53 protein-coding genes, 2 tRNA genes and 1 riboswitch (1 of these 56 cut by a window edge) are annotated in these 57,671 nt (G+C 35.5%); of the genes, 25 read left to right on the plus strand and 30 right to left on the minus strand.

Features of this window, described 5'->3' with window-relative positions; genetic code table 11:
• Positions 1 to 642: 642 nt before the first annotated feature.
• The 4 genes from DBR39_RS01700 to gwsS all read left to right on the plus strand — a co-directional run bounded on the left by DBR39_RS01700 (position 643) and on the right by gwsS (position 4,172).
• On the plus strand, positions 643 to 909 hold the full coding sequence (locus DBR39_RS01700; RefSeq protein ID WP_124530570.1) for a hypothetical protein: 267 nt from the start codon (positions 643 to 645) through the stop codon (positions 907 to 909).
• Positions 910 to 963: 54 nt separating this feature from the next.
• Positions 964 to 2,007 carry a hypothetical protein gene (locus DBR39_RS01705; RefSeq protein ID WP_124530571.1) on the plus strand — a complete coding sequence of 348 codons (1,044 nt, stop codon included), beginning with the start codon at positions 964 to 966 and terminating at the stop codon, positions 2,005 to 2,007.
• On the plus strand, positions 1,991 to 2,917 hold the full coding sequence (locus DBR39_RS01710; RefSeq protein ID WP_124530572.1) for a hypothetical protein: 927 nt from the start codon (positions 1,991 to 1,993) through the stop codon (positions 2,915 to 2,917). The genes DBR39_RS01705 and DBR39_RS01710 overlap by 17 nt, the downstream gene beginning before the upstream one ends.
• A 163-nt stretch (positions 2,918 to 3,080) precedes the next feature.
• Positions 3,081 to 4,172, plus strand: a complete 1,092-nt coding sequence (gwsS, locus tag DBR39_RS01715) for a grasp-with-spasm system SPASM domain peptide maturase (RefSeq protein WP_124530573.1) — start codon at positions 3,081 to 3,083, stop codon at positions 4,170 to 4,172.
• A gap of 122 nt (positions 4,173 to 4,294) precedes the next feature.
• Here the strand turns inward: gwsS and DBR39_RS01720 are convergent, their stop codons facing one another.
• Positions 4,295 to 4,999 (minus strand): LytR/AlgR family response regulator transcription factor, encoded by a 705-nt coding sequence (locus DBR39_RS01720; RefSeq protein ID WP_124530574.1) that lies wholly within the window; start codon positions 4,997 to 4,999, stop codon positions 4,295 to 4,297.
• Positions 5,000 to 5,063: 64 nt separating this feature from the next.
• A complete protein-coding gene (locus DBR39_RS01725) occupies positions 5,064 to 6,137 on the minus strand; it encodes a sensor histidine kinase (RefSeq protein ID WP_124530575.1) in 1,074 nt (357 codons plus the stop codon).
• Between the two features lie 302 nt (positions 6,138 to 6,439).
• On the opposite strand from DBR39_RS01725, the gene DBR39_RS01730 reads away from it, so the two are divergent.
• A complete protein-coding gene (locus DBR39_RS01730) occupies positions 6,440 to 7,528 on the plus strand; it encodes a hypothetical protein (RefSeq protein ID WP_124530576.1) in 1,089 nt (362 codons plus the stop codon).
• A 184-nt stretch (positions 7,529 to 7,712) separates the two neighbouring features.
• On the opposite strand, the gene DBR39_RS01735 is transcribed toward DBR39_RS01730, so the two are convergent.
• Positions 7,713 to 8,279, minus strand: a complete 567-nt coding sequence (locus DBR39_RS01735) for a hypothetical protein (RefSeq protein WP_124530577.1) — start codon at positions 8,277 to 8,279, stop codon at positions 7,713 to 7,715.
• Between the two features lie 248 nt (positions 8,280 to 8,527).
• Positions 8,528 to 8,719: riboswitch (cobalamin riboswitch) on the plus strand.
• Positions 8,720 to 9,164: 445 nt separating this feature from the next.
• On the opposite strand from DBR39_RS01735, the gene prpB reads away from it, so the two are divergent.
• The 14 genes from prpB to DBR39_RS01805 all read left to right on the plus strand — a co-directional run bounded on the left by prpB (position 9,165) and on the right by DBR39_RS01805 (position 24,081).
• Positions 9,165 to 10,073, plus strand: a complete 909-nt coding sequence (prpB, locus tag DBR39_RS01740) for a methylisocitrate lyase (protein WP_124530578.1) — start codon at positions 9,165 to 9,167, stop codon at positions 10,071 to 10,073.
• The gene (gene prpC / locus DBR39_RS01745) at positions 10,060 to 11,214 is read left to right on the plus strand and encodes a 2-methylcitrate synthase (RefSeq protein ID WP_124530579.1); all 1,155 of its coding nucleotides are present in this window, start codon (positions 10,060 to 10,062) and stop codon (positions 11,212 to 11,214) included. The genes prpB and prpC overlap by 14 nt, the downstream gene beginning before the upstream one ends.
• A gap of 36 nt (positions 11,215 to 11,250) precedes the next feature.
• Positions 11,251 to 12,702: a bifunctional 2-methylcitrate dehydratase/aconitate hydratase gene (locus tag DBR39_RS01750; protein ID WP_124530580.1), complete on the plus strand. Its 1,452-nt coding sequence runs from the start codon at positions 11,251 to 11,253 to the stop codon at positions 12,700 to 12,702.
• 64 nt (positions 12,703 to 12,766) lie between these two features.
• Positions 12,767 to 14,263 (plus strand): CoA-acylating methylmalonate-semialdehyde dehydrogenase, encoded by a 1,497-nt coding sequence (locus DBR39_RS01755; RefSeq protein WP_124530581.1) that lies wholly within the window; start codon positions 12,767 to 12,769, stop codon positions 14,261 to 14,263.
• A gap of 6 nt (positions 14,264 to 14,269) precedes the next feature.
• Complete coding sequence (locus tag DBR39_RS01760; RefSeq protein WP_124530582.1) at positions 14,270 to 15,430, plus strand: acyl-CoA dehydrogenase family protein; 1,161 nt, start codon at positions 14,270 to 14,272, stop codon at positions 15,428 to 15,430.
• Positions 15,431 to 15,445: 15 nt separating this feature from the next.
• Complete coding sequence (locus DBR39_RS01765; RefSeq protein WP_124530583.1) at positions 15,446 to 16,555, plus strand: enoyl-CoA hydratase/isomerase family protein; 1,110 nt, start codon at positions 15,446 to 15,448, stop codon at positions 16,553 to 16,555.
• Positions 16,556 to 16,557: 2 nt separating this feature from the next.
• Positions 16,558 to 17,442, plus strand: a complete 885-nt coding sequence (gene mmsB / locus DBR39_RS01770) for a 3-hydroxyisobutyrate dehydrogenase (RefSeq protein ID WP_228447740.1) — start codon at positions 16,558 to 16,560, stop codon at positions 17,440 to 17,442.
• 2 nt (positions 17,443 to 17,444) lie between these two features.
• Positions 17,445 to 18,227, plus strand: coding sequence for an enoyl-CoA hydratase/isomerase family protein (locus DBR39_RS01775; RefSeq protein WP_124530585.1), 783 nt, complete (start codon positions 17,445 to 17,447; stop codon positions 18,225 to 18,227).
• 8 nt (positions 18,228 to 18,235) lie between these two features.
• Positions 18,236 to 18,883 carry an epoxyqueuosine reductase QueH gene (locus DBR39_RS01780; RefSeq protein WP_124530586.1) on the plus strand — a complete coding sequence of 216 codons (648 nt, stop codon included), beginning with the start codon at positions 18,236 to 18,238 and terminating at the stop codon, positions 18,881 to 18,883.
• Entirely contained in the window at positions 18,870 to 19,826 is a 957-nt protein-coding gene (locus DBR39_RS01785; protein ID WP_124530587.1) for a hypothetical protein, read from the plus strand. Before DBR39_RS01780 ends, DBR39_RS01785 begins: the two co-directional genes overlap by 14 nt.
• A 107-nt stretch (positions 19,827 to 19,933) precedes the next feature.
• Complete coding sequence (locus DBR39_RS01790) at positions 19,934 to 20,758, plus strand: 5'-nucleotidase, lipoprotein e(P4) family (protein ID WP_124530588.1); 825 nt, start codon at positions 19,934 to 19,936, stop codon at positions 20,756 to 20,758.
• Positions 20,759 to 21,129: 371 nt separating this feature from the next.
• Complete coding sequence (locus tag DBR39_RS01795; protein ID WP_124530589.1) at positions 21,130 to 22,404, plus strand: erythromycin esterase family protein; 1,275 nt, start codon at positions 21,130 to 21,132, stop codon at positions 22,402 to 22,404.
• Positions 22,404 to 23,306 carry an ABC transporter ATP-binding protein gene (locus tag DBR39_RS01800; RefSeq protein WP_124530590.1) on the plus strand — a complete coding sequence of 301 codons (903 nt, stop codon included), beginning with the start codon at positions 22,404 to 22,406 and terminating at the stop codon, positions 23,304 to 23,306. Before DBR39_RS01795 ends, DBR39_RS01800 begins: the two co-directional genes overlap by 1 nt.
• The gene (locus tag DBR39_RS01805) at positions 23,299 to 24,081 is read left to right on the plus strand and encodes an ABC transporter permease (protein WP_124530591.1); all 783 of its coding nucleotides are present in this window, start codon (positions 23,299 to 23,301) and stop codon (positions 24,079 to 24,081) included. The genes DBR39_RS01800 and DBR39_RS01805 overlap by 8 nt, the downstream gene beginning before the upstream one ends.
• A 99-nt stretch (positions 24,082 to 24,180) precedes the next feature.
• Here the strand turns inward: DBR39_RS01805 and DBR39_RS01810 are convergent, their stop codons facing one another.
• From DBR39_RS01810 to DBR39_RS01860, 11 genes are all read right to left on the minus strand, one after another.
• Positions 24,181 to 24,702: a thermonuclease family protein gene (locus DBR39_RS01810; protein ID WP_124530592.1), complete on the minus strand. Its 522-nt coding sequence runs from the start codon at positions 24,700 to 24,702 to the stop codon at positions 24,181 to 24,183.
• A gap of 159 nt (positions 24,703 to 24,861) precedes the next feature.
• On the minus strand, positions 24,862 to 26,043 hold the full coding sequence (locus tag DBR39_RS01815; RefSeq protein WP_124530593.1) for a toxin-antitoxin system YwqK family antitoxin: 1,182 nt from the start codon (positions 26,041 to 26,043) through the stop codon (positions 24,862 to 24,864).
• A complete protein-coding gene (locus DBR39_RS01820; protein ID WP_124530594.1) occupies positions 25,985 to 27,661 on the minus strand; it encodes an RHS repeat-associated core domain-containing protein in 1,677 nt (558 codons plus the stop codon). Before DBR39_RS01820 ends, DBR39_RS01815 begins: the two co-directional genes overlap by 59 nt.
• A gap of 185 nt (positions 27,662 to 27,846) precedes the next feature.
• Positions 27,847 to 28,527, minus strand: a complete 681-nt coding sequence (locus DBR39_RS01825) for a hypothetical protein (RefSeq protein ID WP_124530595.1) — start codon at positions 28,525 to 28,527, stop codon at positions 27,847 to 27,849.
• Between the two features lie 19 nt (positions 28,528 to 28,546).
• The gene (locus DBR39_RS01830; RefSeq protein WP_124530596.1) at positions 28,547 to 29,452 is read right to left on the minus strand and encodes an RHS repeat-associated core domain-containing protein; all 906 of its coding nucleotides are present in this window, start codon (positions 29,450 to 29,452) and stop codon (positions 28,547 to 28,549) included.
• 186 nt (positions 29,453 to 29,638) lie between these two features.
• On the minus strand, positions 29,639 to 29,962 hold the full coding sequence (locus tag DBR39_RS01835; RefSeq protein ID WP_124530597.1) for a hypothetical protein: 324 nt from the start codon (positions 29,960 to 29,962) through the stop codon (positions 29,639 to 29,641).
• A 195-nt stretch (positions 29,963 to 30,157) separates the two neighbouring features.
• Positions 30,158 to 30,796 carry a hypothetical protein gene (locus DBR39_RS01840; RefSeq protein ID WP_124530598.1) on the minus strand — a complete coding sequence of 213 codons (639 nt, stop codon included), beginning with the start codon at positions 30,794 to 30,796 and terminating at the stop codon, positions 30,158 to 30,160.
• A gap of 48 nt (positions 30,797 to 30,844) precedes the next feature.
• Positions 30,845 to 31,180 carry a hypothetical protein gene (locus DBR39_RS01845; protein WP_124530599.1) on the minus strand — a complete coding sequence of 112 codons (336 nt, stop codon included), beginning with the start codon at positions 31,178 to 31,180 and terminating at the stop codon, positions 30,845 to 30,847.
• 9 nt (positions 31,181 to 31,189) lie between these two features.
• Entirely contained in the window at positions 31,190 to 31,687 is a 498-nt protein-coding gene (locus DBR39_RS01850; RefSeq protein WP_124530600.1) for a hypothetical protein, read from the minus strand.
• Complete coding sequence (locus DBR39_RS01855; protein WP_124530601.1) at positions 31,688 to 32,260, minus strand: hypothetical protein; 573 nt, start codon at positions 32,258 to 32,260, stop codon at positions 31,688 to 31,690.
• An 18-nt stretch (positions 32,261 to 32,278) separates the two neighbouring features.
• Positions 32,279 to 32,578 carry a hypothetical protein gene (locus DBR39_RS01860; protein ID WP_124530602.1) on the minus strand — a complete coding sequence of 100 codons (300 nt, stop codon included), beginning with the start codon at positions 32,576 to 32,578 and terminating at the stop codon, positions 32,279 to 32,281.
• Positions 32,579 to 32,837: 259 nt separating this feature from the next.
• On the opposite strand from DBR39_RS01860, the gene DBR39_RS01865 reads away from it, so the two are divergent.
• The 5 genes from DBR39_RS01865 to DBR39_RS01885 all read left to right on the plus strand — a co-directional run bounded on the left by DBR39_RS01865 (position 32,838) and on the right by DBR39_RS01885 (position 35,764).
• Positions 32,838 to 32,912, plus strand: a tRNA-Pro gene (locus DBR39_RS01865).
• A gap of 32 nt (positions 32,913 to 32,944) precedes the next feature.
• A tRNA-Arg gene (locus DBR39_RS01870) sits at positions 32,945 to 33,018 on the plus strand.
• A 245-nt stretch (positions 33,019 to 33,263) separates the two neighbouring features.
• Positions 33,264 to 33,863: a TetR/AcrR family transcriptional regulator gene (locus tag DBR39_RS01875; protein ID WP_185147113.1), complete on the plus strand. Its 600-nt coding sequence runs from the start codon at positions 33,264 to 33,266 to the stop codon at positions 33,861 to 33,863.
• A 60-nt stretch (positions 33,864 to 33,923) separates the two neighbouring features.
• Complete coding sequence (locus DBR39_RS01880) at positions 33,924 to 35,204, plus strand: MFS transporter (protein ID WP_124530604.1); 1,281 nt, start codon at positions 33,924 to 33,926, stop codon at positions 35,202 to 35,204.
• Positions 35,205 to 35,209: 5 nt separating this feature from the next.
• Complete coding sequence (locus DBR39_RS01885) at positions 35,210 to 35,764, plus strand: cysteine hydrolase family protein (RefSeq protein ID WP_124530605.1); 555 nt, start codon at positions 35,210 to 35,212, stop codon at positions 35,762 to 35,764.
• 378 nt (positions 35,765 to 36,142) lie between these two features.
• Here DBR39_RS01885 and DBR39_RS01890 read toward each other — a convergent pair whose 3' ends face one another.
• The 6 genes from DBR39_RS01890 to DBR39_RS01915 form a co-directional block, all read right to left on the minus strand.
• Positions 36,143 to 36,775: an MgtC/SapB family protein gene (locus DBR39_RS01890; RefSeq protein WP_124530606.1), complete on the minus strand. Its 633-nt coding sequence runs from the start codon at positions 36,773 to 36,775 to the stop codon at positions 36,143 to 36,145.
• Between the two features lie 108 nt (positions 36,776 to 36,883).
• Positions 36,884 to 37,723, minus strand: a complete 840-nt coding sequence (locus DBR39_RS01895; protein ID WP_124530607.1) for an SH3 domain-containing protein — start codon at positions 37,721 to 37,723, stop codon at positions 36,884 to 36,886.
• 24 nt (positions 37,724 to 37,747) lie between these two features.
• On the minus strand, positions 37,748 to 38,575 hold the full coding sequence (prmA, locus tag DBR39_RS01900; protein ID WP_124530608.1) for a 50S ribosomal protein L11 methyltransferase: 828 nt from the start codon (positions 38,573 to 38,575) through the stop codon (positions 37,748 to 37,750).
• Between the two features lie 460 nt (positions 38,576 to 39,035).
• Entirely contained in the window at positions 39,036 to 39,749 is a 714-nt protein-coding gene (locus tag DBR39_RS01905; RefSeq protein ID WP_124530609.1) for a 3-ketoacyl-ACP reductase, read from the minus strand.
• 300 nt (positions 39,750 to 40,049) lie between these two features.
• Entirely contained in the window at positions 40,050 to 40,796 is a 747-nt protein-coding gene (locus DBR39_RS01910) for a glycerophosphodiester phosphodiesterase family protein (RefSeq protein WP_124530610.1), read from the minus strand.
• A gap of 155 nt (positions 40,797 to 40,951) precedes the next feature.
• Positions 40,952 to 44,035 carry a TonB-dependent receptor gene (locus tag DBR39_RS01915; protein WP_124530611.1) on the minus strand — a complete coding sequence of 1,028 codons (3,084 nt, stop codon included), beginning with the start codon at positions 44,033 to 44,035 and terminating at the stop codon, positions 40,952 to 40,954.
• A gap of 324 nt (positions 44,036 to 44,359) precedes the next feature.
• Between DBR39_RS01915 and ligA the strand changes: the two genes are divergently transcribed.
• The gene (gene ligA, locus DBR39_RS01920) at positions 44,360 to 46,366 is read left to right on the plus strand and encodes an NAD-dependent DNA ligase LigA (RefSeq protein ID WP_124530612.1); all 2,007 of its coding nucleotides are present in this window, start codon (positions 44,360 to 44,362) and stop codon (positions 46,364 to 46,366) included.
• Positions 46,367 to 46,438: 72 nt separating this feature from the next.
• On the opposite strand, the gene DBR39_RS01925 is transcribed toward ligA, so the two are convergent.
• From DBR39_RS01925 to DBR39_RS01970, 10 genes are all read right to left on the minus strand, one after another.
• Positions 46,439 to 46,903 carry a hypothetical protein gene (locus tag DBR39_RS01925; protein ID WP_124530613.1) on the minus strand — a complete coding sequence of 155 codons (465 nt, stop codon included), beginning with the start codon at positions 46,901 to 46,903 and terminating at the stop codon, positions 46,439 to 46,441.
• A 78-nt stretch (positions 46,904 to 46,981) separates the two neighbouring features.
• A complete protein-coding gene (locus tag DBR39_RS01930; RefSeq protein WP_124530614.1) occupies positions 46,982 to 48,697 on the minus strand; it encodes an ATP-binding protein in 1,716 nt (571 codons plus the stop codon).
• Between the two features lie 6 nt (positions 48,698 to 48,703).
• On the minus strand, positions 48,704 to 49,813 hold the full coding sequence (locus DBR39_RS01935; RefSeq protein ID WP_124530615.1) for a sensor protein KdpD: 1,110 nt from the start codon (positions 49,811 to 49,813) through the stop codon (positions 48,704 to 48,706).
• A 57-nt stretch (positions 49,814 to 49,870) separates the two neighbouring features.
• A complete protein-coding gene (locus tag DBR39_RS01940) occupies positions 49,871 to 50,956 on the minus strand; it encodes a porin (protein WP_124530616.1) in 1,086 nt (361 codons plus the stop codon).
• A gap of 35 nt (positions 50,957 to 50,991) precedes the next feature.
• Positions 50,992 to 52,362, minus strand: coding sequence for an outer membrane beta-barrel protein (locus tag DBR39_RS01945; RefSeq protein ID WP_124530617.1), 1,371 nt, complete (start codon positions 52,360 to 52,362; stop codon positions 50,992 to 50,994).
• A gap of 208 nt (positions 52,363 to 52,570) precedes the next feature.
• The gene (gene kdpC, locus DBR39_RS01950) at positions 52,571 to 53,128 is read right to left on the minus strand and encodes a potassium-transporting ATPase subunit KdpC (RefSeq protein WP_124530618.1); all 558 of its coding nucleotides are present in this window, start codon (positions 53,126 to 53,128) and stop codon (positions 52,571 to 52,573) included.
• Between the two features lie 10 nt (positions 53,129 to 53,138).
• Positions 53,139 to 55,178, minus strand: a complete 2,040-nt coding sequence (kdpB, locus tag DBR39_RS01955) for a potassium-transporting ATPase subunit KdpB (protein ID WP_124530619.1) — start codon at positions 55,176 to 55,178, stop codon at positions 53,139 to 53,141.
• 175 nt (positions 55,179 to 55,353) lie between these two features.
• A complete protein-coding gene (gene kdpA, locus DBR39_RS01960; RefSeq protein ID WP_124530620.1) occupies positions 55,354 to 57,048 on the minus strand; it encodes a potassium-transporting ATPase subunit KdpA in 1,695 nt (564 codons plus the stop codon).
• Positions 57,049 to 57,054: 6 nt separating this feature from the next.
• Positions 57,055 to 57,132 (minus strand): potassium-transporting ATPase subunit F, encoded by a 78-nt coding sequence (locus DBR39_RS24575; protein ID WP_077415921.1) that lies wholly within the window; start codon positions 57,130 to 57,132, stop codon positions 57,055 to 57,057.
• A gap of 353 nt (positions 57,133 to 57,485) precedes the next feature.
• On the minus strand, positions 57,486 to 57,671 hold the 3' portion of the coding sequence (locus tag DBR39_RS01970; RefSeq protein ID WP_124530621.1) for a sigma-54-dependent transcriptional regulator. The gene runs 1,137 nt beyond the window's last position; 186 of the gene's 1,323 nt are visible here — the last part of the coding sequence; its start codon lies off the right edge, out of view; the stop codon is at positions 57,486 to 57,488.

Raw genomic sequence — 57,671 nt, forward strand, 5'->3', positions numbered from 1 at the left:
CCGCAAAGCTGTAATCTAAAGTTTTTTATTTTTGTATTGAATGATTCTGATGAGGCATTGCGACTGGCTTTTGGATATTCTGATTGTAAATTTTTCTATATCGGGATATTTTGAAAATAGAATTTCTATTCTCTATTTTTGAACCCAACTATTCCAATGAAGTTTTATATTCTGGCCAATACCAAAATTTCCATCATATCATCTTCCTGATAAATTTAATAAACTCTTATTATTTCCTATTTTGAATATTATTATCAATCGTGTATCTTGAAAAACGCACACTACTTTTCTTAGAATATATAAGCCTATCCTGAAATCAGTTCTAAATATTCTGGATTAAATAGTTTTTTTTACATAATATGAATTCCGAAATAAAAAAGATAAATATTTAAAACTTAAATTAAAAAAAAACTAATTAATTGATAAAATATTGATAATATTCATTTTTATATAAAATGTGAGCTTTTATCATCATTTTATATTAATACATTAAATAATTCTAAAAATTATAATTATTAAAAAAATTCAATAAAACTTGTTCTTGTTTTGATAAATACATTTATTTGCTGTAATATTCATTAATAAACAGCTCAATACACAATGAATATCACAAATAACTATTAACATTTTAAAATTTATTTGATGAAAACAAAATCATTAGAAAAATTAGGAAGTTTTCAACTTCAAAATGAGAAATTATCAACAGTTTTAGGAGGACAAGGAGGCCCTGCTTTACCAAGTTTTGCACTTGGAGTTGAACCAACAGTTACGGGGGGTGGAGAAGTTGAACTGCCTTCGGGACCAGGGGGTGCATGCGTGTGTACAGGCTATACAAGTGATTTGGATTTCCATAACGGAGGTATGGGGTATAATGGAACATACCCAATAGATAAATCCTGTAACCCTTAAAAAAGAAAAAGATGAGAAGCGTAATTGCTTCTCATTTTACAATTACAAATATCAATGAAAAATATATTAGTATTTCTGTCTATAATAGTCCACTTAACAATAAGTGCTCAAGATTTTGAGATAAAAAATCAGTATCTTATTAAATATTGTGAGCTAATAAATGAAGCTGAAAATAAAATTATTATTAATGATTTAGTAAGTGCAAATAATCTCTATAAAGAAGCTTTTAAAGAATTCAGGTACCCATATGCTAAAGATTTACAAAATAGTATGAATGTGGCTTTAAGAGTAAAAGACTTTGAAAATGCTTATTATGATTACCACTCATTAAAATGTTTAGGAAAGGAGTTTGATATTAATTTTTTATCTAAAGACTTTAAAAATAACGAAAAATATAAAATAAAATCTTGTGAAAACAAGGTTGATTTGCAATATAAAAAAACCTTAGATTCACTGTATGAGATTGACCAATATTACAGAAAATTGTCAGGAGGAAACTATGAAGCGTATAAAAAAGATCTTACAAAAAGTGATAGTATTACATCCACAAACTTACTTAGATTAATTCAAAAAAAAGGTTTTCCTAATGAGTACAATATTGGACTGGCTTCAGCAGACAATATGTTTTATCAAAAATTTTATTACATTATTTGGCATCAATTAGCTAATAATCACTACAGCAGTCAGAAAGTTAATTTCTCTAAGGAAATATTAAGGGCTTTAAATGAAGGAAAGATAAGACCTGACATTGCAGGGCAATTATTTGATTTAAATAATGGAACAAAGGATTATTCATTTTTTAAAATTTATCAATTTATTGTTAATAATGAGAAAACAGATTGTTGTTATATATCTGAGGCAATCTTACCAGAAAAAAGAGCTGCAGAAGTAAATACTAAAATAAAAGAAATTAATAGAAAAAGAAAATTAATAGGTCTGACATCAACTGAAGAGGAGGCTCGTAAAAATATATTCTTTTTAAGTAATAAAGATTATATTTTTACGAGTATTACTATAGAAGGTTTTCAGTTTAAGAACAATAATGATGCTGAGTTGTTTAAAAAGTACTTAATTAAGCTAAATGATACTACTCATTAGTGTGGATAATGATACTATGACCGATGAAATATGTACGTGGTTGTCTTATCAAAATAAAGAATTTGTTCGTTTAAGTGAGAATCAACATATCAACAAAGTTTTTTTTGATTTTAAAAATAATACTTTCAAAATTTCTATTGGAGCCATTGAGTATAAATTAGAGGACTTCAAATCAGTATTCTATAGAAATGGTGGAATTTACTATAATGCAATAACAGGGGAAATAGATAGTAATTTAGTTGATTTTTATAATTCGGAACTTAAATCTATATCGGAGTTTATCTACTATTATTTCAAGGTAAACGAGGTTCGTGTCTTTGGAAACCTCTTTACTAAAGAAGTTAATAAATTAGAAGTTTTACTTTTAGCAAAATCTTTAGGCTTAAAAATTCCTGATACCTATATTTTATCAGAATTGAATGACTTGGAACAGATTGACATTTCTCAGACCTATATTACAAAAGCAGTCTCTGAAATGAAGCCTATTGTCGTTGAAAATGACTTGTATCTGAATTACACACATGAAATAGATCTAAATAATATTCATGATAAAAAAGAAAGTATTATACCTTCATTAATCCAAAGAAAGATTGATTGTCTTTATGAAATAAGGGCATTCTTTTTTGAAAAGCAGATTTGGGCAATTGCTACATTTGATTTTTCAGGCAATGTTGATATTAGGAACATAAAAGAGAAAGAGAAAAAGTATCTTCCTCTTGTGCTTCCATTAGAGCAGAAAAGGAAAATTTTAAAATTAGCAAAGAAGCTGAACTTAAAGTGTGGGACGGTTGACTTACTAAAGTCTGATAAAGATTACTATTTTTTAGAAGTGAATCCATTAGGGCAGTTTCACCAAGTCAGTTATTACGGAAACTATCAAATAGAAAAACGTATTGCAGATTTATTATGAAAGAAAAAAAGAAACTACACGTAAAAGGAATTGAATATTCTCTACAAGAATGGAAGAGAAGCAACAATGTGTCTCAGGTTAAATATTCCGAAAATAAAGATAAACAAAGTAGAAAAACAAAGATTTTTCGTTCACGAAAACATTATTCCCTTTTGTATTAAACATGTTTTTAAAACTATTTGATTCAGTTAAAATTACTAGAGGTGCTAAAAATTCTATTATTTTAGATGCTAGTACTGGATTTTTACAATTCATTCCGATTGCTTTTTTTGATTTACTATCAAATGAACATCAAAACTATTCTGTATTAAAAAAACAACTAGATAATGAGAGTTTACAAACTTTAGAAGAGTACGTTAATTTCATCCTAGATAATAAATTAGGGGTTATTGTAAGTTCTAAAAAAGAATTATCAACTTTTCAGAATACATCAGAATTTAAAGAAACTCCTTCTCATGTTGACTATTTGATTTTAGATGTCAACAATTCTGGTGCTTTAAATGATGCGCTAGTACAACAGATTTGTGATTTGAAAATTAAATATCTACAAATCAGATTTTCAGAACTGGAATTAAATGATATAATAAAAGTAATTTCTAACTTATATCTGTTTAATAATTCCAGTATTAACGAAGTATCAGCTGTTGTAAATTATGACTTAAAATTGGTCACATTTATCAATGAGAATCACTACAAAATTTCAAATAAATTTCTTCATTTTATATTGCATTCATCGAATGAACAAGATTTTCAAACTTTAGACCACGTCCATATAAATATCATTAAAAATAAAATTAATATCCCTTTAAGTTGTGGATTGATTAACTTAAAAAATATCAATCTTAATCGTAACTTTTATCTTGAAGCAAAACAGCATAATTCCTGTCTTCACAAAAAAATAGCAGTAGATATAGAAGGTAACATTAAAAACTGTCCTTCAATGCCTCAAAATTTCGGAAACATTAGAGATACAACATTAGAGAATGCTTTAAGTCATCCTGAATTTAAGAAATATTGGAACTTAGCTAAAGATAGTATAGAAGTCTGCAAAGATTGTGAATTTCGTTATATCTGTACTGATTGTAGAGCTTACACTGAACAAACTCATACTAATAAGGAAGGATTAGATACTTCTAAACCTTTAAAATGCGGCTACAATCCTTACACTGGTGAATGGGAAGAATGGAGTACAAACCCTCTGAAACAAAAAGCAATTAAGCATTACAAGATGTTGGATTTCATCAAAAAAGTATAGAAAATCTAACTGTCTACCTGTTTTTAACAAATCATTATAAACCAATTGTCAATATGAAATATTATAATTAGTATTTCACAAAATAAAAGCTTTACTTCAAAATCGAAGGATCGGATTATTATTTATTTTGAAATAATTGTTTCCAGATAATTCTGCCAGTTTTCTTTATAGCTCGTTCCAATGGGAATTTCTATAGAGTTTATTTCAATTTCGTTCTTAGTATAAGCAGTCATTTTTTTTGTATGAATAATAAAAGAACGATGAATTCGAATAAATTCAGATTTCAGTAATTTTTCAAAAACCGAAATATTCTGTTTTATATGATGTGATCTTCCACTTTCCAAATGAATAGTGATGTAATCTTTCAGGCTTTCGATATACATAATCTCATCAAAGATAATTTTAATATGCCTATTGCCGCTTGTTACAAAAATATGATTTTCAGATCCGGCATTAACTTCTTTCTTTGGAGCTTGAAACTGTTTAAATTTTTCTATTGAAACAAAAAAACGGTCAAAAGTAATGGGTTTCAAAAGATAATCGATCACATTAAGCTCATACCCTTCAATTGCATATTCTCTGTAAGCTGTTGTAAAAATTACTTTAGGCGGATTTTTTAATTTTTTCAAGAAATCATTTCCTTTCAGCAGAGGCATTTCAATATCTAAAAAGATTAAATCGACAGAATTATGCTCTAAAAAGGAATATGCTTTTAATGCATTTTCAAAAGAATCTATTAACTCAAAATTTTCAAAATTCGACAAATGAGAAGCAATTAATTCTCTTGCCAAAGGTTCGTCGTCAACAATAATACATCTGTGTTTCATTTGAGATAAGTAGTTTGGAATTCTAAAAGCTAATTTAATCGTTTTGAATGGGCTATCGGCAGTCTTATAAAACTTCTTTCCCGTTTTGATTTTTCAGACAAAGTTTAACCGTATAAAACGTCTTCGTTTCTTCAATTTCCAATTGATGTTTTTTTGGATATAATAAATCCAATTGTTTCCGGACGTTTTCTAAGCCAATTTTAGATTTTTCTGAAATTCGGGCACATTCATTTTGAGGTTTTGTGTTCTCAATACTAAAAATAATTTGTCCTTTTTTACTTTCTAGATTCAACCTGATTGTTGCTTTTTCAGTTTCATTAATTACCCCATGCTTAAAAGCATTTTCGATAAAAGTCAGCACAATCAAAGGCGAAATCTTATTACTTTCCTGAATATCTTTCGTAAATAAAATATCCAATCTGTTTTCGTCATAACGTAATTTTTCCAAAGCAATATAATTCTCAATCAGCGTAATTTCTTTCTCAACAGAAACATAATCTTCATTACAGCGATATAAAACAAAGTCCAAAATCTCAGATAATTTAGCAATTACCTCAGGTGCCTTATCATCTTTTTTTAGGGTTAAAGTATATAGATTATTTAAAGTATTGAACAAGAAATGAGGGTTCAGCTGGTTTTTCAGCACCTTTAATTCTATCGACCGTTTTTCTTCTTCCAATTTTAAAAGACGCTGTTGTTTGCGATTAAAACTGATAAATCCTAAAATAATAACGGGATATGTGATAAAAGAAAACTCTCTTACTATCAATTTGCCAGAAGTAAGACGTTCACGAACCGTCATTGTATGCCCAAGCCAATCATCGAAGAAAGTTGGGAATCTGGGTTCTAGATAATAAAATTTTAAAGTCATTAAAAGAGCAAAAACAATATAAAACCAGCCTAAGGCAGAAATTATGAAAAATAAATATTTTTTTTTATTTAATGTTTCCGGAATAATCCAATATATCAAACCGTAAGCAACAGCGGCCTGTGCTAAAATTTTACAGGAATAAATAACAATGAATGCATAAGAATCTTCATTGTCAGATTTATTTGAAAAAAAAAACAGCAAAAATAAAATCCAGTATAAACAATGAAGCGCCGTCCTTTTTAAGTCAATTCTCTTAATAAAATTCATTATATACTTTAATAGACGCAAAGTAACAAAATATAGAAATAACGTCCGTCAATTAATATGAATAGTCTGTTTTAGCCTCTAAAAACTGCATTTCAGCATACGAATTCAATAAAACTTAAAAATAGATTATTTAAATGCTCAAACAGCTTCTTCAGCTGTATTCAAAGAAGGATCATAATGACGTGATTATATTCGCTTAAAATAACAAAATGATCAAACTTATTATTCTACCGGCAGCACTGTTAAGTAATATATTAAAATAAAAACCTTTTTAACGGGAAATGATTAACCAACAAAACGAAATGAAAAAAGTAATTAAAAATGCAATTGGTATTCTGTTTCTAATGACTACCTTAAACCTATTTTCGCAAGAAACCAAACAAGAAATAGTATACAGCAAAGCTTCTAAACTCATAAAGCCAACCTTGTTTGCTGATTTGGGAGAAACCAACCAAACGCCAGACGGAATGGCTTTAGATAAAAAAGGCAATCTATTTTTATCGATCACAAATCCAATTACATTTGATCAACACGGGAGCAAAATTCTAACTTTTGATGAAAATGATAAACCCGTCACTTGGTTTGATCAACTTCCATTGCATCCTACTACTAAAAAAGTACATCCTATGGGAATGGAGTTTGGTCCCGATGGAAATCTATATGTAATGGATAATCAGTTTTTTACAGGAAATGAAAATTTTTCAAGATTGATTCGGATTAATGTAAAAGACGGAAAACCTTTAAATGCTGAAGTTTTGGTTGAGGGATTTAATTTCGGAGAAGCTGTAAGATGGTATAAAAACCGGGTTTATATAACGGATGCATTATTTAAAAACAGAAGAGATAGCGGAATTTACAGCTTTACAATGAAACAATTAAATTCTAAAAATATCACTTTAGATACAGCCAATAAGAAAAATTATATCATTGCAACTTTTACTTTAAAACCAGAAGTTACGAAAAGAACGATAGGAATTGACGGGATTGCTTTTGATAAAAAAGGAAATTTATACGCTGGAAATTTTGGAGATGGTGTTATTAATAAACTAGAATTTGACAAGAGTGGAAAAGTAAAATCAAATACAATAGTTTTCGATTCAGATCAGTTAAAATGCTGTGACGGTTTTTTTTATGACGAAAAAAGAAATTCGATTTTTATCGCCAATTATGAGAACAACAGCGTACATCAGCTTAACTTAGATACCAATACAATTTCACTGATTTGGGAAAATGACAATGCAGACGGTTCCGATGGAAAACTGGATAATCCTTGTGAAACTATTATCTATAAAGGGAAATTATTAGTAGTTAATTATGATACTTTTCAAGGAGAAAAAAACAAAGAAATAGATGCTTTTCATACCATATCAAGCTTTGATCTGAAAAATTGAATTGAAATTAAATAGTAAGAAAAAAAAGCAAGCAATTAAGCAAACTAACGGTATCTCCTTAACCATAAAAGTGTTCAATAATGATCCTGTCATGACCACTTAAAGGCTCACAATCTTTGTGAGTCTTTTTTGTTTTTCATAGACTTCATTAAAATCTTATGCAAGAAAACTATTAATACAAGAATTAATTATCTGTAAAATATTGCTCAAACCATTGATCGAAACTTTCTTTATATTGAGCCTGAGCGTTTTTAATCAGTAAATCAGGTTCTTCGATCTGGCTTAAGCCATAATCTCCTTTCATCCAAGTCAAATATTTGCTTAAATCTTCACTCTCTTCATAATCATCTTCATCTTTATAAAAATAAGCTTCATCAAACTCTACTGAAATCTCAGTATCAAAAGTAAGTAAATGTAAAAGCTGTAAAATATTTTCAGCAACAATATGAACACCACCTTCATCTCCAAAAACAACAACTGGCATTTTATTTAAAGGCCGATCCGTTCCGTTATTCCAGATTGCATAGAATGAACCGGAACCATTTGCCTGAGCAAAAGGCAACATACTATTCAAAAAAATTTCATCATCACTCCAGCTTTTCAATCCGGACTTACTATCGATTAAAACACCAAAATCTTGTGAATAATTTCCAAACGAGGAAATAGTATTCTGGAAATAGATCAGTTTCTCAAGTTCTACAGGAATCTCTCCCAAACCTAAGTTTTTTTTAAATTCTATAATGTCTATCATTAGTTAATTATGTCTAGTTAATAAAATTAGCAAAATGAAAAAAGAATAACAAATTTATTAACTATCTTTAATTTTCCGGTCATCTTTTATATCAATTTAACAATATAATCAATCCATTTATCCCATAAATAAACTCCATAATAACAACGTTTTCAACATATTAAATCAAAACAATTATTGATTACATAAAATATCTTTTTCGTTATTATAAAATACCTATATTTACCACCAAGGAGTTCTTAAAACCTTCTTTATCAACCGAAATTGGTTACACTTAGGTGTGCATTAAAAGGGAATCGTGTGCAAATCACGAACTGTCGCGCAACTGTAAGTAACACATAAAGTTTTTATCAATTGATATCCACTGTATATTTTTTATATGGGAAGGATGATAAAAACCGTTACAAGTCAGGAGACCTGCCTATTTCGCATTGACGATGCTTTCGCGATTTGAAGCTTACAGTCAGGTATGATACGTTATGGATATAGTGTGATAAAACTGTTTTGTCAATCTGTATTACTTTTTGAGATGGATTACGAGTGAGCATTAGGTTGTTCTCATTATTCCATGGCTCAAATTCGTATCCCCCTTTCCGTAATTTTTTTTCTAATAAAGCACCGCGAAGTTTACTGAGAACTTTTTATAAGGTTTAATCAATGTAAAAAGTTATAAGGTGTACCGAAACAATCTTAATTATTCATGCAGTAACAACAGCTCTATTTTACAGACCTGTACGGCAAGAACTTTGCAAAATTCTCAATATCAATGTGATTTTAAGATTACTAAAATCCTTTTCTACCCTTCCTTTTTTACTAATAAGATAAGCATTTACAGCTCTTCTTCTCATTCGCAAACAAATTTCAACTCAACAATAAAATATTATAATGACCAAAAATGAAAATTGGAAATCTCCCGGCATGAAATTCCGGGAGGCAATGGAAAAAGAAAATCCCCTTCAGATTGTTGGAGCCATTAATGCAAACCATGCATTATTGGCACAGCAGGCTGGCTTTAATGCTATTTATCTTTCAGGAGGAGGTGTTGCAGCAGGGTCTTTAGGAATTCCTGATTTAGGTATTACCACTCTGGATGATGTGCTCATAGATGTTCAGCGTATTACCAATATTTGTGATTTGCCACTTATGGTAGACATCGATACAGGTTTTGGGCCTTCCGCATTTAATGTCGCCAGAACTATTAAATCATTGATCAAAGCCGGAGCAGCAGCGGTACACATCGAAGATCAGGTGGGGGCAAAACGTTGTGGACATAGGCCAGGAAAAGAAATCGTAAGCAAAGAAGAAATGGTAGACCGTCTTAAGGCTGCTGCAGATGCCCGTACCGATGAAAGCTTTGTTATCGGCGCAAGAACAGATGCTTTTGCCAATGAAGGACTGGAAAAAACTTTAGAAAGAGCAATAGCCTATAAGGAAGCTGGTGCAGATTTCATTTTTGCTGAAGCAGTACCCGATTTAAGTTTTTATCAAAAATTTGTTGATGCTACCGGAATTCCTGTGCTTGCGAATATCACGGAATTTGGGATGATTAAAATGTACACGGTAGAAGAGCTAAAAAACGCAGGTGTTGGGCTCATCCTCTACCCTCTTTCTGCCTTCCGGGCTGCTAATAAAGCGGCACAAAATGTATACAATCATATTCGCAAAGACGGAACACAGGCCAACGTACTGGATACTATGCAAACAAGAGAAGAACTCTATCACAGTATCGGCTACCACGATTATGAACAAAAATTAGATAATCTTTTTAAACAAAATACTCATGTCAACGAATAGCGAACCAACATTTAAACCTAAAAAAAGTGTAGCCCTTTCCGGGGTTACAGCAGGCAATACCGCTCTTTGCAGTGTCGGGAAAAGCGGAAATGACCTCCATTACAGAGGTTACGATATTTTGGATCTTGCAGAAAAAACACAATTTGAAGAGGTGGCTTACCTTCTTATTTATGGCCAGTTACCTACAGAAGCACAGTTGAAAAACTATAAAGCCAAATTAAAATCTTTGAGAGGTCTTCCTCATTCTGTAAGAAATATCTTAAAAAGTATTCCGGCAGCGGCACACCCAATGGATGTTATGCGCTCAATGGTTTCAGCGGTTGGTAGTATTCAGCCTGAAAAAGATGACCATAATGTCGCGGGAGCAAGAGATATTGCTGATAAATTATTAGCATCATTCAGTTCCGGACTGTTATATTGGTATCACTATACCCACAATGGTAAAGAGATTGATGTTGAGACTGATGACGATACTATCGGTGGACATTTCCTTCATTTGTTACATGGCAAAAAAGCTCCTGATTCATGGATAAAAGCAATGGAGATATCTCTTAATCTGTATGCTGAACATGAGTTTAACGCTTCTACTTTCACGGCCCGTGTTATTGCCGGTACATCTTCAGATTTTTATTCCTGTATCACAGGGGCTATCGGAGCTTTAAGAGGCCCAAAACATGGAGGAGCCAATGAAGTGGCTTTTGAAATACAAAGCCGTTATCATTCTCCTGATGAAGCTGAAGAAGATATCAGAAAGCGTATTGCCAACAAAGAAGTCATTATTGGATTTGGGCACCCTGTTTACACGATATCAGATCCAAGAAATGTAGTCATAAAAAAAGTAGCCCAAGAACTTTCTGAAGAAGCCGGAGATATGCTGTTGTATAACATCGCTGAAAGATTGGAAAGTATCATGTGGGAAGAAAAGAAAATGTTCCCTAATCTGGATTGGTTCTCCGCAGTATCTTATCACCAGATGGGAGTTCCTACCCTGATGTTCACTCCGTTATTCGTTATTTCAAGAGTTACAGGATGGAGCGCCCACATTATTGAACAAAGACAGGATGGGAAAATTATCCGTCCAAGCGCCAATTATACAGGTCCTGAAAATAAAGACTTTGTCTCCATCAAAAACAGAAAATAAAAAATTCAATTAATAATTTAAACTTAAAAAATAAAGATGTCATCACACATTTCAAACGAAAGACCACAACCTGATCAGGTATTAGTAGATATTGCAGACTATGTATTACACTATGAAATTAAAAATGAACTAGCCTGGAAAACAGCTCATTATTGTTTATTAGATACCATCGGATGCGGATTGGAAGCGTTGACTTATCCAGCATGTACTAAGCTTTTAGGACCTATTGTAAAAGGAACAGTAGTTCCGAATGGTGCTAAAGTTCCGGGTACACAATTTCAGTTAGATCCCGTACAGGCAGCTTTCAACATCGGTGCTATTATCCGTTGGTTAGATTTCAATGATACCTGGCTAGCCGCTGAATGGGGACACCCTTCGGATAATCTGGGAGGAATTTTAGCAACAGCTGACTGGCTTTCAAGAACGAATATTGCAGAAGGAAAGTCTCCTTTAAAAATGAAACAGGTTTTGGAAGCTATGATTATGGCTCATGAGATTCAGGGAGTTATCGCATTAGAAAATTCATTCAACAAAGTAGGGTTAGACCACGTATTATTGGTGAAATTAGCATCTACTGCCGTTGTCGGAAAATTAATAGGTTTGACTCGTGATGAGTTGATCAATGCCGTTTCATTAGCATTTGTTGACGGACAGTCTTTAAGAACATATCGTCATGCTCCCAATACGGGAAGTCGTAAATCATGGGCTGCCGGAGATGCCACATCAAGAGCTGTACGTCTGGCATTAATTGCTAAAACAGGCGAAATGGGCTACCCATCTGTACTGACTGCCAAAACATGGGGATTCTATGATGTATCTTTCAAAGGAAATGAATTCAAATTCCAGAGAGATTATAGTTCTTATGTAATGGAAAATGTATTGTTTAAAATTTCTTTCCCTGCAGAATTCCACTCCCAAACAGCTGTAGAAGCTGCAATGACCTTACATCACAAATTAAAAGAATCAGGAAAATCATCTGAAGACATCAAAAAAATAACAGTCCGTACCCACGAAGCCTGCATTCGCATCATTGATAAAAAAGGACCATTGAATAATCCTGCTGACCGTGACCATGCTATTCAGTACATGCTGGCGGTTCCTTTGATTTTCGGAAGATTGACAGCAGCAGATTATGAAGATAACGTAGCATCAGATCCAAGAATCGACATTCTTCGTGATAAAATTGAATGTGTAGAAGACGTACAATTCACGACAGATTATCATGATCCTGAAAAACGTTCTATTGCCAATGCTTTAACGGTAGAGCTAAACGACGGAACTGTTTTGGACGAAATCGTTGTAGAATACCCAATTGGTCACAAACGCAGAAGAGATGAAGGTATTCCGGAATTGATCAAGAAATATAAAGTAAATCTTGCCAGAATATTCCCGGAAAAACAACAGAGAATCGTATTAGAAAACTCTTTAGAATACGACACCCTGGTGAATCTCGATGTCAACGAGTTTGTTGATTTACTGGTAATTTAATAATAAAAAGTTGAGAGTGAAAATGAAAACTCACTCTCAGCTTTTCACTCTCAATCTAAAAAACATGTCACAAAAAGTAAAAATATTAATCAACGGGGATTTTATAGAAAGTAAAGCTACAGAACATCTTCCCGTAGAAAACCCCGCTACACAGGAAATTATTGCAGAAGTCCCCCTGACTGAACTGTCTGAAATAGACCAAGCCATAGAAGCAGCTACAGAAGCCTTCAAAATATGGAAAGAGATTGCTACTCCGGAAAGAGCAAGGTTCTTTCTAAAATACCAGCAGCTTTTAAAGGAAAATCAAAAAGAAATTGCCGAAATCCTGTCCAAAGAAAACGGAAAAACTTTTCCTGATGCAATGGGAGATGTATGGCGCGGAATTGAAGTCGTAGAACACGCCTGCAATATTCCAACGCTCATGATGGGAGAAACGGTAGAAAATGTTGCAAGAGGTGTCGATACCTACAGCTATATCCAGCCACTGGGTGTTTGTGCAGGAATTACCCCTTTCAACTTTCCGGCAATGATCCCTTTATGGATGTTCCCTATGGCCATTGCATGCGGAAATACCTTTATCCTGAAACCTTCCGAGCAAACCCCTATGACCTCAATGAAAATGGTAGAATTATTTTTACAGGCAGGTTTTCCTAAAGGCGTATTGAATATTGTTCATGGATCAAAAGATCAGGTAAATCATATTCTGAACCACCCGGAAATCAAAGCTATTTCGTTTGTAGGTTCCGTTCCTGTTGCAGAACATGTTTATCGTACAGGGACAGATAACCTGAAAAGAGTTCAGGCTTTTGGTGGGGCAAAAAACCACATGGTAGTTATGCCGGATGCCAATAAAGAACAGGTCATCAACAACTTGGTAGGAGCTTCCTGCGGAGCGGCCGGCCAGCGTTGTATGGCAATCAGTGTGGCTATTTTGGTGGGGGATGCTCAAAATTGGGTAGACGATATCAAAAAAGCTCTAAGCACCATTAAACCGGGAGTCTGGTCTGATGAATCTGCGGCATTTGGCCCACTGATCAATAAACAGTCAAAAGATAAAGTTTTAAGATTGATCCAAAGTGCTTATGACCAAGGTGCCGAAGTATTACTGGATGGCAGTGATTGTAAAGTAGAAGGATATGAGAACGGATATTTTGTAGGCGCAACGTTGTTCAATAACGTATCAACAGATATGGACATTTATAAAGAAGAGATTTTCGGACCTGCTTTATTGCTGTTAAAGGCGGAAACATTAGATGAAGCCATTAAAATAATCAATGCAAACCCTTACGGAAACGGAACTTCCATTTTCACCAATTCAGGAGCCGCAGCAAGAAAATTTCAGCACGAGATTGAAGTGGGACAAATTGGGGTAAACCTTCCGATTCCTGTTCCATTACCGTTTTTCTCTTTTACAGGATGGAGAAAATCTTTCTTTGGTGATCTGCATTCTTACGGAAAACAAGGCGTTCGTTTTTATACGGAAACCAAAACCATTACAGCACGCTGGTTTGAAGAAGATATTCCTGCAGGCGATTTGAATATGACGATCAGTTTAAAATAATTTTCCATGGAATTTAACCTAAATGAAGATCAACTGGCGTTTCAGGACGCAGCAAGAAAATTTGCTGAAAAAGAACTGGCACCTTATGCTTCGGAATGGGATGCTCAAAAGATATTCCCAAGAGAAGCGATTGTCAAAGCCGGAGCATTAGGTTTTTGTGGTGTTTACACCAGTGAAGATGCAGAAGGTTTGGGATTATCACGATTAGACGCAACCATTATATTTGAAGAACTGGCAGTAGCCTGCCCTTCCACTACCGCCTACATTACGATACACAATATGGTCTCATGGATGATTGATGAATTTGGAAATGATGAGATCAGAAAGCAACTTTGTCCAGGGCTGGCTTCAGGAAAATTATTAGGTTCCTATTGCCTTACAGAACCAGGTTCAGGTTCAGATGCAGCAGCCTTAAAAACAACCGCCGTAAAAGCAGATAACAACTATATAATTAACGGGACTAAAGCATTTATTTCCGGGGCAGGCGAAAGTGATATACTCATTGTAATGGCCCGTACAGGAGATTCCGGGTCCAAAGGGATCAGTGCTTTTGTTGTACCTGCTGATACTGAAGGCATCAGTTTCGGTGAGAAAGAGAAGAAACTGGGATGGAACACTCAGCCTACCCGATTTGTTTTCTTTGATCATGTGAAAGTGGATGAAAAAAACCTTTTAGGTGAATTGGGACAAGGATTTAAAATAGCGTTGAAAGGCCTGGATGGCGGACGTATCAATATCGGAACATGTTCTGTAGGAGCGGCACAGGGAGCGATCAATCAGGCCCGAAAATATATGCATGAAAGACTGCAGTTCGGAAAATCACTGGCACAATTTCAGTCGATGCAATTTAAGATTGCTGATATGGCAACGGAACTGGTTGCCGCCCGGCAAATGGTCCATTTAGCCGCTTTCAAATTAGATTCCAAAGATCCCAATGCCACGACTTACTGTGCCATGGCAAAACGTCTGGCCACCGATATGTGCTTTAATATCTGTAATGAAGCATTGCAAATATTGGGCGGATATGGATGTACTCAGGATTTCCCGGTAGAACGCCTTATGCGTGACGCCAGAATTCATCAGGTGGTAGAAGGAACTAATGAAATTATGAAACTGGTGATTTCAAGAAAGATTTTAGAAGAAGGGGAAATATCACAAATCCGTTAATTCAAAAGATTAAAAATGAGCTTAATACTAACAGAAATAAAAAATAAAGTCGGGATTATCACCCTGAATTCCGAAAAAACACTCAATTCTCTTTCATTAGAAATGATCGAAGAACTGAAAACCGTTTTGGAAGACTGGAAAACATCCGATGAAGTAACCTGCTTATTCATCCAGGGAGCAGGTGAAAAAGCACTCTGCGCCGGAGGAGATGTAAGAAAGCTGCATGATGCTATTATTGAACAACAAAGCATTGATGGAACAAAAGTACCTCAGCAATGTTTTGATTTCTTTTCAAAGGAATATCAGGTAGATTATACCATTCATACTTATCCGAAGCCCATCATCGTTTGGGGACACGGAATTGTCATGGGGGGCGGAATCGGAATTATGGTTGGGGCATCACACCGGATTGTTACAGAACGAAGCAAACTGGCAATGCCGGAAATCACCATTGGTCTGTATCCGGATGTAGGAGGTACCTGGTTTTTAAATAAAATGCCCTCCGCCTATGGAATTTATTTAGGATTAACAGGAGCAAGATTAGACGGTGCAGACTGTAAGTTTCTCGGATTGGCAGATTATTATATTCCGTCTTCTGCAAAAGAAATCATCCTTGATGCTCTTGAAAAAGCCCAATGGAATGGAAATAATCATCAAACCGTTTCTGCTATCCTGGAAAATATTTCTAAAGAAACAGATATTCCGGAATCACAGGCACAGATACACCAATCCTTCATTAAACAATTTGAAGATATTAATTCTTTAGAAGAATTCAGCGAAATACTGGTCAATCATCCGGACAAAGATGATTGGATTAATCATGGATTTAAAAGCTTTGAAGCGGGCTCTCCAAGTTCAGCTAATATCATCTTCAGACAATTGAAACAAGGTGAAAATGCAAGTTTGGAGGAAGTATTTCAATCCGAACTGAACTTGTCCTGCCAATGCTGCATTCATCCTGATTTTGCAGAAGGCGTAAGAGCTTTATTGGTAGATAAAGACCAATCTCCACAATGGCATCCGGCTACACTAAATGATGTTACGAAAGAATGGGTAGACCGTTATTTTACCCCACTTTGGTCTCACGAAGAACATCCATTAAAAAATTTAGGAAAAAAAGAATAAATATGGCAAACATAGCATTTATAGGATTAGGAAATATGGGTGGGCCAATGGCCGCAAACCTGGTAAAAAATGGCCACAGCGTTATTGGATTTGACCTTTCCAACTCTGCTTTAGAAGCATTACTTTCTGCAGGCGGACGCATCTCCGATTCAGCTTTAGCAGCATCTAAAGATGCAGATGTGGTGATCTCTATGCTGCCATCAGGCAAACACGTTGCTGAACTGTATTCTGAAGAATTCATCAGCCAGCTGAAGCCCGATACCTTATTGATTGACAGCAGTACGATTGATGCTGTTACTGCCCGTTCTGTTGCTCAGCTGGCAGCTTCAAAAGGCTGTAAAATGATTGACGCACCCGTTTCCGGAGGTACCGCAGGAGCGCAGGCAGGAACCTTGACTTTTATTGTAGGGGGTAAGACCAAGGACTATGAAAAAGCAAGACCCCTATTAAAATGTATGGGACAGAATATTTTCCATGCAGGAGACTCAGGAGCGGGACAGGTTGCTAAAATCTGTAACAATATGCTATTGGCTGTACACATGATTGGAACCTCTGAAGCGATCAATTTAGGAGTCCGTCATGGTTTGGACCCTAAAATATTAAGTGAAATAATGCAGAAGAGTTCCGGTAGAAACTGGTCGCTGGAAGTCTACAATCCCTACCCCGGAGTTATGGAAAATGCTCCCGCTTCCAGAGAATATTCGGGAGGTTTTGCAGTAGACTTAATGACAAAGGATTTAGGATTGGCAGCAGAAGCAGGACTGGAAACCAGAACCTCTACCCCATTGGGAAATGCTGCTTTAAACCTCTATAGAATATGGAGTGAGGCCGGAAATGGTGCAACCGATTTTTCAAGCATTATTCAATTCTTAAACAAACATCAATAATCATGAATTTTGAAACATTACTATACCAGCAGGAAGGACATATCGGCACGTTAACCATTAACCGTCCACAAGCTTTGAATTCTTTGAATGAAACGGTTTTAAAAGAACTGAAATCATTTGCCGAACAGATCAAATTGAACAAAGACATTCGTGTTTTGATCATTACCGGATCAGGCGAAAAGGCTTTTGTTGCTGGAGCTGATATCAAAGCAATGCAGGGTATGACCCCAAAAGAAGCAACAGATTTCTCGATTATGGCTCAAACGGCTTTCAATTCCATTGAAGAATTGCCATTCGCTGTTATAGCAGCTGTAAATGGTTTTGCATTGGGTGGCGGCTGTGAACTGGCATTGTCCTGTGATATTATTCTGGCAAGCGAAAAAGCTAAGTTCGGATTACCGGAAGTAACACTTGGACTACTGCCTTGTTTTGGTGGAACACAGCGTTTACCAAGAGCCATCGGATTGTACAAAGCAAGGGAAATGGTATTTTCCGGTGAATTCTATTCAGCAGAAGCTTGTAGAGAATTTGGCTTTGTAAACCGCGTTATTGCCCCTGAAGAGCTATTGAATGAAACTCACAAACTAGCGGCAACGATTGCCTCAAGAGGTCCTGTAGCTCTAGCAAAAGCAAAACAATCATTGAATACAGGTGTTGAATTACATATTACAGAAGGCTTACAACAGGAAGCAGTTTTATTCGGAGAATTATTTGATACACAAGACCACAGCGAAGGTATTGGAGCATTTATAGAAAAAAGAAGTCCGGATTTTAAAGGAGAATAATAAAGAAAATGAATTTTGAAAGAGAGAAATTAGTGTTGCCGGAAGGTGGTAAAAAGCTTCTTCTGCATTCCTGCTGTGCTCCTTGTTCGGGAGAGGTCATGGAAGCAATAATCGCTTCGGATATTGACTTTACTATTTTTTTCCACAATCCCAATATTCATCCAAAGAAAGAATATGAATTAAGGAAAGAAGAAAATATCCGTTTTGCAGAAAAGCATAATATTCCTTTTGTTGACGCTGATTACGATGTTGACGATTGGTTTGCCAGAGCCAAAGGAATGGAATGGGAACCTGAGAGAGGAATCCGATGCACCATGTGTTTTGATATGCGCTTTGAACGTACCGCATTATATGCTTACGAAAACGGATTTGATATCATTTCCAGCTCGTTGGGAATTTCCAGATGGAAAAATATGGAACAAATCAACGATTCCGGTATACAGGCAGCCAGTCATTATGAAGGAATTATATACTGGACGTATAACTGGAGGAAAAAAGGCGGCTCAAAACGAATGCTGGAAATAAGTAAAGAAGAAGAATTCTACATGCAGGAATATTGTGGCTGCGCTTATTCTTTACGGGATACCAACAAATGGAGACTAGAAAATGGAAGAGAGAAAATAAAATTGGGTGAAAAATATTATGGAAAAGAATGAGAACGTATTATGGAGTGAATTTGGACTACAACTGGAACAAAAAATAAGGTCATTCCATCAGAATGTACACCCGATCAGTATAGGAAATAATGCAGAAGAGCTGAAATATTTTGTGTCATTAATGACCTTTGAAGTCCATGAGATAAAAAAAGTATCGGAAACAATCAATCAACATCCTATTGACCAAAAATTTTCAGATCCTGGAAGTCCATCATTTGATCCGTTACAATTAGCAGTTCAGTATTTTCAGAACAGCGAAACAGATGATGCATGCTGGCTGCTGTTTTTATACTCCTATATTGGAAAACATCCCAATTATGAATGGAATCTGCTTAGAAAAATGTATTTCAACACTGATCATAATGAGGTGTGGAAATGGGAAAATATAAGTACTCATTATGAGGTTTTTCAGGAATGGTTTCTGGAAAACATCCCTGCCATAAAAGATAAAGCAGGACTGGGAGAACATCACAAATATTCTGAGCTGAGCAACTCCAAAGCCATTGTCATATGCCGGGATATGCAGGAATATATTCTTTGGATACGGGAATTTGGGAATCATCATACCATTCTATCAAATCAGGCAGAAATCACTCCTACTAAACTATTTAGGGAGCTGTATAGATCAATGGATGCTAAAACCAGTTTTAATAAGCTGGTTAAGTTTAAATATTTAAGTCTGTTAGGCATTCTTACGATATTTCCTATTCAACCCGATCAGCCTTATCTGAATGATTTTATCTTATCCAGAAGAGGAGCACAACATCTTTTTGAAAGTAAGAACCGCAAAAAAATTCCTGTTGAGAAATTGAATGCTCTCTTACTTTCATTACATCATTATCTGGAACTCAACCATGGCTTAGAAGTATTACAGAAAGTCTTGGCAAAATGGGGGAAAGAAAGATTTAAAGTAGAAAGACAAAATTTTAAAAGATATATTTGATTTTGTAGGAGGCCGGCATATTCTTATGACCGGTCTCCTTTTTACCTCTACAAATAGTTGTAATAAAAATCAAATTGTTATAATTTTGCTTTTCCTATTCAAATCCAATGAAAAATTTTAATCTCATTATCGCAAGCTGTTTATTTATCTCGATACTATCATGTACGTCAACAGCTCCAGTTTCAACAGCTTCCACCCAAAGCACGCCTTATCAAAACCTTGGTCGTGACGGAAAAATATATGCAGCATTTTATCAGCAAAGAGCGGCAGAATATGAAGCCTTATGTCTTCAGGCATACAACATTGCAAAACTCCGTCTGGATGAAGCTTTAGCACAAAAATCAGAGAAACCTTTAGCAATCGTTTCAGACATTGATGAGACTTTTTTAGATAATTCCTATTACGCCGTTGAACGTTCAAAGATGGGAAAGAATTACGATCAGAAAACATGGGAAGAATGGACCGCAAAAGGGATTGCCAAACCCCTTACAGGTTCTCAGGAATTCTATCAGTATGCTGCAAGCAAGGGAATTCAGGTTTTTTATGTGACCAATCGTATTGAGCAGGAACGTGAAGGAACCCTGAAGAACTTGAAACAATACAATTTCCCACTTCAAAATGATACCAACCTTATCCTTAGATCAAAAGAAAGCAGTAAGGAAAACAGAAGAAAGGATATTGCCAAAAATTACAATATTGTTTTACTCTTAGGAGATAATCTTGCCGACTTCTCAGCCATATTTGATAAAAAATCGGAGACGGAACGATCTGCTGCTGTGAAAAATTCAGCAGATGATTTCGGTAAAAAATTCATTATCATTCCCAATGTAGGTTACGGAGACTGGGAATCTTCATTTTATAATTACAAATACGATTACACCGATCAGCAAAAAGATTCAATGATGTACGATGCTGTGAAATCTAATCCTTAAAAAATACTTTTCAATCTCCTATTAAGTTCTTATAACAAAGAACTGGAGAATTCGTTCAAGCTTATAAAACCTCACAACTTTGCTGTGAGGTTTTTTCTTTTTTCATAAATAGCACTTCCCTATTCTTTCTTTTATAAGAGTTATCAATCTGTCTGTCTTATTTTTTTGAGACAACTTTCATTTTTCATGCAATAGAAGATCAGAATATATCCCAACATCAGGACAAAAGTGACGAAATGACACCATTTTACTAATGGCATTATTTTCGACCCAACAGTAAATAGTTTTCATTAAAAACAAATATTTACTATTATATTTAAAACCAAACAAAATAGTAAATAGATATTCAATAACTGTGTAATTTTGAATGGATGAAAAAAATATTTTACATTTTTATAATTTCTATTGCTGCAATTTTAATTCTGAATACCATTGTTTTCAAAGAAATCCCTGAAAAAGAAAAACAGGAACTTCTGAAGGATGTCCGGCAGTATAAACATACCATCAACAGTATTTCTATGGAATACCCGGATGACAGCGACCTGAAGATTCTGGATTCTGTACTTAAGGGCAACAGAATTGTGATGCTTGGAGAAAACGTTCATGATGATGGTGCTACCATGCAGGCCAAAAGCAGGCTGATAAAATACCTTCATGAGAATCTGGGATATCACGTTGTACTCTACGAAGCCGGGCAATATGACTCGTGGATCATGAATGAGGAAATGAAAAACCACAATATGAAAGTTCCGGCAGATTCTATAGGCGGACTTGGTCTTTTTGAATTCTGGTGGAACAATAAGGAAACCAAACCTCTGATCAGTTATTATCAAAAAACGAAAACCTCAGCAAACCCAATAGAACTGGGCGGATTTGATATTCAGTTTTCAGGAGATATTATGTATGAGCGACGTGGCAAACTGTTGAAAGATTTTTTACATAAAAATGATATTGACCTCAAACGCTTTCCAATCCTGACTCAATATATTGATAAGCTTAATTATTTTATGTACGATGGTTTTGTTAAGAGAACTTTGACAGGAAACCAAAAAAAAGAATTTCTTACGGAAATCAGCAAGCTTGAACAGGCAGTTTTAAAGCTGAAAAAAAATCCTGAGAATGACATCTATGCCCGGTATCTGTACGACATGAGGAATAACTTTGATAAAAAATGGAAATATAAAGCCGGATCTATGCAGAGTATGCATTTCAGAGATTCTTTGATGGCTAAAAATCTTATTCACCAGATTGATTCCGTTTATCAGGGCAAAAAGATAATTGTATGGAGCGCCAATATTCACACTTTTGCCAACAGATACAACAAAGGTTATCTGCCGTTGGGAGCCTATATCAAAAGTAAATATGGAAACGCCTCCTACATGATTGATTTTTCATCTTATGCCAAATTGAACACCACGAAAAATCTCACTGATAAACCTGGAAAATTGGCGATTGAAAATACATTTCACGCCATGAAAACCCCATACTTTTTTATCAACCTAAGAACTATTCCGGAAAATTCTGTCTTAAAAAAGGAATTTGTATCCACCATTAATCAGGGAACAGACCAGAAAAAAGTCTGGAGCCAGTTTTTTGACGGAATATTTTACATCGATACCAATACTTTTTTAACACCCACCCAATAATGGAAAGCATTACAACTAAGGATCTCAGCTATACGATAGGTTCTAAAACCATTCTGAACAATATCAATCTCAATATTCCTGAAGGCAGTATCTACGGGTATCTGGGGAGAAATGGAGCTGGAAAATCTACGACTATCAAACTTCTTTTAGGACTTTTGGAATCCAGGGGAGACTCTATTTTCATTCAGAATAAAAGTTTAAAGCAAAACCGGACAGAGATTCTTGCCAATACAGGAAATTTGATTGAATCACCCTGCTTCTATACCAAACTTACTGTTTTTGAAAATCTGAAATATCTGGATATTATCTATGGAAAAGGAAATAAAAGAATCGATGAGGTGCTGGAACTGGTAGATCTCCATAACGAAAAGAAAAAGAAGGCAAGCGCCCTGTCGATGGGGATGAAGCAGCGTTTGGGAATTGCTATGGCCATCTTTCATGATCCGAAACTTTTGATTCTGGATGAGCCCCTCAACGGGCTTGATCCACAGGGTATTTTTGAAATGAGAAAACTTTTCCAGCATCTGAATGAAGAGGGAAAAACCATTTTTCTTTCGAGTCATATTTTGAGTGAACTTGAAAAAACAGCTACCCATATCGGAATTATTGAAGGTGGAGAAATGGTTTTCCAGGGGACAAAGAATGAACTTCTAAGCCAGGTTGAGAAAGAGGTTGTTCTGAAAGTGAATGATACCGAAAAAGCTTTATCTGTTCTCCAGGAATCTTTTTCTGCAGCTCTAAACATTCCGAACAAAATCTCTGTAAAGATCAACGATGACAAAGAATTCAATGGACTCCTCTCAAATCTGATTCAAAACAACATTGAGGTCTATGATATAGAATCTCAAAGCACCAATCTTGAGCAGATCTTCATTAATTTAATTTCTAAAAAAAATGACTAATACCAATACTTTTTTAAAAGCTTTCTCCTCCGAGCAATATAAACTTTCCAAAAACAAAGAGATTTTCGGAATATTACTTATTCCTGTTCTCATCATCTTTGCTGTTGCTTTCTATATTTCGTATGATGTCATCCGCTCAGGGGTTGAAACCGCAGAAGGAACTGTTAATCCATGGAAATCGACATTGGGAAGAACTGTTTTTATGTTCTTTTATCTGCTATTTCCTATTTTGGTTGCTCTTTTTGTACATGCCTGCTGTGATGTGGAATACCGAAATAATAATTATAAAATTCTTTTTACCCTTCCCGTCTCCAAAACGAAAATATTTTTTTCAAAAGCAGCATTCATACAGCTAACGGTTTTTTTCTCTGTCCTTTTATCTTATCTCGCTTTACTTCTAAGCGGATATCTTTTAGGTATCGCTTTTCCACAACTTGGCTTTCAGAATTATGACTTCAGGGAAGTACTATTTTATGTTTTCCTGAAATTTTTCATTACCCTTTCTGCGATCTCAATGGTTCAGCTTACGTTAAGTATTCTTTTCAAAAACTTTATTTATCCTATCGGATTTGGAGTATTCATGCTGCTCTTCACTACGATTATTCATGAGAAAGAATCCGCTGATTTTTTGATTTATATCGGAGGATACAGATCAATGGAGAATTTTCTGAACGAAAATATTGCTTTTGAAAGAATGGATTATGTTAACATAGCCGCCCTATTTATATTCATGGCCACCAGTTTTTATCTTTTTGTAAGGAAGAAAGGGGGATAGAAATGCTGGATGCGGGGAGTCTGAAGATGGAAGTTACCGTTACCTATCAATGAATTGATGTCAATTAACTCCCATTTTAAAGCTTCCTAACCCGAGTATTTACGCGGCTCCTTTTACTTTTGTTTCGTTTTTGGATGCTTCGTATTTTTGTTTTCTAAGCTCACGCTTCATTTTTCTATATTCCCAGGGGGCTACAGCATTAGCATCCTGCCAAAGACCGGCTTTTCTATACTGTGCATTTTCCTGAAGCTTCCCCAAAGAAGCGTCTTTAGAATAAGAGAAATACCACCATCCCAATCCAGCTTTGATAAGTTCTTTGGAAAGGTATTTTCCATTGTCATAATACACCTTCGCAATAGACCTTCCATAACGGTCTGTAGTGGTTTCAACAAAGCTTACCGTTTTCCCAAATACCTGAGCAGAAGTAAACTGTTTAGCATTTTTCCCAAATGCCTGTCCACTTTCCGGACAGTCTACTTCAGCCAGTCTTATTTTTTTTTGTTGATTGCCTTTAAGCAGTAAAGTAATGGTATCTCCGTCTGAAATTTTGATCACTTTTCCGGTTGTCTGTGAGAATAGAAATACTGGGAAAAGTAAGTACAACAGCATTAATCGTTTCATGGGGCAAATATAGGAATTAGTGGGTCTTGTTTAATTAAAAAACCTCGCATTTTGCGAGGTTTTTTTTAATATTGAATTAAGTTATTTGCTTTTTACCTTAAAGTTAGGAGACTTTGCAGACTTGATTTATTTGTGGACCACTTTTATGATTTAACTCATTTATAATTCTTTATATTCTAATGGGTATACATATCCGTTTTTTCTAAAATGTCTTTCTTTTTTTTGATATAATGCTTTATTTGTCACAGCATCATAAAAAACAGTATTAATATCAAAATATTTGGAATTTTTTGCTTCATAAACAGGCTTGCCAATAGTTTTTAATTTTCCATCAGAATAAATTTCAATTTTAGTATTATCTCCTAATTCCGAATAATAAAACCACCAATCTTTAGGTTTATTAAAATAATATCTTTCTTTTGATTTTATCCTTCCAGAATCATAGTAGTTAACCCAATCACCACTTTTATATCCGTTTTTATAATTTCCTCTAATCTTAATTTCTCCATTTAATAAAAATTCTAAATAATCACCATTTCTTTCAAGTTTATCATTAACATAGGAAAACTCGGAAATTTTATTATCAATTAAAACTTTAACAAAAACAGCCTTACCTTGCTCAATAAAAAAGATTTTTTCATCAGAATAAATTGCATATCCTGTATATTTAGAATTCTTATAATAATAAATAAATTCACAATTATAATCAGGTTTTTGAAAAGATGTGTCTGCCAGATTTTCTTTACAGTTTTGCTTTTCTAAGGTTAAATTTCCAATAGATAAGATATTTCCATTAATTTCTTTTGAGGAAGGAAAAGGAACCTCATTTTTAAAAGAAATTGTTTTTAATACAATTCCGTTAGGATCATAATATTTCCATTTACCTATCTTTTTTCCTATATTATAATTTTCTATACTTCTAATGGCTCCATTAATATAATAAGATGTCCATTTTCCATTTTTATCATAATTACTATTGAATAGACCTTCTGAAATTAGCTTCCCATTATTATATATTTTTTTATACATCTTACCAGATTTATAAACTTTAAATAATGCTTTATAATTCAGTCCTTTTTCTTCTATTTTTTTAATAATTCCATTTGAAACATTAGTTGAAATTTCTAAAGTATCAATGTTTTGAAAATATCGACCAGAAAATTTTTTATTATTATATAAAACAAATTTTTCCTTTCCATTATTATACATCTGGATATCTTCAATTGAAATTTTTTGTCCAAAAAATAATAAATTAAATGACATACTTATAATAATCAATACTTTAGTTTTTACTTCCAGAATCATATCCTTGAATAGGTTTATCATAATTATTAATTTCATTTTTATTCAAAATCATTTTGGGGTTATTATGAATTATTAATTTTGTCGATGTTCCCTCAGCTCCATAATTTGGAACACCTAGCATTAAGTTATTTTCATCAACTCCTTTACCATTTAGATCAGATTTAATTTTAAGAGCTCTATCATTCACTAAACCGCCCACTGTATGCGTATTTCCATTACTTTCTTTGACAACATCATCAGCTTGTAAATTTGAACTTCCGGATATACCAATTTTCTGATTACTTTTAATTAGATCACTAGCTACACCACCCAATTTTGAATCCGTATCTTTACTATTAGCATATTCCGATGTATTCGGAATAAAAGGGACATCTATTTCTTTCTGTACAGTTCCCCATACTACAGTTTCAATAGTACCATAGCCATAAGCCGTTTTATTTCCATGACCTCTATAAATTGCTACCGTTGGTTTTGAAGCATCTCCTTGTATAAATGTATATTGGTATTTACCAGGTTTACCTGTCGAGGTTAATTGCTGTTCGTATAAATGGGCTGAGCCTCCTCTATATTTTCTTAAATCAACCTGCTTCCCATTTGGATCAATGAAGTTTATAGGATTTTGGTAAGTATAAATATATGGATTTAGATTTCCCCAGAAATATACTCCTCCATTATGTTCTCCACTACCGTAAAACTGGTTTTCCATTACTGGATGATAGACTGCTAAAGGATCTACCCCATACCAAATACTCGCTCTCGGGTTAAAGTATCTCGCTCCATAATAATATAATCCCGTTTCCTTATCCAGTTCTTTTGCATTGAACTTATATGGATTATCATATACTCCGGTTTGCTGCTCCAGCATTGTTTCTCCAAATGGTAAATTTAAGAAAAACTGTGTTGTCTGGCCAACAGCATTGGTAACATAATTAGCCGTTCCTAAATGATCACCATGAAGATAATATAATCCTACCTGACTTGTAGGTCCATTCAATGTATTTAATTCTGAGACAGAGACATTTCCTATACCTGCTTTTTCCAGATATATTTTAAAATCGGCTTCCGGGTTTGGTTCTTTCAATGTTGAATTCTGATCGGACGTTCTTAGCACATTCAACGGAATGAAAATATTGCTTCCATTCTGAACTCTGCTTGCAAAACGTGTAGATCCTTCAAAATAATGTTTGGTATACTGCCCGTTTAAGGATACCGTTACATATGGATTAGGATACAATGTATAGTCAGTTAGACTTAAGCTCCCCGGATCTACCAATTCTCCGTTCTGATACAGCTGAGAACTTCCATGAAGATTATACTTTATCGTTCTTTCTCCTTTATCGTTGTATGCATAATATTGATATACACCAGAATCATCACTGTAAAAAGCTTTTAAACGATCCTGCTCATCCCAGAACATATGCTTAGAACCATATTCATCAACATGCTCAATGGTATTTCCATTTTCATCATAGGCGAAAAGCTGTTGTGTCCCGCTGGCATTACCGTCAATAATTGACTTCACTTTATGGGTTTCCGGAATATACTTATAGTTATTAGAATACGTATTCAATGGATTCGGAGTTACTCCTACGTCATTGGCAAGACGGATAATATGAACAGATTGACAACGATACGCTGAAAAAATTAAAAGCAATTCAGGAACTCGACAACGATACTAAAAATCATATTTTTGCCACAATAGACGCTTTTATTAAAGCATCTAAACTTAAAAATATTGCTACATTATAATACAAAAGCCTCCCGACCAATTGGCCGGGAGGTTTTTTGTTTATCAGCTCAAAGTCGGGAGACTTTGCGCAGCGGGAAAGAAGCCGGAAATTAGGAAGTTGACACTAACATAACATCTTCTATTTCCCAATAATTATCATGCAATCTTAGTTTAAATATAGCATTTCTACCGTAATAATCTTTTTTTATACGATGGTCAACAAAAACTAATGCTGTTCTTTTAGAAGGATCAAATACAATCTCTGAAAAATAGACAACACCTATCTCACATTCATTTGTATGTTTATCATACTCTGCCAGATCTAGGACTTTTGCGGTACACAAATTAAATTGATTTGCTTTTATAGAACTTCGTATGCTTAAATTTTTAATATCTGGACTATTAGAAAAGTCTTTAAAAGAATCCTTCGTTCTGATTATGCGTCTTGAATAAACCTCGGTATCATCTGTCCCGAAATATGTATTTTTACTTTTAGTAGAATCCATATACAAATTGCAAAATTTTTCAGGATGATTAAAAATTTCGTTGTGCACTTTTGTCTTCTCTTCGATATATAAATCATCATCATGAACTCTTAAACTATCAAAATATCTTTTTTCACCTAAATAGTCTTCTCTAAAAAAATAAGGTATCAACTGATCTGTTAAATCATTATATAGTTTTACATTAGTATCGGTAGATTGACTTACACATTTTTTCATTTCCTCCTTACAATTCGTAAGTAATAAAGAGGATAATAAAATCATAACTATTTTAGTTTTAAAATTCATATTGCTTAGGGATTTTGGATTAATAACATGGTCTTGTTCGCAAATTATCTTTTGGTTTTTTATAATTATCTAAAATAGATGGCATTTTTTGTGATTTCAAGTCCCTGATTTCACGTTGTTGCCTAAAATCTTTTGCAGCATTATTCCTCCTAATTCCATCAAACTTTTCACTAATTATATCACGATCAGAATCAGAAAATTGAGTATCTGTTCCAAAATAAACAGCTTCCCAATTATCTCCTGCATCTCCAATACCACTTTTTGATTTAAAACTCGTCTTAAAAAGTGGGTCAGCTTCCATGGAAACATGGTCAATTGCATAGTCTGCCCAATGACCACCTTCATGAATTATTATTTCTGCTAAATTATCAATATACTTTTTATTTCCTTTATTTTTTGAAACCGTGTTTACTACGCCAGAATCTATTTTAATAACATTGGGATCATCTGGATCAAAATACCCCAAATCAAGTAAACTTTCATTCATTATAACAGTGGGCCCATCTCCATCTCTGAGCATCGTCTGTATCATTTTATCATCTACACCAAATCTCTCCTTAAACGCTCCTCGAAATTCGGAATCTCGAAACACCGCTTTTATAGTTTTTACTGCAGCTGTATATAATGCTCTTTCCTCTCTCGTTGCATTTGCTGGTAATCTAAAATTTCCATCAGGATCAATGTAATTAATAGGGTTGTTTCCACAATATGCATACGGCGACCAACTTGGATACTTCTCCGCTAGCGGATCTACACCATACCAGATACTAGCTCTTGGGTTATAGTATCTCGCTCCGTAATAATACAGTCCTGTTTCTCTATCCAGTTCTTTGGCATTGAACTTATATGGGTTATCATATACTCGTGTTCTCTGTTCCAGCATTGTTTCCCCGAATGGTAAATTTAAGAAAAACTGTATACTCATACCACTGCAATAAATAACATTACAAATGATAAAGACTATTCTTAAAGTACAAAACCTCACAAAATGCAAAGTCACTTATAATATTAAGTTATTTTCTTTTTTTGATCTTAAAGTCGGGAGAATTTGCGGAGCAGGAAGTTTCTTACCCCATAAAGTTACAAATTTTGCAAAGTAGAAGATTATAATCTACTCTAAATTATAATAAATAAACTCATCCAAAAAATTAAATTCTAAATCTAAAAAATAACTAAAATAACCGATTAGTTGTTGTGATAAATATAATTCTAAATAGATATTAATGTTAGGTACTTCAATCGCTATCTTTTCTACAATATTATTTTCATCCTTATCAGAAAAGTTAAAGTTTACTGATATTCTTTTTAAATGTAAATTATCTTCTATGCATTTTTCTTTAATATCATTCATGACTAAATCATACCAATATTTATTAAAATAAACCTCTGCTAAATCAAACAATTCATTTACATCATACTTTTTTGAGTTTTCCATATTGTATTATATTATATTAATGTCCTACAGTACTCCCTGGCGCTTTGTCAAATAAAAAATCTTTTGTTGGTAAAGTCCAAATATAGGGATTTAGGATAGTAGTTATATAAAAACAAAAACACTTCAAACATTGTATCTGTCAGATAAAACACCCATCATCAGAGACTAATTTTTACGCCAGCTATCATTTTAATTTTACCAGTTAAACAGCATAGCTACATAAGTATTTTCAAAAATATTTAAGGGCAAAGCTTCGGCTGTTTTTAAGCAGGTTTCGTCACTCTTCATAATACAGACTTTAAGCAATTCTCCACCATGATGGTAGCCATTTAAAATTAATGCCTGAATACCTTCTTTATCTAAAATCCTGATAAATGCTTTGAATTTATCAATCCTGTCCGCTAATTTGAGAAAGCTTAAATCAATATTAGAAAAAGATATATTTTCATCCGTCACAATTTGAACAAAGCGTTGTCCGATATCATATGCTGTAAGATCTTTAAATTTTTTATCAGCAACTGTAAGGTCAGTTTCCAGACAATCCAGATATACCTTTCTATCAGCTGATAAGTAGTTCTGAGTATGCAGCTTAGATTCTTTTGAGATTTCAATATTATTTCTTCTGAAAGCTCTTTTCCATTCATCTATTTTTATTAAAATATCCATATCTGCATATTCCCATAAAAAAGAATAAACCTTTTGGTCAGGGAAAAGATCACCCATTTGAACTTCGTCTTCATGATGATAAAACAACCAGAAGCTATCGTAGTTCAATTCACTGTGTTTAAAAAAGTTTAAAAGGTAATAATGATGGATATCTCTATATTTCTTCATAAAACATTAATACTTTTTTGGAGGCAATTTCCGTTTTCGCTGGAATAATTATAACTCCCAACAGCCAATATTTATGGGTAGGGAAGAATAATTTTCAACAAAAGCATCATGATCAAAACGATAAAAATAAAAGTCTTCCATATTAATCTCAATTTTATGGATCGTAATTTCCAGATGTAAAAAAAATGCAACAAATTCTTTCACAAAATCATTGATATTAATTATTACACTTTCATCAGCATATAATCCTCCATTGATCTGATTGTCAGAAGAACCGCCTCCCCAATACACAGACCGATCTTCAATAAAAGCAATGAAACAGTCTGCTAGATTCTCCGACAGATTTTCATGAATTACAATTTTAAACTCAAATATATCTTTCATTGTTTAATATTAATGCATAATAGTTTTCACTTGTTTCATAAAGTCATTATACCCAAGTTTCATATAATGTCTTTGGCCTGTACCATGGTTGATTAAAAAACACTCATCACAATAATCACTAAACTTAGCGACATACTTTAAAATATCTTCTTTGTAAAATAGTAAGATATGATTATTCCCTGCCGGACAGTTTGGTCTTGGAAAATACACATCATATCTGCCTTTAAACAGTATCGAATCAATTTTCAGGCTGGGTTTTAAAGAATCTATAAGAGTAAAATTCAATTTTTCTATTTTCGGATAGAGAATACGGTCTTGATCAGATATTTCACTTAGGTATAATTTATTTTTTGAAGCATCAGAGTCCCAAGGCTTTTTATTATATTCATAAACTTTAATACGATCGTATCCGTAGGAACTTGAGTATTCCTTATTGCAGGAAACAAGAAAGCAAAACACTGTGAAAAGAGTGATAATAGAGCTTAGAAATGATAACCTTAATTTCATTTACGGATTGATTTTAATGGTTTTAAAGACTTTTAAAAATACGTCTTTATTCTCTTCGCTGATGTCGCTAACAATAATAGCCATCTTATTTTTGTAAATATCTACACTGTCAAAATGAATTCCGATAGATCCTTTATCCATTTTTTTAGGCAGCATAATCTGAGCCCTGTGCCGATTCATGGTATCGTAGTAATAATAATTAACATTATAAATTCCATTTTTGTAATCTCTATCAGAATTATCAGATAAATAGGCTTTAATTTCTCTGTTATTCTTAAACTTTTCAAAAATTTCAGGTTCCACTGTAACCATATAATTATCTTCCTCAAAAGGTTTATAATCACCATAATAAATATAGCCAATACGTTTATTTCCAGTATTGATGCTATATACCCGTGAATCTTCGGCATGTTCTTTCTTAACGGCAAATGATTTAGGCAAACTAAGTGATACGTTGACAATATTATGGTTAACGAATTCCTGATTTTTACAACAGGATGATAATAGGATTAAAAGACAGCTCAACAGGGAAAAATAATATCCGGATTTCACATTTATATTTTTATATTTCATTGTAATAATGATCTTTTTTTAGTTAATTGAGAACTCTTTTTTGATCTTTGATATTTCAGCCATCAGGTCAGCTTTATAACAATCAATTGAAAGACCCTGAACAGAAGGAAAATTGTGGGATTTCGCATCAAAATAATAGGCGACTTTTTCCGGAAATTCATCTTTATGTTCTTCCAAATACCGCTCAATTTTATCTGCCAGTTCATCATCCAGATAATCCTCTGGAGATTTTACATAAAAACCGAAATTAATGGTATCATTCTGAAACGCTTTTTCCAGTTCGGGAAGGTATATTTTATAAAAATCCTCTTTTTTCATGGTCTATTATTTTAAAAACAAAACACCATGAACAAACAGTTTCAAATTTCAAAAAGGGAAAAAAGGTGAAAAAAAATGAAAAATTTTTCATCATTTTTAAAACAAGTTAAGTCAATGGTTATTAATCAGGTAAAGGTAATGAAAAAGTATTCATGAAAAATTAATTAAAAATTATTCTTCATTTTATTTTTTTATTTGAAAAAGTATTGTACCTTTGCAACCGCAAAAACGAAGTAAATATCGTTACTGATGACACCCTCGGGGCGTAGCGTAGTCCGGTCATCGCGCCTGGTTTGGGACCAGGAGGTCGCAGGTTCGAATCCTGCCGCCCCGACTGTTTTAGTAGTTTTCTCAAAACTACTTAATGGGTGCGTAGCTCAGCTGGATAGAGCATCTGCCTTCTAAGCAGACGGTCAAAGGTTCGAATCCTTTCGCGCTCACTTAAAGACTCACAATTTTTGTGAGTCTTTTTTGTTTTTATCCAAAATCACATAAAGGCTGAAAAGTCGGAACTAACGACATTGAATCTTTTTGAGTGGAAGCCTGACTACAAAGCTTCATCAATGATAAAATCAAGACCAAAACTATTTCTAATAAAATTGCTCACTTATACAATTTGACACAATTTGTTTATTTGTCGAAAATGTATTATTTTTGCACTCATATTTCAGACAATTTTCAGACAATGTCATCTCATACAGAACAAGATCAGCTTTCACAACAAATCCTGGAGACCGCTTCCGGACTCTATCTGAAGTATGGATTGAAGAAAGTAACAATGGATGACATTTCGAGGGCTGTTGGCAAAAGCAGAACGTCTATTTACTATTACTATAAAAATCGTGAGGAGGTTTTTCAGGCAGTTCTGGAGAATTTGATCAAAGAAGTTATTTCTGAGATTGATGCCAATATGAAGAAAATAAAGACTTTTGAAGGAAAAATCCACGAGTTTTGTCTTGCTAAAGTAAAGACCTCAGAAGAAAGATCTTCGTTTTTCAGGGCTATAGAAGCAGGGATGGACAATGAGGAAAAATCAAAGCATATTACCGACGCCCACAACCGAATGATGGAAGCTGAAAGGAATCTGCTGCTTACTTTATTTTCAACAAGCATGAACAATGGTGAAATTCCAAAAATCACCATTGAAGAACAGGAAACCATTGTCTTCATCCTACAGAGCAGTATCCGGGGAATAAGGCGCGAAATGGGCTTAAAAAACAATTTTGAAAATTTGAACAATACAGTGAATACACTGACCTCTATGGTTATTAAACATATCGGTTAAAATTTTTTTATCTCAATTTTGACACTTTTACATTATTTGTCAAATAGTTTATTTTAAAATATGAACAAAATAACTAACATCAGTACATTCCGGGCTTTTAGGAGTACAAATTATACGTTATATTTTTTCGGGCGTTCTGTCTCCCAATTTGGGACATGGATGCAGCGTACAGCCGTAGTATGGGTCGTATACAGTATGACCGAGTCTGCGTTTATGCTGGGGTTGACCATTTTTGCGGAACAGTTCCCTTCCTTTTTATTTTCTGCCTTCGGAGGAGTTGCAGCAGATCGGTACAACCGCTATAAAATTATACAGATCACTCAAATTTTATCATTAATTCAGGCATCTGTGCTGGCTTTCCTGGTAATGACCGGACATCAAAACATATGGAGTTTCATTGTGCTGAGTGTCTTTCTCGGAATTATCAATGCATATGATATTCCGGCACGGCAAGCGATGATCAATGAAGTGGTAACTGATGATGAAGATCTTCCAAGTGCTCTTTCACTGAGTGCAGCCATGGCAAGCATCGCCAAATTAGCAGGCCCTGCCCTTTCCGGAATCATTTTACAAAAATTCGGAGCGGGAACATGTTTTCTGATTAATGCAGGTAGTTTTGCGGCTGTAATGGTTTCCATTTCTTTGATGAAAATAAAGATTATTCCTAAAAAATTAACGAAAAAGGGAACTTTTACAGAATTAGCTGAAGGTTTTAAATATCTCAAAAAAGAACCGTCAATCAGCCTGGTCATCATTATGCTGAGTATTACAGGTTTATTGATCTTGCCATATGATACTTTAATTCCTGTTTATGCCAAAGAAATTTTTAAAGGTGATGCTAAAACATTCGGTTATATATCTAGTTTCATTGGGATTGGAGCTGTTCTCGGCACAGTATTTCTGGCTTCGATGAAGAAAGGAGCCTCTATGAGGAACATTCTTATCCTGAGTACAACTATTTTGAGTATTGGATTGATCTGTTTTTCGTACGCCACCAATTTCTACTGGTCTATGTTTTTTGCGGCGCTAACAGGACTGGGAGGTGTTGCACAGTTTACCACCTGTAACATTATTGTGCAGTCTGAAGTGATTCCCGAAATGCGATCAAGAGCAATCAGTATTTTGCTGACTGCCATATTCGGGATGCTGCCTCTGGGGAGTGTACTTATCGGATTTGTTTCGGAGAAAATAGGAGCGCCAAAAACCTTGTTGATAGAAGGAATTGCAGGTATTTTAATTGCCGTTGTCTTCAGACGTTTATTATTCAAAAAGAATAAGACCAAAACTGTCAACAACCAACTTTTAGAAGAATCAGAAGAACAATTCATTAATAAAGTATAATTAAAATGGAAAACAAAAAAACAGCATTATTGGTGATGGATATGCAGTCATCAATACTCAGTGGCTTATCTGATACACAAGAATTGGTATCTCATGTCAAAGAGGTTATCAAAACCGCAAGAAACCGCCAAATTCCGGTTATTTATATTACAGTAGGGTTCAGACAGGGAATGCCTGAAATAAGTGCCAATAATAAAGTATTCTCAGGTCTTAAGCAGCATATGGGAGATGTCAACATGAAAGAATGGGTAACTATCCATCCTGACCTTAGTCCCGAAGAAAAAGATATCATCATTACCAAAAAAAGGTTCAGCGCTTTTACCGGAAGTGATCTTGAGGTTGTCTTACGGGGGTTGGATGTTCAGCATCTGGTACTGACCGGAGTATCCACCAGCGGAGTTGTTTTATCGACCTTAAGAGAAGCTTCGGATAAAGATTACAGACTCACTGTGATTGAAGACTGTTGTAAAGACGGGGATGAAGAGGTACATAATGTGCTAATGAATAAAGTTTTCCCAAGACAGGCCGATGTTATCATGGCAACTGATTGGTTAAAATAAACGGAGAATAATAAAATAGCCGGCAGATTCTAATCCATCCGTTTCATAGGATGAAAATACCGTTTCACTTACTTATTTTACTGCATCAGTTTAACTTTTACTCCAAGAGGAAGTAATACATCCTAATTTTACATGGTAAACCTAACGAAAGGTTACATAGTTAGTTTTTTAATTAGTATCAAAAGAGGCATTGATTAAGGATCAATAAAAATCTTTTTGTGCAACTTAATTCCTTGTAGCCATTTATGGCTCAATTATACACTTAATCATGTTTGGGTAGGATTGGTTTGTTCCAGTCCTATTTTTTGTTTTTTCCGGCAGATGGCAAAGATTTCCAATGATGTTTATGGATATAGATGAGATTATTTTAATAGGTAATTAAAATCGGAATTCTTCAATAGATGGATCGTTAAGCAGAACCCTTGTACATATTTCATGTTTTTTCGCAGCTCCCTGTACACGCCAGTTAATGGTATATTGATCTCCAATTCTCACTTGTTTTCCTCTGACTGATTTCAGATGGTGTTCTCTGAAAATCTGCTCATATTTTTCTGCTATCCCATCCTGGTAAGGAAGCGTCATTTGATACGTATAGCGAATGCTTATCTTTTCGATGATATTCTGAACATATTTGAACATGATAAGCAGTAAAAATACCACGATGGAGCCCACAGTAGCCTCCTCATAATATCCCGCGCCTATTGTCATTCCCAGGGAAGCACAAATCCATATTGTAACGGCTGTTGTAAGGCCGGACACTCTGTTTTCTTCTTTAAAGATCACTCCTGCTCCTACAAAACCTATTCCTGTAATAATATTGGCCGCTATACGATCCGGACTTCCCGGACCTCCCAAACTCATGGAAAGCATAGTAAATAAACACGATCCCAATGTCACCAGAATCATCGTCCTCAGCCCTGCAGATTTCAGCTGGTATTCCCGTTCAATTCCTATGATACCTCCTACGAAAACCGAAAATAAGATGGGGAGAAGATCATCAAGTAAATCCATTTGTGTAATTTTTATTCTCTAAATTTATTTGATTTTTTTCAATTGTAAAAGATCTTTACACAAAAAAACCGCTGTAGATACAGCGGTTTTTTATATTCAGAATACTTATTATTTCAGTTTGTAAGAATTTCCGTTCCAAAGATACGTTTTGGAAGAGTGTTTTTTCTTCTCCCGATCCTTTTCATCCACTTCCATATCTTCTACTTTAAGGATAAATGCGTTGGAGATTCCTCCTTTATCATTAGGAAAAATAAATTCTTCACTGTGATAAAAAGCACCGGCATCCCCTACGTTCATTAATTGTGGAAGCGCAATCAGTTTTTTATCTTTAAACAGAACATACTGATCATAGCTTGCGATTCCACATGCTTCACCGGAAACCAATGCTTTCAGGGTACATTCAACATTCTGCAGTTTGTGACTGCTTTCTATATTGAAAGATGCAGAACTTAACTCCTCCCCTTTTCCTGTATCAAAATACACCTCATCAATGAGTGTATTTCCTTCCATTACTTTTATTCCGGCAATATTCTTCTTTTCGATCTCGTTATATTCTTTATTCTTTCTGTCAATTGTTTTGGAAAGTCCAAAAAGGAAATCATACCCATTTTTATTACGGTATCCTACACAAAGGTTACCACCCCAGACATATCCTTCCAATGTATTTTCTCCTTTCTGATAAGAAATTTTATACCAATTGGCGGTTCTTTCGCCCAACTTCAGGACGGTATCTTCTTTTTTAAGAATCACCACCTGCTGATTGGTCTGTAATGAGTCTATAATCTTAGTATCCACTCCGGGATCTAATCTCACTCGGGTCCAGTCTGTAAAAATCTTCTGAGCCTTATTCTCTTCAAAACCAAAGATTCCATCTGCATATACTTCATTTTCTTGAGCTGTAAAAAACTGCAGCATCAGTATAAATAAAGCGGTCCATAAAGTTTTCATATTCGTATTTTGTTTTTGTGTGTGTTATTTTTCAAGCAGAAGACTTACCCATTCTTCGCGCTGTAATTGCTTTTTCAGTTCAAGTCCGCTTTCTTTACATACTTCAAGAATATCAGCCACATCAAAGAAACACAGTCCGGAAAGCAATAGTTTTCCTCCCTTATTCAATACTGAAACATAGGTCGGGATATCTGAAATCAGAATATTTCTGTTGATATTGGCTAAAATAATATCAAAATTTTCTTTTCCCAGGTTTTCTGCAGTTCCCAGTTCAATATCCAATTCTACATTGTTTCTTACTGCATTTTCTTTGGAGTTTTCTACTGACCATTCATCAATATCGATGGCTTTTGTATCTCCCGCTCCCTGCTGTTTTGCATAAATGGCCAACACAGAAGTTCCGCATCCCATGTCCAATACTTTTTTACCATTGATGTCAATATCCATCATTTGCTGGATCATCAGATGGGTGGTAGGGTGATGCCCTGTTCCGAAAGACATTTTAGGCTGAATAATAATTTCATGCATTCCCGGTACAGATTCGTGGAACTCTGCTCTGATCAATACTTTATCATCAATATTGATTGGAGAGAAGTTCTTTTCCCATTCTTCATTCCAGTTGATATTCGGCATTTCTTCGAAAGAATATTCGATTTTTACATTTTCGTTTTCAAAGATCGGAAGTGCTTTCAACTGATCTTCATGAAACAATTCTGCCTGAACATATCCTAAAATTCCGTCAATTTCTTCTGTAAAGCTGTCAAAACCTATTTCTATAAGCTCTGCCATTAATATCTCGTTCCAAGGTTGCAATGGAGAAATTTTGAAATTGAATTCTAAATAATTTTGCATGTGAGTAATTTGATGCAAAAATACTAATGTTATTATTGTTAAAAAAATGATGGAGGTATTTTTGGCTGAAACCGGGGATTTTTATGTTTTTTTTGAATGGATGAAAGCCAATTGTATTGAATGAATGCGATGGGAAGGTTTATTTGTGGATTTTTTTTCCCACGGATGACACAGATGACACAGATGATGGCATGCAATATATTCAATAGGGACGGGCTTTAGCCCGTCTTCAAAATCAATACAATGCCATTGGCTTTAGCCCAAGCCTATCATAAACGACTTGGAAATAAATTCCCAGATTATTTTTTTTATGTTGATTTTTTGAAATGCGAAAGATTATAGGTTTTGGCTAAAGCCATAGAGATCGGACAAAAAGAAAGCGGGTTAAAGCCCGCTCCTATTGAATTTTATTATTCAAAGTAAATTAACAGTTACCTTAAACTTTAAATTTTTGCCCCTTTTATGGATTTGTAGAGAAAATAGAACCGTTTGCAATTAATGCTCTTCTGTTCATTTTCAGAATATCTCTTACCCATTCTGCAAAGTCTTCCGGCTGTAATACTTTATCCGGATTTCCGTCTGTAAGTCCTCCCTGGATACTCATATCGGAAGCAATGGTACTTGGAGTCAGAGTAATCACACGGATATTTTGTTTTCTCCATTCTGCCATCATGGATTGTGATAAAGATACTACGGCTGCTTTTGAAGCTGCGTATGCTGACATATTGGGTCCACCTTTCAAACCAGCTGTAGAAGCTACGTTCACAATGTCACCTTCACCTTTAGCTTTCATAAATGGATGCGCTGCTTTAGAAGCATAATATACTCCGAACAGATTGGTTTTAATGACCTGCTCCCAGGTTTCAGAAGGCATATCTTCGATACTTCCAAAGTCTCCGATCCCTGCATTATTGATCAGAATATCAATACCTCCCAATTGTTCTGCTAAAGATTCTATTCCAGCTTTTACCTGAATTTCATTGTCTACAGAAAAAACGGCATAGGCTGAGTTTACACCCAGTTTTTTGATTTCTTCAACCGTCATTTTAAGATTTTCCTCGTTTCTTCCTGTAATGGCAACGTTTACTCCTTCATTGGCTAGAACTAATGCTACAGCTTTCCCCAGTCCTCTTCCACCACCTGTTACGATGGCATTTTTTCCGTTTATATTCATAGTAATAATACTTTTCTTTATACAAAGTTACGAAAGAACATTTTTACGAAACAGTGAAACAATGGATTTAATAGTTTTTTAATGGTTGGGCTTCTACTTTTCTACACACTGTAAATAATAAGGGCTTTGTGCCTAAAAAGAAACAGACTGCCCCTTATCAAAAGGCAGACTGTATAAATTGTTTATTATTGGGAAGCGTTGTAGACCACCCCGTCAAAAATTCTTTGAATTTTTGCCACCTCTCCAGAGGATGGGAATATTTCGTCCTTCAGTTGTACTATTCGTGAAGGGTTTCAATAATTATTTATTCTTTAACTGATCAGGAATATTGGTGGTTACGAACCCAATTCCCTGTTTTTTCAATTCATCGTATACGGCAACGTCGTTTACTGTCCATGCATTAGTAATTAACCCTAATGTTTTTGCTTCAGCAATCCAGGTAGGATTTTTCTGGAAAACACTGTAGTGATAATCCATACCATCCAATCCTTCTTTTTTGATCTGCTCAGGAGACAGTTCACCGTTCAGATACTGAACTTTAAAGGCAGGTGCCAGCTTTTTGATCTCTTTACAGATATTAAGACTGAAAGAAATAAACTCACTCTGAGATTCCAGCTTCATATCTTTGATCATTTTAATCGTTTTTTGAGTGATCTCATTTTCAATTTCCGGAGTCTTGGCAGGTTTGATTTCAACGATAAGCTTCAGAGCTTTATCTTTTTTTCCTTGTTTTAAATAATCTTTTAACGTCGGAAATTTTTCTCCATTAGATAATTTTAGTGCTTCCAATTCTTTAAAAGTAGCTTCTGAAATTTCCATTTTACCGTGATGCTCATCGTGATTGATCACCAATACACCATCTTTTGTCATTCTTACATCAAATTCAGACCCATATACTTTCAATTTCTGCGCATTTTCCAATGATTGAAGTGAGTTCTCCGTTGTAGGAGGCTGAGCCTGGAAATATCCTCTATGGGCAATGATCTGGGTTTGTGCTTTCATCATAACTGTACTTAAAACTGCTAACCCTAAGATAAAATTTTTCATAATATAATTTAGATATTAAAAAACAAAGTCCTGAAACTTTCTGATAAAGGTAGTTATTAAAATGTTGAAACCACAGAGACATAAAAGAATAATGTAAACTTCAACCTAGGTTTTAACCTAAAATCTTTTATGCCCCAATGGTTTAAAAGTAAGTGTTAGAAGCTATACTTCGCACCAATCTGGATCTGGTATGGATTTCCTGAAAGAGGAACCAAACCACCTCCACTTACATTTTTGGTGTATTCATACTGCATGGTGTCCTTGTTAAACTTGGTCACTTTATACAAAGATGTATTTCCGTATGATTTGTTTACTCCCCATTCTTTATTAAGTAGGTTGGCTACATTGAAGATATCTACAGAAAGTTCAAAAGCTCCAACTTTATCAAATTTAATTTTCTTCGCTACACGTACATCCCAAACGCCATAGAAACCATTTTTACCTCCGTTACGTTCTGCAATTTTGCCATTGTATTCGTTGATATAATCTTTCAGAGCCTGCCCTACCTGTGGATCATCCAGAATCGCTTTGGTGATATTCGGGAAGATAAAGGCAAGATCATTAGAATCTACAAAGTCTCCGTTGATGTTCCCTCCTGTTGTCGCAGAGAAACGGGTACCTCCAATTCCAGAGTATCTGATCCCTAATGTAAATCCTGCAATGGTAGGAGAGTTACCATAGATCACTACTTTATTACGGAACTGGTTGTCAGAATAGGTCATTCTTAAATCTCTCGGATCACTTTGAATCATCGTAGATAATGTCGCTGAGTTCGCTACGTTTCCATTGTACGAAGTATTGTCTTTGATATCAGACCATGTATAACTTGCTGTGATCTCCCCATCTTTCCAGTAACGGTAACTTGTATCTATTACAAATGAGAACTGGTTTACTTTACCATCACTCACCAGCTCCAATACTCTTCCAAAATTTTTATTGATTCTTCCCTGTTTCCAATCAAAACTTACACTGTTATTGGCATTATTGGTAATAGCACTTGTAGGGATAAACACTCCCCTACCTCCTTCATTAGCCAATGTGAAGAAAGGGTTTGCAACCATGTTTCTATCATAGTAAAAGTAATTATTTCTACCTAAAGCCATATATCCTGCAATTCCTGCTCTGAATCTTTCATTGAAGAAATGAGTATAAGAGATATTGGCTTTATAAACGATTGGAATTTTTGCATCCTTACCGGTATAGTTGATGGTTGGAATCTGATACTGGGAAAGAGATGGAGCAGAGTTATAATCATTTCTGTAACTGTTGAAATCCGGGAACGGAACATCTTTACCCGTTACATCCACAGTAGCAAGGTGTTTACCATCGAATACAAGGTTGTTGATGATCATATAATTGTTGATATCGGAAGAGAATATCCCGGCCCCGAACCTAAGGAAGTCTTTATTTCCTTCATTGATGTTCCAGTCAAACTGAAATCTTGGCTGGATTACAAATGATTTGATTTTGTTATCGGTTCTGATTCCCATTTCATCAAACAGCTTCTGGTTGAGTTCTGCTTTTGGATACCCTCCGTAGTCTAATCTTAAACCAGCCATTAAATCAAGCCCTTTTGCTATTTTCGTCTGGAATTGTCCATATACTCCAATATTCCAGATATTTGATCTTACAGACGGATCTTCCATTAGTGGAACTTCTCTGTAGAATCTGTAAGGGGTCATTGCATCAAAATTACTCATTCCCTGGAAATGGAATCTTCCGTTTACTTCACTTCCGTACACAGATTTTGCTGTTGTATACATCAAGTCAGCTCCGAAAGTATATTTTACCTTATCGGTATTGTAGTATAAGTTATCTACAATCTGGATCACATTATTTCTAAAGCTTTCCTGCCCGAAACGGTGTCCTCCGAACTGGATATTGGTAGATCCCGCACTTGAAGAAACTCCTTCAACAATAGCTCTCGGTACAGGTTTACCTAATTGATTGTTCTGGTAACTGTCCTGGAAAGTATAAAGATACTGAGCCTTTAATTCATTGGTTAAATTAGGCTGCAGGTTGGTTCTTAAGGTTAACAATAAACTGTTGTCAAGGTTTTTATCGTTCCCGTAAGATTCAAAGAAATTGATGTTTGTATTATCACCAAGACCGTTTTTATTTAGGTCGTACGTGAAGTTATTTCTTAACGTTAATAAGTTTTTTTCATTGATCTGCCAGTCTAAACGTAAGAATGCAGCATCCGAGTTTCTTACTTTATCAAACGTTCCGAATTGCGGGGTGTTCCCTACCCCATATTTTGATCTTGCAATATCCAGAAACTGATTAAGGGTTTGTGTGGTGGTACTGAATCTCTTCTCATCATCCGGAGATTTGATATCAGCAATAGCCAACGGTCTTGAATCCAGCTGATGATCCCATGCTACGAAGAAATGTAATTTATTTTTAATGATCGGTCCTCCCAATGAAAACCCGAACTGAGAGGTAGAGAAATCATTATCTCTTTTATTTCCTCTGATATCATACGGGCTGGAAAGCCAGTTGGTTCTTAAATATTCCCAGGCACTTCCGGAAAATTTATTGGTTCCGGATTTGGTAACAGCACTTACGGTTCCACCACCACTTCTCCCCAATGTCACATCATATTGGTTGGTGGTGATTTTGAATTCACGTACAGCTTCAATGGAAATAGAAAAAGGGGCACCACTTCGGCTGGTAGTAGCACCTGCAGAAGTAGGGTTTTTGGCGGTCATCCCGTCAATGGTAAAATTGGTAGAAGATCCTAACTGCCCGGAAAGGTTTCCTCCTTTCCCACTTAATGGTGATAGTTCGGCAAGATTCGCAAAGTTTCGTCCGTTCACCGGAAGCATACTGATATTCTTAGCAGAAATTGCTGTAGCAGCTCCAAGGTTTCCGATCTTGTTTTTAAGATTTCCGGTAATCTTTACTTCTTCGATATGCTTTTCAGCTCCCAGATCCATATTGACAGTCACCTGATCTCCGAAGTTGACATTGTAGCCTTCTCTTTTATCATCGTTTACAATAACTGTGTAAGGTCCTCCAAGAGGGATTTCTTTAAAGATATACTCCCCTTTTGAGTTCGTTTCCGTTTCCGTTTTGAATCCTGTAGACTCATTCACGATCGTTACTTTCACTTTTTCCTGAGCCGTACTTCCCGGTCCGGTTACTTTCCCTACAATAGAAGCCTGTGTGGTCTGTGCATAAGCCATAGTCCCAAGCCCTAAAAACAATAATCCCAGTACAATCTTTACTTTTTTCATTTCTTCCGAAGATGTATATTATTAATTTTTTGATAATAACCAGGAAACCTCTTTGATTTTCACGTTGATAGATCATGCTGAGGTTTCTTTCAATTAGATGTGCAAAGGTATCTTGACTTTAAAGGCAGGGTGTTTAAGAAAGTTTTAACATTTTTTTAATTAAATCAGAACATTATGTTAATTTACTTTAAACACACGATCTATTCTATACAAAACCAGCATGTTAAAGCACATTACGGATTCTTAATTTTCCTGTACTATTTAATTCCATTATTTTTTAAATGCGATTACTTTAGTTATTTTTGCTCAAAAGATAGAAAAGCAATGTCTGAAAACATTCAACAAAAGATAGAACAGCTCCGCAAAGAGCTTCACCAGCATAACGAAGACTATTACCAACTGGATACTCCCACTATTACGGATTTTGAGTTTGACATGCTTTTGCAGGAACTTCAGGATCTGGAAGCAAAATATCCTGAATTTTATGATGAGAATTCTCCTACTGTACGGGTAGGTGGTGGCGTCACTAAGGTTTTCCCTACCATTCAGCATAAATTCAGAATGTACTCCCTGGACAATTCCTATGATTTTGAAGATCTGGAAGATTGGGAAAAAAGAATCATCAAAACAATTGAAGATCCGGTAGAATTTGTTGCTGAGCTGAAATATGATGGAGCATCCATTTCTATTCTTTATGAAAATGGAAAACTATCACAGGCAGTTACCCGCGGTGACGGTTTCCAGGGAGATGAAATCACTCCGAATGTACGTACCATTTCAGATATTCCTTTGACTTTAAAAGGAGATTTCCCGACTCAGTTTTTTATGCGTGGAGAAATTTATCTGACCAGAAAAAACTTTGATAAACTTAATGTCCTGAGAGAGGAAGAAGGTCTTGATCCCTTCATGAATCCAAGAAATACGGCCAGCGGAAGTTTGAAAATGCAAGACAGTGCTGAGGTAAGAAAGCGTAGCCTTTCTTCTGTACTCTACCAGTTTATCTCTGATGAAGTTCCTGCAGAAACCCATTGGGAACTGCTTCAGAAAGCTCAGAGCTGGGGTTTCAAAACATCGCAGCAGGCAAAATTATGCACAACACTGGATGAGGTGAAGGAATTTATTACTTTCTGGGATACGGAACGTCATAATCTGCCTTTTGAAATCGACGGAATTGTTTTAAAAGTGAATTCATTACAGCAGCAGAGACAGCTTGGATATACAGCTAAATCTCCGCGTTGGGCGATGGCTTATAAATTTAAAGCAGAAAAGGTAGAGACAGAACTTCAAAGTGTGTCTTATCAGGTAGGAAGAACGGGTGCTATTACTCCTGTTGCCAACCTTAAACCTGTTTTGCTGGCTGGAACGATTGTAAAAAGAGCATCCCTGCATAATGAAGATATTATTAAGAAACTGGATCTTCATGAAAACGACTTTGTATATGTAGAAAAAGGGGGTGAAATTATTCCCAAAATTGTAGGCGTAAACACCGATAAAAGAACGGAAGAGAGCAAAGAAATAGAATACATCAAACATTGCCCTGAATGTGGCACCGAACTGGTAAAGATTGAAGACCAGGCGATTCATTTCTGCCCGAACGAACTTCACTGCCCGCCACAGGTGGTTGGAAGAATGATTCATTATGTGTCCAGAAAAGCGTTGAATATTGATAATCTTGGAAGTGAGACTATAGAACAGCTATACAGAGAAAAACTGGTTGAAAACCCTGCTGACTTCTATGTGTTGACGAAAGAACAGCTGCTTCCATTGGAAAGAATGGCTGAGAAATCTGCTCAGAACATCATCACAGGAGTTGAAAAATCTAAAGAAATTCCTTTTGAGAAAGTTTTATACGGAATTGGGATCAAACACGTAGGAGAAACGGTTGCTAAAAAGCTGGTGAAAAACTTCCCAACGATTGAAGAGTTGAAGAGTGCAACTGTAGAAGAACTTTGTCAGGTAGAAGATATCGGGGCTAAGATTGCAGTAAGCATTGTAGATTTCTTCCAGAATTCTGAAAACCTATTGATGATCGAGCGCTTAAAATCTTACGGAGTACAGCTTGAAAAAGGAGAAAGCACGAATGAAGTTTTATCCAATGTTTTAGAAGGGAAAACGTTCCTCTTTACCGGAAAATTGTCTTTATTCACCAGAGAATCTGCTGAGGAGATGGTAGAAAAACATGGCGGGAAAAATATTTCGGCAGTTTCGAAAAACCTCAACTATCTTGTAGTAGGTGAAAAAGCAGGAAGCAAACTGAAAAAAGCTCAGGATATCGGAACGATTGAAATCCTGGATGAACAGCAGTTTCTGGATCTCGTTGAGAAACAATAAAAAATAATCATTTGATTATTAAATAAAAAAGGCTGTGATAATTTCACGGCCTTTTTTATATATATAGAATGACTATTCTTTAATCAAAGCTTTCCGAAACAGTAAAATTTCTTCCTGATTCAGCCCATTCAGGGAAATTGTGCGTTTTGTATCGGGCATCCAGTCAGGATAAAGAATCAGTTCCACATAAGTGTCATATATATGAAACTCTCGCAGGACTTCTGGCTTCCTTGTATTTCTTCGATCTGATCCAAATCTTAGATTAACACATTTTCTTGGAATAATATAAAAATCTTTGGGAAACAAAAAAATGGAATTCTGATTCATGAAAATTTCAAAACTACACCATTGGAATCTAGTACTATTCTTAAGGCCACCCTTACTTACTGTAGTAATAGTACCACGGATATTTTTTAACACCGCCGCATCAGGCTGCCTGTATTTTTCGATAATTTTATTTTTCTTGATATAAAAGAAAATTCCCGAAATGATATAAAATCCCATGGCTGCCAAAAGCAAATAGAAAAAAGTATTCATTGATTTAAAAGAATAGAATTATAAGTTTTGAATGGAGAAAATCAGATATTTTCTCGTTCAAAGATATAACAATAATCCCTATGAAACCGGCAGTCTGAAGTAAAATGTACTTCCATTATTCAATGAACTCTTCACTCCGATTTCTCCATGCTGTTTTTCAATAAAATTTTTCGAGATGGCCAAACCGAGTCCTGTTCCATTCTGATGTTCTCCCGGAACCTGGAAATAGCGGTCAAAGATCTGGCGGTGGTATTTTTCATCAATACCGCTTCCGGTATCAATAATACTAAATTGAATGAATGTGTCCAGTTTTTCTACCACAATCTGAATATTTTCATCCTGAAAAGAGTGTTTCACCGCATTGGTCAAAAAATTATTCATTACCCAAACTGTTTTATCAAAATCTGCAGTCACGGAATCATTATCTTCCAAAAGATATTGGGTGCTGATCAAAATATTTTTCTGCTCTGCCAGTTTTTCAACATTTTTCATAGCAGTCTGTACAATTTCCTTAGGGGAACATTTCTCTATGGTCAATCTGATATTCCCGGATTCTACCTGAGAAAGATTGAGCAGTTCACCCGTGATATCCAATAAACGCTGTCCGTCTTCATTGATGCTTTTCAACAACTCCTGCTGCTGCTCATTCAATTCACCGAATTTTTGGTTTCCAAGAAGCTGTACGCCCATTTTGATAGCCGAAATTGGAGTTTTCAGTTCATGGGAAATTGTCGCAATGAAATTGGTTTTGGCAAAATCCAGTTCTTTGAAAGGGGTAATATTTCTTAACAAAATTACTTTTCCAATATATTTTTTTTCCTTTTCTCCTGTCTTTACGATATTGATAGGAATAATATCCTGTTCAAAATAATTCTCCTTATTATCACGAACAATCTTGATAGGATCTTTTACCGGATGATCTATATTTTTCAGCAGTTCACGGATAAGATCGTTATTGATGGCTACTTCATGAGCTGTTTTTCCGATAATTTCTTCTTTATGGAGGTTGGTGATTTTCAGCGCTTCATCATTAATCATGTAGATAAAATGATTCTCGTCCAAACCAATAACAGCATCATGCATATTGTTGACCAATGTTTCGATCCGTTTTTTATCCATCAACTGCTTGGAAAGTGTGCTGCTTTCGTACTCCTGAAGCTTTTCCGCCATAGTGTTGAATGATTCTGCAAGATCGTTGAACTCCTCACTTCCTTTGAAATGAACTCTTTCACTGTAGTTTTTACCGGCAATCTGCTTTATACCGAATGTAAGCTGGCTGATAGGTTCTGCAATAGCCTGAGGCAAATTGAAAAGTAAAATAAAAGCAATCAGAAAGCATACGGTTCCTAAACTTACAATCCAGAACGTAGCATTTTCTGCCGTGATGATAGCAATGTCACTCTTCCGCTCTATCCCTTTCATGTTTAAAGACATAATCTTCGCCAGATCCTCACGAATCAGCTTCTCCTTATGAGAATCGGGAGCTTTCAGATAGCTGTTGAAATGCAGATTCAGATTCTGAGTAGCTTCTTTTTCTCCAAATTCTGTAAGGTTCTTTTCCTGAAGCTTATTATTTTTTTTAAAATCCGCGACCGCAACCGTACTGTCTGTACTGATGTTATCCAGGGCAAGAAGCATATTTTTGGAAAACTCCAGACTGTTGTAATTGGCTGTGAGAATTTTTTCAGTATCGGATTTTAATTTATTGATATATACAGAACCTATCACTGAAAGCAGAACGATCAGCAGAAATAAAAGGCCAACGCCTAAGGTAAGTTTCGTTTTAAGTTTCATTACTTTTTAAGATAAAATAATAATATCTATCTGTCTCTCATTCAATCTGTTCATGAGAGTGTAGATCCAGCTGTATCCCAACAGCCGCTGCCAAAAATGGGCATGTGGCTTTCCAATGCAGACTGTCGTAATATTATGGGCAATCACATATTCCAGAATTCCATTGTGAACACTGCTTTCTTTGATCCGGACTACTTTTGCCCCTAATTCTTGTGCTAAATTAAAATTATTAATTAAATACCGCTGCTTATCCAAGGCTATTTTTTCAGGATTTTCGGAGGGCTTCTGAATGTATATAACAGTCCATGGGCTGTTATAATAGCTGGCTAACCTTGCTGTTTTCCGGATAATCGTTTTGGCAATTTTCTCATTACTGCTGATGCAGGCCAGGAATTTTATAGGTTTAAAATTTTCGGTTTTAATCTCTGTTTCTACCTTTCTTTCTACATGAGTGGCTACTTCTTTTAAGGCCAGCTCACGAAGCTGTAAAATATGTCCGCTTTGGAAGAAATTGCTGAGTGCGGTCTGAACTTTTTCTTTTTTATAAATCTTACCCTCTTTTAGACGGGTCAGCAATTCGTCAGCAGTAAGGTCTATATTGACCACTTCATCAGCAAGTGCCAGGATTTTATCCGGAACGCGCTCTGCCACTTCTACACCTGTGATTTTCTTTACTTCTTCGTTCAGGCTTTCGATATGCTGGATATTCATTGCACTGATGACGTTGATTCCGTTATCAAGAATCTCCAATACATCCTGCCATCTTTTTTTATTTTTGGAACCCTCTACATTGGTATGGGGCAACTCATCCACTAAGACGACTTCCGGATGTTCGTTGATAATGGCCTGAAGATCCATTTCTTCAAGATTTTTTCCTTTATAAAAAACCGATTTTCTTTCAATTTCAGGAAGACCTTCTACAAGCGCTACCGTTTCTTCTCGACCGTGGGTTTCGATATAGCCAACCTTTACATCAATGCCATTTCGCAAAAGGGAATGCGCTTCCTGAAGCATCCGGAAAGTTTTTCCTACACCAGCACTCATCCCGATATAGATTTTGAATTTTCCTTTTCGGGATTTTTGAATCAGTTCTAAAAAATCTTTTGCTGATGACATTGATTTTATTCTTTTTAATTTTACTTTAAACACTTTTTTCTGTGTCTGAATTGATTGCTAAAACCAAGCTGCAAGACTTGTCGTAATGAAAAAATTACTTTGCTTCATCTCGTTATGATGGACAAATACGGCATCTTTAGACGTAAAACCTCTGGCTTCCGTACGAAATACAACATTCTTTAAAATAGCATAATCTACGTTTAAGGAATATCCAAAGGTCTGAAAACCATTAGCTGTTTTAGTGCTGATAACAACTCCATTTTTATCATTATAATATTCCAGTCTTCCGGCCAGAGCCCATTTGTCATCCAACTGATATTTCATAAGGACATTAGGGGTATACCAGATGTTATACTGCTCGCTTCCTTTTGATTTCTGTTCTGCCCCAATGTCAAATCCTAATACAGTAGAAAACTGTTTTGTCACCTGGAAAATCCCATGCAGATCATGGAAATAACGCATTCTTTTATCATCCTTAGGTTTATCATTCCCGATAAATGAACTGCTGTTCAGGGTAATTCTATCATTAGGTTTATAAGTCACCTGATGCCCGAAAGAAAGAGTTTGGTTCCCTTCAGGCTTTGCAATTCGCTGCCATCCGTTGAGTACCAATCCGCTTAAAAACCACTTCCCATTATCTGAGGTGTAAGAAATTTTGGCACCTGTCTCAAAATAGGGAGAATTTTCAGCGGCCAAACTTCGGGTCAGATTGATATTATCTTTTCCTATAGCACTTTCCCAGCCGATATGAGACGGCATGATCCCCGCATCAATCCATAGTTTTTTGTTCTTAGAAATTTTAATTCCAATATTGGCTTCGTTGACATAACGCAAGGCATTTTGTTCCGATGCCATATTATCCTGTGCATACACTCCAGCCATTAAAGCAAAATTAGCACGAAGCACATCACTTTCATAAGAAGCTTTTACCAAACCTAAGTTAAGATTTACTTCATTATGTCTGTTATAGGAATACAGGAAGTTTTGACGAATATGGTCAGACGGCTCATTAAAATCATACGTATAAAAGAGTTCTGCGTAGGCAGAAAACTTTATTTTAGAGGTATGCTTCACGGAATCTGAAGTTTGTGCTTTTGGAAAAAACATCCCTGCTAATATCCCAACAACAATATATTTTTTCATATAGTTTTTAATCATTATTTCATCAATGGTATATATTATAGCCTGAACATCACTGCCAGCGTAAACCTGCTGTCAGACTTTCTCAGGTCTGGTCTCCATGATTCTACAGGGGTATCAATCCATCCATCCGGGCTGGTAGTTCCTTCTCTGCCTGCAAAATATGGGATATTGCTTTTTCTGAATCCATATTCCAATCTGAAAGTTACAAATTGATTGGGCATAATATCAACAGTTGCTGTTCCCTGAAACATTTTAAGCTTATCTCCGGCAGCAATGGCGTCATTAAAGTCATTATTGGCTACGGGTGAAGGGGTAAATGCTAAATAAGCTCCCGGATTGGAAACGGCATCAGCTCTTAACGTTAAAGCGATTTTATTATGATGAAACCAAAGTCTGTTGGCCACAGAGGTACCAATCATATAATTATCCTTAGCTTTTATACCGCCTCCGCTCTGAAATCCATAGTGGTTATTGATACTGAAGGCAGCCTGTGACAACCCGTCACTGTCTTTATTTTTATAATATCTGGCGACAATACTGTGATCATGGTGAAATCTTCGTACTCCGGAATTGTTTCTCGTATCCTGCCCGTTAAGATAAAAATTGGCAACCAACTGTAAATTTTCGTTAGGTCTGTAATAGTTTGAAACTCCTAACCCAAGGCCTGTATTCCAGGAATTATACGTCTGCCATCCGTTCAGCACCCAGATCTCTGTTTTGAATTTCTTGGAAGGAAAAGCCTGAATTCTCGCGCCCTGAAAATAGAAAGGCGTAAAATCACAAACCAAGCTTCTCTGATAGTTCCAGTTTTCTCCCAAAACATAGCTTTCCAAACCGATATAACTCATGAAAATACCCGCTTCCACATTCAAGCCGTGCATCACATTAAAATGGTATCCCGCTGCAGCCTCACGAATGTATTTTAAATTGCTTCCGCTTGTATTTTTACCATGATTCAGCGTTCCGTCAAGATCCTGAACAATAGAACCCATTTGTCCAAACTGCAGCCATAAACGGCCTATCACATTTTTATAATTGGTTTCCAATCCGATACTGGCCATGTTAATCGTCACTTCATTAGAACGTCCTATTGCGGAGGAAATGGTATGTGTATTATCTTTTGGCCGGTTAAAATCATAATTATAATAAGCATCCACATAGGTTACTCCAGTAAGTATAGTTTCTCCATTTTTATCTTTTAAGGTTAAAGGAAAGTCGGTCTGGCGGTTTTGCCCATTGATCCATGTAAGATCATAGCCGTCAAAAGGAATTTTAGAATCTGTTTTTGCTATTAAGGAATCTTTAGGCTGAGCGGCAACTGAGTCTTTTTTTATTTCCTGAGCATTGATAAAACTTAAGGTACTAAGCCCAAGAAAAAATGCTGCTTGAAAAGTTTTTGATTTCATTATATAAATATTGATAATAATGTGCTGAATAATTGTGTGGAATAGATTTCCACGTTAAAAACACCTGATGATTGAAAAATGAATTCTGATCTGAAAGTGATTTTAGATTTTAGGAAACAGAATTCATTTTTTAACTGAGAGTTCTCTTTTGATTTTTATTTGAGTAAATTTTTAAAAAGAGAATATTTCTGATTTTATGAATATACTTTTAATGTAACTGGTCCAAAGCGATGTTTAGTTTTAAAACATTCAGTTTTGAGGGTCCGAAAAGTCCTAAGAAAGGCTTTTCAGTTTGTTGATTAATTAAGTTTTTCACTTGCTCTTCTGAAAGGTTTCTCACTTTTGCAATTCTCTTTGCCTGGTACAAAGCCCCTTCCTCAGAAATATCCGGATCCAGCCCGCTTCCGCTTGCTGTAACCAATTCTACAGGAACTTTGGTAGTTCCCATTTCAGGATTATTCATTTTTAAAGTATCAATCCTTTTCTGTACGGTTTCCAGATATTCTTTGTTGCTGGGACCTTTATTACTTCCCCCACTTCCTGCTGCATTATAATTGACTGAAGAAGGACGGCCGTGAAAATATTTCTCAGCTTTGAATTCCTGCCCGATATTGGCATAGAACTTCTGTCCTTTATCATAAACAATTTCGCCGTTTCCTTTGTTAGGAAGTATTTTAGAACCTCCATATACAACAGCCAGATAAATACCCGTAACTATCAACATCACAAGAGTTAATCTGAATGCTGAAACAATATGATTTTTCATTTTTTAAATTTTAATAGAATAAACTGATTACCAAATCAATGATTTTGATCCCGATGAATGGAACAATTACTCCGCCCAAACCGTAGATTAAAAGATTTCTTCTCAGTAATGCACTTGCACCAATCGGTTTGTAAGCCACTCCTTTCAACGCCAGCGGAATCAGGAACGGAATGATGATCGCATTGAAAATAACCGCTGATAATATGGCTGTTTCAGGACTGTGAAGATTCATAATATTCAGCTTCTGTAGGGAAGGAATAAAAGTGATGAAGAGTGCAGGAATAATAGCAAAATACTTCGCCACGTCATTGGCAATACTGAAAGTCGTCAAGGTTCCTCTTGTCATCAGCAGCTGTTTTCCGATTTCCACAATTTCGATCAGTTTTGTCGGGTCGTTATCAAGGTCTACCATGTTGCCGGCTTCTTTTGCAGCCTGCGTTCCGCTGTTCATCGCTACTCCTACATCAGCCTGAGCCAGTGCCGGAGCATCATTGGTTCCATCTCCCATCATGGCGACCAGTTTACCTTCCTGCTGTTCCTTTTTAATGTAATTCATCTTGTCTTCAGGCTTAGCTTCGGCTATAAAGTCATCTACTCCTGCTTTCTCCGCAATGAATTTTGCGGTTAAAGGATTATCTCCGGTTACCATTACCGTTTTCACCCCCATTTTTCTCAGTCTCTGGAAACGTTCCTGGATTCCGGTTTTGATGATATCCTGAAGTTCTATCACTCCCCATACCTTTTCATTTACGGCGACTACCAAAGGAGTTCCTCCGTTTTCAGCTATTTTGGTTACCGCATCCTGGGTTTCCTGTGGGAAGATATTCCCGGCTTTTTCAGTCAGTTTTTTTATCGTGTCATAAGCTCCTTTACGGATTCTTGTCTCATCAAAATCGATTCCTGAAGTTCTCGTCTCGGCTGTAAAATCAATATAAGTAGGATTGGGAACCAACAAGTCTTCAGATTTTAGTGCACTTAGCTCAATGATTGATTTTCCTTCCGGTGTTTCATCGGCTACAGAACTTAAAGCAGAAGCCTTAATGAATTCATCAAGCTGAATTCCGTTGGAAGGATGAAAATGGGTCGCTTTACGGTTTCCGATCGTGATTGTTCCTGTTTTATCAAGCAAAAGAACATCAATATCTCCTGCCGTTTCTACAGCTTTCCCACTTTTGGTAATCACATTCGCTCTAAGTGCTCTATCCATACCTGCAATTCCGATTGCAGAAAGCAGACCGCCGATTGTTGTCGGAATAAGACAAACGAAAAGAGATATAAATGCCGCAATAGTAATCGGCGTCTGCGCGTAGTCTGCAAAAGGCTTTAAAGTGAGGGTAACAATAATAAATGTAAGGGTAAATCCTGCTAAAAGTATAGTTAATGCGATTTCGTTAGGTGTTTTCTGTCTTGACGCTCCTTCTACAAGGGCAATCATTTTATCTAGGAAGGATTCTCCCGGTTTTGTAGTTACTTTTACTTTAATTCTGTCTGAAAGTACTTTTGTACCTCCTGTTACAGAACTTTTGTCTCCTCCGGCTTCACGGATTACAGGTGCGCTTTCTCCGGTAATGGCAGACTCATCAATGGTTGCCAGACCTTCAATAATCTCACCATCCATTGGGATCTGATCTCCGGCTTCACAAAGGAAAATATCGCCTAATGTCATTTCAGCAGACATTTTCAAAACTGTTTCTACCTGAAATCCGGGTTTATTATCAACCACTAATTTCGCTGGAGTTTCTTCCCTTGTTTTTCTAAGAGTATCAGCCTGAGCTTTTCCTCTTGCTTCTGCAATAGCTTCTGCAAAATTAGCAAACAGAACGGTGAAAAATAAAATAATAAATACTAAAAAGTTATAGGAAAAGCTTCCCTGGGTTTTATCACCAGTAAGACTGAACATGCTTACGATAAACATGACAACGGTTCCGATTTCCACCAGGAACATTACTGGGTTTTTAAACATAATTTTCGGATTCAGTTTTACGAAGGACTGTTTTATGGCTTCGTTTACCAAATCTCTCTGAAACAATGTTTGTGACTGATTTTTCATTTTTTTGAAAGAATTTATATCATTGTAAATCAATAGTAACCATCAAGGTCTGCCAAATAATAAGGATAGATATGGATAATATAAGTGAACGTTTCAGTAAGTGTCAGACTAGCTTCCTCCCACTTTTCGGCTTCCTTAATGGTTGAATATTGATTTTAATTTTTAATGTTCACATTTATTTTGAGAAATACTGAATCTGCTCTGCAATAGGGCCTAATGTCAATGCAGGGAAGAAAGACAGTGCTGCAATCAGTAAGATCACCGCCAGGGTCATAAATCCGAAAGTAGCCGTATCTGTTTTCAGTGTTCCTGAACTTTCCGGGATATATTTCTTCTGGGCTAAGAGTCCTGCAATCGCTACCGGTCCAATGATCGGGATGAATCTTGATAATAACAGTACAATTCCTGTTGAAATATTCCACCATGGAGTATTATCTCCCAGTCCTTCAAATCCGGATCCGTTGTTCGCTGCAGAAGAAGTAAATTCATAAAGCATTTCACTGAAACCATGGAACCCGGGATTATTCAATGTTTTTGCTCCAAATTCTGGCAAATAAGCCGTTAAAGCTGTTCCTGCAAGAATCAGGAAAGGATGAAACAAAGCCACAATCATTGCGATTTTCATCTCTTTAGCCTCAATCTTTTTACCCATAAATTCCGGGGTCCTCCCTACCATCAGACCACTGATAAATACCGCAAGAATGATAAAGATGAAATAATTCAGAATTCCGACCCCGCAGCCTCCGTAGAAGCAGTTGATCATCATGGCAAGCAGTTCGTTCATCCCCGAAAGAGGCATTGTACTGTCATGCATAGAGTTCACAGATCCTGTTGATATAACCGTAGTTGCAATACTCCAGTAGCCTGATGCTGCGCTTCCAAAACGGATTTCTTTACCTTCCATTGCTCCCAGGCTGTTATCTGCTCCCATTTGTGTAATCAGAGGATTTCCTCCGGTTTCATTCACAACATTCGGAACAGTAAGGGCGAGAAACCCGACCGTCATTACAGTAAAAATTACCCATGAAAGTTTTCTTTTATTCAGATAAAACCCAAGTGCAAATACCAAGGCAAACGGAATGATCATTTGAGCGACCATTTCTGTCATATTGGTGATATAGTTAGGGTTTTCAAGCGGATGAGCTGAATTCGCTCCGAAAAATCCACCACCATTGGTTCCTAAGTGTTTAATCGCCACAAAGGCAGATACCGGACCTCTGGAAACATCAGCCTTCTGCCCTTCCAGTGTGATAATATGATCTTTTCCTTCGAAAGTCATCGGACTTCCGTTGATAGAAAGAATTAAAGCGACAATGACACTTATCGGAACCAGGATTCTGATCATTGATTTTGTGAAAAAGTCATAGAAATTCCCCAGTTCAGTACTGGTTTTTTCTTTAAAAGCTTTGAAAAGAACCGCCATTGCCGCCATCCCTGTTGCTGCCGTTACAAACTGTAAAAACATCAGATAAAGCTGGCTCAGGTAGCTTACTCCCGTTTCTCCCGAATAGTGCTGTAAATTACAGTTGACCAGGAATGATATGGCCGTATTAAAAGCCAGATCGGGTGACATATTAGGATTCCCATCAGGATTTAAAGGAAGCCACGCCTGATTCAGTAAAATAAGAAATCCAATAATGAACCAGACAAGGTTGATCGTCAGCATGGCATACATATTCTGTTTCCAATTCATCTGACGGGCAGGATTAATTCCGGATAATTTATAAATTAACTTTTCAATCGGTTCAAAAACCGGATCCAGAAAAGACTTTTTGTATCCATAAACATTAGCTATATATTTTCCTAGAAATATTCCGATAACTAATGTGATAGCAAACATTGCTATAATGCCTAAAATTTCTGTATTCATGACCAATTAAAATTTTTCAGGTTTAATTAAAACATAACAGATATACACAAAGGCAAGTATTGAGAGGAAAAATAAACTCCACATAATTTATATTCTATCAAAAAATTCAACTGATTTATATAAAAGCCAAAATAGTACTGCGAAAAGCAGGATTAAACTTATGAGCATCATATCTTAATCATTAGGGTTAAAAGAGTCAATAATACGTACGATACAATCAGCAGACTAAAAGTTGAATGCTCCCGTTTTTTAAACGTTTTTCTTGAAATTGTCATTTTTAAATATTTTATTCAGGTACTATATGCCAAAAGAAAGTCCATTCTGAAAAATAGACACGTAAGTGATTAAAAAACAATACATTAAACGACATCGCCAATCTATATAAAAACAAAAAAGCCTATCAAAATGATAGGCTCTTTATTAAAATGATAAAAGATTTATTTTAATCCGTATTCTTCCAGTTTCCGATATAGCGTGGCAATACCAATCTCAAGTAATCGGGCTGCTTCTGCTTTATTTCCTTTTGTATATTGTAATACTTTCTGTATATGTATTTTTTCCAATGACCGGATACTTAAAGAATCACTTTCCGGGACCGCTTTTTCAGAATAATGAGGAAGGCT

It is taken from the genome of Chryseobacterium sp. KBW03 (genome assembly GCF_003852415.1).
In the GTDB taxonomy this organism is placed as follows: domain Bacteria; phylum Bacteroidota; class Bacteroidia; order Flavobacteriales; family Weeksellaceae; genus Chryseobacterium; species Chryseobacterium viscerum.

Bases quoted from the DNA above. Each gene is read 5' to 3' on its own strand.
- kdpA (WP_124530620.1), bottom strand. From the start codon at position 57,048: ATGAATACAGAAATTTTAGGCATTATAGCAATGTTTGCTATCACATTA.
- DBR39_RS01895 (WP_124530607.1), bottom strand. From the start codon at position 37,723: ATGAAAACTTTATGGACCGCTTTATTTATACTGATGCTGCAGTTTTTT.
- prpB (WP_124530578.1), top strand. From the start codon at position 9,165: ATGACCAAAAATGAAAATTGGAAATCTCCCGGCATGAAATTCCGGGAG.
- kdpB (WP_124530619.1), bottom strand. From the start codon at position 55,178: ATGAAAAATCAGTCACAAACATTGTTTCAGAGAGATTTGGTAAACGAA.
- gwsS (WP_124530573.1), top strand. From the start codon at position 3,081: ATGTTTTTAAAACTATTTGATTCAGTTAAAATTACTAGAGGTGCTAAA.
- DBR39_RS01725 (WP_124530575.1), bottom strand. From the start codon at position 6,137: ATGAATTTTATTAAGAGAATTGACTTAAAAAGGACGGCGCTTCATTGT.
- DBR39_RS01700 (WP_124530570.1), top strand. From the start codon at position 643: ATGAAAACAAAATCATTAGAAAAATTAGGAAGTTTTCAACTTCAAAAT.
- DBR39_RS01875 (WP_185147113.1), top strand. From the start codon at position 33,264: ATGTCATCTCATACAGAACAAGATCAGCTTTCACAACAAATCCTGGAG.
- DBR39_RS01780 (WP_124530586.1), top strand. From the start codon at position 18,236: ATGAATTTTGAAAGAGAGAAATTAGTGTTGCCGGAAGGTGGTAAAAAG.
- DBR39_RS01810 (WP_124530592.1), bottom strand. From the start codon at position 24,702: ATGAAACGATTAATGCTGTTGTACTTACTTTTCCCAGTATTTCTATTC.
- mmsB (WP_228447740.1), top strand. From the start codon at position 16,558: ATGGCAAACATAGCATTTATAGGATTAGGAAATATGGGTGGGCCAATG.
- DBR39_RS01825 (WP_124530595.1), bottom strand. From the start codon at position 28,527: ATGAATTTTAAAACTAAAATAGTTATGATTTTATTATCCTCTTTATTA.
- DBR39_RS01720 (WP_124530574.1), bottom strand. From the start codon at position 4,999: ATGAAACACAGATGTATTATTGTTGACGACGAACCTTTGGCAAGAGAA.
- DBR39_RS01855 (WP_124530601.1), bottom strand. From the start codon at position 32,260: ATGAAATATAAAAATATAAATGTGAAATCCGGATATTATTTTTCCCTG.
- DBR39_RS01800 (WP_124530590.1), top strand. From the start codon at position 22,404: ATGGAAAGCATTACAACTAAGGATCTCAGCTATACGATAGGTTCTAAA.
- kdpC (WP_124530618.1), bottom strand. From the start codon at position 53,128: ATGAAAAATCATATTGTTTCAGCATTCAGATTAACTCTTGTGATGTTG.
- DBR39_RS01850 (WP_124530600.1), bottom strand. From the start codon at position 31,687: ATGAAATTAAGGTTATCATTTCTAAGCTCTATTATCACTCTTTTCACA.
- DBR39_RS01935 (WP_124530615.1), bottom strand. From the start codon at position 49,813: ATGTCATCAGCAAAAGATTTTTTAGAACTGATTCAAAAATCCCGAAAA.
- DBR39_RS01890 (WP_124530606.1), bottom strand. From the start codon at position 36,775: ATGGATTTACTTGATGATCTTCTCCCCATCTTATTTTCGGTTTTCGTA.
- DBR39_RS01830 (WP_124530596.1), bottom strand. From the start codon at position 29,452: ATGAGTATACAGTTTTTCTTAAATTTACCATTCGGGGAAACAATGCTG.
- prmA (WP_124530608.1), bottom strand. From the start codon at position 38,575: ATGCAAAATTATTTAGAATTCAATTTCAAAATTTCTCCATTGCAACCT.
- DBR39_RS01905 (WP_124530609.1), bottom strand. From the start codon at position 39,749: ATGAATATAAACGGAAAAAATGCCATCGTAACAGGTGGTGGAAGAGGA.
- DBR39_RS01940 (WP_124530616.1), bottom strand. From the start codon at position 50,956: ATGAAAAAATATATTGTTGTTGGGATATTAGCAGGGATGTTTTTTCCA.
- DBR39_RS01795 (WP_124530589.1), top strand. From the start codon at position 21,130: ATGAAAAAAATATTTTACATTTTTATAATTTCTATTGCTGCAATTTTA.
- DBR39_RS01815 (WP_124530593.1), bottom strand. From the start codon at position 26,043: ATGAAATTAATAATTATGATAAACCTATTCAAGGATATGATTCTGGAA.
- DBR39_RS01785 (WP_124530587.1), top strand. From the start codon at position 18,870: ATGGAAAAGAATGAGAACGTATTATGGAGTGAATTTGGACTACAACTG.
- DBR39_RS01910 (WP_124530610.1), bottom strand. From the start codon at position 40,796: ATGAAAAATTTTATCTTAGGGTTAGCAGTTTTAAGTACAGTTATGATG.
- DBR39_RS01750 (WP_124530580.1), top strand. From the start codon at position 11,251: ATGTCATCACACATTTCAAACGAAAGACCACAACCTGATCAGGTATTA.
- prpC (WP_124530579.1), top strand. From the start codon at position 10,060: ATGTCAACGAATAGCGAACCAACATTTAAACCTAAAAAAAGTGTAGCC.
- DBR39_RS01945 (WP_124530617.1), bottom strand. From the start codon at position 52,362: ATGAAATCAAAAACTTTTCAAGCAGCATTTTTTCTTGGGCTTAGTACC.
- DBR39_RS01925 (WP_124530613.1), bottom strand. From the start codon at position 46,903: ATGAATACTTTTTTCTATTTGCTTTTGGCAGCCATGGGATTTTATATC.
- DBR39_RS01710 (WP_124530572.1), top strand. From the start codon at position 1,991: ATGATACTACTCATTAGTGTGGATAATGATACTATGACCGATGAAATA.
- DBR39_RS01730 (WP_124530576.1), top strand. From the start codon at position 6,440: ATGAAAAAAGTAATTAAAAATGCAATTGGTATTCTGTTTCTAATGACT.
- DBR39_RS01765 (WP_124530583.1), top strand. From the start codon at position 15,446: ATGAGCTTAATACTAACAGAAATAAAAAATAAAGTCGGGATTATCACC.
- DBR39_RS01805 (WP_124530591.1), top strand. From the start codon at position 23,299: ATGACTAATACCAATACTTTTTTAAAAGCTTTCTCCTCCGAGCAATAT.
- DBR39_RS01735 (WP_124530577.1), bottom strand. From the start codon at position 8,279: ATGATAGACATTATAGAATTTAAAAAAAACTTAGGTTTGGGAGAGATT.
- DBR39_RS01775 (WP_124530585.1), top strand. From the start codon at position 17,445: ATGAATTTTGAAACATTACTATACCAGCAGGAAGGACATATCGGCACG.
- DBR39_RS01755 (WP_124530581.1), top strand. From the start codon at position 12,767: ATGTCACAAAAAGTAAAAATATTAATCAACGGGGATTTTATAGAAAGT.
- DBR39_RS01790 (WP_124530588.1), top strand. From the start codon at position 19,934: ATGAAAAATTTTAATCTCATTATCGCAAGCTGTTTATTTATCTCGATA.
- DBR39_RS01930 (WP_124530614.1), bottom strand. From the start codon at position 48,697: ATGAAACTTAAAACGAAACTTACCTTAGGCGTTGGCCTTTTATTTCTG.
- ligA (WP_124530612.1), top strand. From the start codon at position 44,360: ATGTCTGAAAACATTCAACAAAAGATAGAACAGCTCCGCAAAGAGCTT.
- DBR39_RS01835 (WP_124530597.1), bottom strand. From the start codon at position 29,962: ATGGAAAACTCAAAAAAGTATGATGTAAATGAATTGTTTGATTTAGCA.
- DBR39_RS01845 (WP_124530599.1), bottom strand. From the start codon at position 31,180: ATGAAAGATATATTTGAGTTTAAAATTGTAATTCATGAAAATCTGTCG.
- DBR39_RS01760 (WP_124530582.1), top strand. From the start codon at position 14,270: ATGGAATTTAACCTAAATGAAGATCAACTGGCGTTTCAGGACGCAGCA.
- DBR39_RS01860 (WP_124530602.1), bottom strand. From the start codon at position 32,578: ATGAAAAAAGAGGATTTTTATAAAATATACCTTCCCGAACTGGAAAAA.
- DBR39_RS24575 (WP_077415921.1), bottom strand. From the start codon at position 57,132: ATGTGGAGTTTATTTTTCCTCTCAATACTTGCCTTTGTGTATATCTGT.
- DBR39_RS01880 (WP_124530604.1), top strand. From the start codon at position 33,924: ATGAACAAAATAACTAACATCAGTACATTCCGGGCTTTTAGGAGTACA.
- DBR39_RS01915 (WP_124530611.1), bottom strand. From the start codon at position 44,035: ATGAAAAAAGTAAAGATTGTACTGGGATTATTGTTTTTAGGGCTTGGG.
- DBR39_RS01840 (WP_124530598.1), bottom strand. From the start codon at position 30,796: ATGAAGAAATATAGAGATATCCATCATTATTACCTTTTAAACTTTTTT.
- DBR39_RS01705 (WP_124530571.1), top strand. From the start codon at position 964: ATGAAAAATATATTAGTATTTCTGTCTATAATAGTCCACTTAACAATA.
- DBR39_RS01885 (WP_124530605.1), top strand. From the start codon at position 35,210: ATGGAAAACAAAAAAACAGCATTATTGGTGATGGATATGCAGTCATCA.